A 57,671-nucleotide genomic window follows, 5' to 3' on the forward strand; every position below is an offset into this window, starting at 1 on the left:
CGACGGACACCCTTGCCCTTGGCTAACAGTTCCTACTGCCAAGCCTGTAGCGGACTTTCACCGCCAAGTTATCGCCCGTGCCGGGCGCACTATTAGAAATAAGCAGCCGATCGGTCAGTTCGGCTGCTTATTTGTTTTTCATCTCGATAGACCTCTGAATTAGCTTAAATTACGAGGTTTCCTTTTTCTCTCATCTTATATACGTCCAATTGCTACGAATAAAGCTAATGCCAATAAGATGACATTCATCCCGATTGCTTGATATTCCTTCCTTTTGACATGAAGCCCGCTAGCCAATATCATGACTATCCCAAGTCCAATAGCAGCAATTGGTGTCAGCACAGGAGCCATTCCTGTCGCATTTGGCAACACCAAGCCTAATCCTCCTAATATTTCAGCTACGCCAATAAATGTAACTAATCCTTTTGAAGAATCTTTTACCCATGGTAAACTTGCTTTAGCTTTTTCATATTGAAATGCTTTCATTGAGCCAAACACTAAGAATGCTAAACCCAACAAAATTTGAATAATCCATAGCGCTATATTCATATATTTATACCTCATTCCTTACGAATTGCTTTTTCATCCTTCTCTCGCCAACCAATACTACCGCTGCTAATAGAAGAAGCACTAACGGTGCCACAGCAACATCAAACCCTTGCCCACTTTTGAAGTGAGTGAACACCGCTCCAGCCATGACGATCACTAATAAACCGCTGAAAACGGGAACCAGGCGACTCTTCCAGTACCCAATGAGCAAGCCAATTGCAGATAGGATCTCGATAGCTCCTACAACATACATGAAGCTGGTACCATACCTATACACATTGGTAAAAGCCTCTACCTGCATGGGGTTAGCACTCACTTTCATAAATCCAAATAATAAAAACCCCACTGCCAATACACCTTGTAAAATTCGAACTGTCCACTTCACAACTCATTCTCCCCCTTGTATCATTTCGGCTCCTAGGCATATAATAATACCAATGTTTATTTTCAGGAAGTAGGCACTATAATGTGTCGCAGTATACAAAAAGATACCTTAAAAGGGGCAGCACAAATGACCAATGAATGTAAAGGAGATCAAACTGGAACGGTAGAAACTTCCCTTGATCTTCTTGTTGGAAAATGGAAACCCGTTATTCTTTTTCACCTTATTGACAATGGAACACTGCGGTTCAGTGAACTACAGCGTTTGATTCCAAATGTAACGAAAAAAATGCTCACTACTCAGCTAAGAGAATTGGAGTATCATGATGTAGTAAAACGTAAGATTTATGCACAAATTCCACCTAAAGTTGAATACTCCATAACCAAATATGGACAAGGATTAATGCCGTTATTGTTGTCCATGCATGAATGGGGGAAGGGGCATTTAAAACATTTAGAAGAACTTTACGGGGATAAATATATGGAACAGAAGTAGAAAAAGAAGCGTGGCTTCCGACTCTTCCCGATCTGAATGACATGACACGACCAGACTTTTACTGGGATCAAATGTATGGTTACGGCTAAGGTCTCGGTGTTCGTACCCATATTTCGAAAGCAGCAAGTGGCTTGTTAAGTCAGTTGGGGAGTATGAATGGGCTGGAACGGCAGGCTGCATGGCCATCATAACCCGGATTCCGGGCTGACGGTGATGTATGCGCAGCATCTGTTAAATAGTCAAGAGCATTATGTGCATCGCCGTTTGCGGAATGCCGTGTATTCATGTCTGTAAGTAAGCCCAAAGAACCTTTTAGATTACGTAAAAGGTTCTTTGCTTTTTGTTCACTATATTTTTAAGTGGTTTATCCAAGCTTACTAAGCACATTACTCAGATTGTCGAAATGAAGCTCACATATCTGTGCAATCATTTCCTCTATAATATGGTCTTCGGAATGCAAGATCCAAAAGCAAATAACTCCAGCAAGGCCTGAGATAATATACTCCATTTCAATTTGAAGATGAAATTTATTTTCAAGATCCATGATGTCTGAGAAAATGAATTTTTTCAAAGCCATTTTCAAATGAAATGAGAAGTCAGGCAAACCCTTCTGAACCAGTACGGGTTTAAAGAACATGAGGTGGGTGTCAATCACGTTAAAGAGGTCAAGCAGAACTTCTGAAAGGATCTCTTTAGTTATTTCTTGATATTTGTCTGTCTTTCGGTCAGCACACACATTTAGCTTGTTTGTGTAGTCTGAATACAGCTTGTCAAGCAAGTCAGGTTTATCCAAATAGTGAAGATAAAAGGTATTTCGGTTAATCATTGCTCTATCAGCGATGTCTTGTACAGTAATACGATCATACTCCTTGATTTGGAGCAGTTCCAGGAAAGACTCTGTGATGGCTTTCCGTGTTTTTACAATACGTAAATCAAGCTTTTCTTTACTCAATCAAAGCCCTCCATATTCATATCGTTTTTTAGAATAAACGACAAATAATTATCACTTGATGTTTAAATATCATTTTAATGTATATCAACCATTGAGTGATATAAATCTACATTCTATACTATGAGTTGTCAAGGATAGTACACAAAAACTAAGGAGTATGGAATGATGAAAACAATCATGATTATTGGAGCTGGTAAGGGGCTTGGCTTAGCTCTAGCGAAAAGATTTGGAAAAGAACATTTTCAGGTGGCCTTGGTTGCCCGCAATGAGAAAAAACTTGAAGAGATGGTTCAAGAGCTTGAAGCACAGGGAATACAAGCTTCGTATTATGTCGCTGATATCTATAAAAAAACAGAGATTGCAGCAGCAACAAACAAGATACAAGAAACCTATGGAAAAATTGATGTACTGGAATTTAGCCCTACCCCAGGACATTTTCCACCGACCCCTGTCTCAGACCTGACGGAGGATAATTTAAGAGATACCTTTGAAGCTTATGTGATCAGTGCTTTGAATGTAGTTCAATCCGTTTTGCCAGATATGCTTCGTAGAAAAGAGGGGGCTATGTTATTTACAACGGGTTTATCAGCCATGCACTCCATTTCTGTGTTGGGGAATATAGGAATTGCAATGTCGGGTTTACGCAATTATTTGGGCAATTTGCACAATCAATTGGCTCCAGAAGGAATCTTTGTTGCTCATCGCTCACTCGGCGTATTTATTAAAGAAGCAGGAGAGGGAACAGTCAGTGATCCAGATGTCATCGCTGATATGTGGTTCAAAGCTTATAGTAATCGCGATACATGGGAAGAAGAATATCCTAAAGGAGTTCGGCCAGAGCATCTGTTTTTTGATACTGCAGAGCAAAAATGAACCTATCTTAACCTTAAAGACCCTGCTGTTAAATAACAGCAGGGTCCTTTATTAGAGCTATATCCCTCTATTGTATATCAGATCCAGATGATCTTTCCGATTACGATAAAAGATTTCTACATAGATGAATTAAATTTCGATGGATGCCCACTTGGATTCTTCATAATAAATAGAACTGCTGATCCCGCAATCCAAATGCTGAATAACATAAACATATTCGAAAATACAGTATGGTTCGTACCCAACACATCCAACAGCTTTCCAAGCACCGACGTACCGATCGCACCTGCAATGAAACTGCAATCCGCCTCCAAGCGAGAACAGATAGTGTGATCCTTTGCGATCCTCCCACCAATCCGAATACAGCCGCAATCAATGCACCAGGGGACATGATGAGCCCAATCTGTAGTGCAGATATGTGATGAAGGCTGGACAACATTTGTGGAATGAGGTACGGAATGAATTCCCTTTTTATCAAATACTTTGTGTATTCATCCATTGGCCATTTGAGACATTATCATACATTATAAATTTTCTCTTTGAACGCCGGTGAGAATATTCACTCAAAGTATTTAAGCAGCTTATTGGTTTAGTCCGATATTTCGCTTTTTTATTACCTAGCCGCCGGTTTTTAACCAATCATCGTCTGCTTCTTACAAGCAATTGAGTTATTTTATCCAAGTGCCCCTGCTCTTTAATGGAACCTCCACAATAACCAGAGCGGCCTTATGGCATTTCAAAGTTATCAATATGTCTAAAGCATTTCGACTGGCCAATCTCCTGATTTCCGTACATCATCATACACGCCCACGATAAATTGGTATTCCTCTTCTTGAGGTATTCCTTCTATAGAGTCATCAATATGATTATAGATTGCAATGTTAGCATCTTTAAACCTTCTCCCAAAGGCAAACTTACCATTAAGCAAAGGGATAGCGTATATATCGCCAAAAGTTTACGTCTTGTCATTTTCACGGTTTTCCGAACCGCTTCCTGAATATCTCCGTGTGTGGATCAACACTTTTTACAGTCACTAGGTTTCCTCCGACTACTTTTACTGAGTTTCGCACATGGATAAAATTATTGGATTAAGTAAACATTAACTCCATAAAAAAACGGAGGTATTACGATGTATTTCATTTGCATTGCACTTATGTTCATTGGTCTCACCTGCATCAACATTATTTTTTCTTATCAGAGCAAACACATTAATCCGCATCTCTGGCCTACGCTCAAGTTTCAGCTCATGATGCTTCCGATCTTTCTCGCTGCAAATTTAAGCGTAGGATACGGCATCAAGTTTGGTATGAAGGCTGTGAGTCAATTAGGCTATGTACTCATCACCGCAAAATGTATCGAAGTACTCATCTCAATTTGGATGGGTTATTGGTTTATGAAAGAGATTCCTTCCTGGAAAACATGGATAGGTCTTGTTGTTATCATAATTGGCGTCGTATTGGTTAAGCAGAAGTAAAGCAATCATAGGCTGGTATTATCGCCTTATGGCGGGCACTTCCTTATGGAATTTTACATTTCTTCTTAAATGGAAAGTATGTGATTTGACTCAAGTTGGAGCTTTATCATACGATCTGATCAGATTCTCCAACTTCTTTTTGCCATTTTGGCAAACTCCTCCATGATAACAAAGGATACTGTCAAAATTATAACCCAGTAATCTTTTTAAGGATTCCATTGCTTCTGGCAGGTTCACTGTTAAATGTACTGGTGGCAACTGCAGCATCTCATCTATAATGTTCTTATAGTCGTTGCTATTTCTCATAAACAATGCGAGCGATCGCATCATGTTGATGGATAGACTCTTCATTTTTACAGAATACACTGAAACTTCTAACCCAATGTTTCTCATATAGATCAGCTGCGACCAACCTTACCATATCCTCTACAAATCTTGGATTTTCATAAGCTCGCTCAGTAACCCATTTTTCGTCAGGCCTTTTTAATAACGGATGTAAGCTGCTACTTGCGTTTGATTCAGCTATATTAAGTAATTCTTCCTTCCAATATCCAGGCAACATTTCTCCTGTTATTCCTTCTATTTCTATGTTTAAAGATCCGCGCTGGTTATGTGCGCTGTATTCGCTAATTTCCTTTGAGCAGGGGCACAAGGTCGTGATTTGCACTTGTAAACCTACTTTAATAACAGGTGGTGAGTCTGACTTCCACCCTATAGTGATCGAAGCAAGAGAGTGGTTAAGTCCAGCTAAGCCCGTTATTGGGGCTTTCCGTTCATAGAACCAAGGATAAGTCACTGTGAGATCCGCACTTGGTTGTTGCATATGTTCTGCAATTTGCTGCGTCAACATGGTAAGATCAGAGATCCGATCACTTAATCCAATCTTACGGCTTTGTTCAAGTTGCTCAGTGAGCCGACTCATATTTATGCCTTTAGAATCACGATTCAATGAGGTCGTTAAACTAAAAGTTCCTACACTGGATAGCTTCTCAGGGTCTTTAGCTGAGATCACAATAATTGGATATCTCATATTCTCGACCCCCACTTGTTGCAATTCGAATAAAAAATCATTTTTGCTATTTTGTAGATCATGCATTTCCTCTTTTAGAACAGGCTTGTCTCCCTGTATAGGATCAACCGAACCAAATAGGCGAAGTCGTGTATTTTTATCCGGCAAATTTTCGATCTTATTGGTGTTTTTATTCATTAGTGTACTCCTTGCTTGCTATGAGTTAGCTTCTTTGATAGCACATTCACTAAAACGACTTCTGAACCATTCTTCATCGAAGTTTCTACCAATCAGTACGATACGACTTGTTCGATCCTCTCCCTCGTTCCACTCTCTATCAGCATCTATTCCGGATATCATGTGAACTCCCTGAAATACCACTCTGTTTTTTATAGCTTTCACATTGAGAATTCCTTTGTACCGATACAAGTCATATGAGTGTTCAACTAACCATTCATTAATTATTCTATTTACTTTTTCAAGGTCTAGAGGTCTTGTTTCTTGTAAGACTATGGAACGCACATCATCTTCATGATGGTGATGATGACCTTCCAAAAAATGTGGGTCAACCTCAAGTTTATGGTTTAAGTCAAACGCGTGGATTCCCATAATCTCATTTAAATCGAGATTCTAGACGTTGTAAATCCTCATCCTTAACGAGATCCGTCTCTTGCCTTCAAATCCTGGATCCACCCAACCTGCATTTTGAATAAACAGTCCCATACGCCCCACGGAACTCCTACCTTCCACAAAGGCGGTGATATAGCCCGGCAGTTTGATCGTTTCAAGTGTCGTAGCGAGCATAAAGGACAAAGGAGGAATTATCATATCCTCACTCTCAGTGGATTCATAAGTTGTAGGAGTATCCATAGTAATGACATCGTTCTCTTGACTCTGCTTCAAAGTCAGAAAGTGCGTACCGAGGCGCAGATCAATAGAAGCGGATTGGATCTGTTCATCCATTAATGGAGAAATAGTTATCCGCTTTTGTTTCATCCAAAGTCGAAGTGTTCTGTCAGATAAAATCAACTAAATAGCTCCTTTCAAGCACTTCAATCAATTAAGGCATTCAATATGTGGGTCTTACTTTAACTGAGGTACTGTATCGAAATATCGATTTCATTTATTATTAATAGTAATAATTACGATTAATAGAACTATAAACTTGTTTTGTGAGTATGTCAACATAACAAAAAGAGCACCAAGAAAAATTATAATCATTTAAAGGTTCTCTTTTTCAAATGTAATCAAATTAGTTAGTCTCCACATGAGTCGCATATCCGGCTGGTTAGATCTTCCTTTTAGTGCTAATATACTCGATTTGTGTTGCGGAATGGGTCACCACTCATTTGCACGTAAAGAAGTTGGTTTTACAACCAAAACCGATTTCAGAAAAAATAAACGACCGTTCTCCGGTAGAATACCGGAAAACAGTCGCAGCTTAAATTTGTCTATCTTGTACTGTCTGCTTGACAGGGTTATGACCATTACGGCGTCTTTTATATTATTCTAATAAAAACAAGATAGTAGTAAAGCACTGGCGATTGAAGTACATAGCTGCCTAGATGCCATCTTGAAGGCAAAGAGAACTCCTAATTCCTTACGCACTGTCCAGAGGGTAACCAAACAAGCCGTTAACGTAGATGCCAAATATACTAGTATGAATAGTTGGTATCCGCTCAGTCCTGTAATAAAAGAACCATGATCCTGATTCAACACCAGCAGTCCGTCTTTTCGTATAATGGAGAATAAAACACCTCCGGCTGCCTCAGCTGGTAGATGAAAAAACGTGAGTGCTGGTGCCACGGCACGAGTCATTAAAGATAGGATCCCCGTTTGTTCCAGAAGTGTTGCCATTAAGCATAACCCGATAAAGATAGGCATGGCTTGAGTAAGAAATTGCATCACTACCGACTTCACACGCCAATTGATAGCACGCCATGAAGGATTTTGTAGAAACGTACGGTTTGTATGCGTAGCTAATGATGATTCCGATAAACCTCGATTCCATAACCTGGTGTGAATAGCCCCTACAACTACAAGTACAATTATATAAGGGAAAAACAGCCATGGTTTCCCGCCGGAGCTAAATATTGATAGAGACGCGCCTATCTGATAGCTGCATGCCGAACCAAATGCAATCATAGAAACACAGGTTTTCCGTGTACATGAACTGCAAGTGCGGCTCTGGAATACCGCGACAACGTTACAACCAAAACCACTAAGAACCGGAATTAGGTCTTTTCCATTAAGTCCTATCCTACGCATCCATCCGTCTAACGCATCAGTTATTCGGTCTTTGAGTCCGCTCTCCTCCGTAACCGCCACGCTAATCCCAATCAAAAGCACCACTGGAAAAGCCCAAACAAAAGAATATAATCCCAAACTTAATATGCCGTAATCTCCTAATAGTATTGCTTGAAACGGACCCCACAAACCAGAAATTACTCGGTTTAACGGTTCAATAATCCATGCTTCTGCAAGCGGCTGTATCAAATCAGAAAACAAGTAAGCTAGATAAACGGGCACAGCAAACAATATAATAAGTGCTGCCAGTGCATAGAATCTCCCCACAATTGAGTGTTCAAACACAGTCAATGACGGTTCAATGACATTAGAAGTCGGTGGAAACTGTATCTCAGGATGTTTTTTCATTGGTCTAGCCACAGAAATCGATTTGAATATTATGTCTCGTGTGTCTTCTTTCATAATTCTTGCGTTTACTGGAATTACAGAAACGCCAAGACCTTTGCGATAATAGCTGATTTGCTCTTCTAATCCGAATCCACACTTATCTACAAAAGTGAGCACCAAGACAAGATTTCTACCTGTTAGATCCAACATATCCAATAAAAACGGTAAATCCTTCTTTACAGAGGTTGCTCGTATAACGAGCACAACTGTATCTGCTTCTGCCAGCTGATGCAACGCAAGCATTGTGGTGATACTGTCATCTTTTAGTCGAATCCCCGGTGTATCTATCAATTCGTAGCCATGTTCAGGTAATACCGTTTTCCGAACCGTAACAGTCGATCCCCGAACGTTCGACTCCTCTCCTATATCTTTGCTTGTAAATGAGCGAAAAAGTGCTGATTTACCAGCCGATTCCAGCCCCACAAGCACTACTTTACGATGTTCTCCAGAATGTTGTAAGACGGAATTCAGCATGTGCAATCTTCACCACAACAAGACAAATCGTCGAGGAACATCCCCTCCTGGCGATATACTTCCAGTGGTGTCAGATCTAGTCCAAGCCGTTCACCAATTGCCTTAGCCACAACAGCAAAACGCTGTCTAAATTTATATATAAAACAAAATTGAAGATGTTCATGCACGACTTGTGGCCCTGTGACAAACAACCCTTCAGTAATTGTCGACTCATCTGCTGCCCCTAAATGGAGATGACCATCTTTGTTACGCTCAATTAAATGTTCAATTTGGCGCAAACTGCTGTGAAATCCTGTCGCTAGAATAGGAGCCTGACTTGTCTTAAGCAGATGTGAATCTCCAGATTCATTTTCACAGTATATAATGAAGCCCTCTGCTTCGTCTGGTTCCATCCATTTAACCTCGAACCCTTGTTTTAAATGTATACGTTTATGCACCATTTCTGCACGAAGTCGGTCTTTGGTATAAGGGCTGAGTTCCACACTTGGATCACTGCTTCCTTTGGATAACCCCCGGTTATTGCGGTCAATCACCGTTACTTTTTTTCCTAATTTGCTCAGGTTAATGGCTGCATCCGTCCCGCTCTCATATCCACCTATGATGACACATTCATCTCCCTGAACTGCAGTCCAGCTTGAGAATAAGCTACTATGTACACCATATTCCGCACCTAAAAAGGAATCCAGCTTGGGATATTGGAATTCACCCGCAGCCCAGATTACATATCGGGAACGTAATTCTCCATCCGAATGAATCAGACGAAAACCATCGTTTTCCGGAATGATCTCTAGAACGTCCACACCCGTTTGCACAGGCAATTTAAGATACTGACTTACCACTTGAAGATACTCTGCATATTCTGATCCTGTGGGATGCTCCGTGCCCAGCGTATACGCGGGTGATGTTTTCAAAGCTACAGCATTCAGATCCATCATGCCATAGGCATTACTGGTGAATGAAGGCGTAATAAGGCGCATTTCTTCCGGCCATGCCATGAAAGAAGCTCCAACCTCGCCGCGTTCCAAAACAGCGAATCGAGTCATTCCCATCTCTTGCAAAACAGAGGCCATCCCGATACCGGCTGCCCCCCCTCCGACGATGACACAATCAAAATCAAATAAATTGCTCATCTTTCTTACCAACTTGACTTGGTCACACCAGGAATCTGACCCTTATGAGCCAACTCGCGGAAGACAATCCGTGAAACTTTATATTTACGCAAATATCCTCTTGGACGCCCTGTTAATTCACAGCGACTTTTCAATCTTGTTGGAGAGGCGTTACGCGGTAATTTCTGTAACCCTTCGTAGTCCGCTTTATCCTTTAGCTGCTTTCGCAACTCTGCATACTTAGCTACCATCACCTGACGTTGTTTTTCACGTACTACTTTTGATTTTTTAGCCATGATCCCTAGCTCCTTTTTCAAAAATAAATTCATTGATATTTTTATCCGGCTCTATTGGCAAAACCATCTACATCCCGGACAGTTTCCATCAATCAGCAGGAAGCTTTAGAACCGCTATGGAATGAACTGATCAGTTCCTTGGTAGTTCCAACTCTCTAAACAATGCAAGTCAAACTAACGTTGATTATTAGTAATTATTACGATTAACAATGTTAAGACTATAATCCTGTAGGCTGCATTTGTCAAATCATTAATGATAAAGGATGAACCAAGCAGCCATTTGGATACATCCTCAAGAAAACAGTTCTACACGTTAATCGGGGAGTACAGACAACGAGCACCTCGACTACTGACACTTATGATCACGCATCAGTTGGAAGAAACGGAATATTTGCATGACCGAATTTGTCTGAGGCGAGACGGAAAACTCACTGATGTTGCCGGTACGCTATGACACTACTTGATTACATACATATTCCCTTATTCCAAAGGGCATTCTTCGCCTGTGTGATTGGCGGCGCCTGTTTGTCCCTTGTAGGTATTGTCGTTATCCAGTTTCAACTTACTGTTGTCCGATTTGCATTAATGCATCTTGCCCTTCTGGGAGGAGCTTTGGGTTTATTCATCGTTTCCATTTTCCACAAGGCGTTGAGATTTCGAGTATAGCGAATGTTCCAGTTGTTGAGCTTCGCAATTATCCGGAGACTTCAGAACAAACCATCGTTCAACTGATTCAAGATAATGCTAGAAAGCTTGGCTTAACAAGTTCAAATTAAAGAAACGGAAGAAGCCGTTCGTATACAAGGAACGGATTCTTTGGGTCATGTAAACCGTAGTTTAGCAATGATCGGTAAGTGTAGAATTTAATTGATATGGTTATAAATAAAATCCGGCTTTTGATGGCCGGATTTTATTATTTAATCTCTTCATTTGGCGTATTTATGGACAAATTGCTGCGTATATGCATGCCTCTCTGATGAAAATAAATCTTCTTTGGCAAAGTGATCTCTAATTTTCCCCTGTTGCAAGACTATAATCTGATCGGATATTCGCTGAATGATCGCGAGATCATGTGAAATAAACAAACAGGCAAAACGAATATCCTTTTGCAGTTTGATAAGCATCTCCATGATCAGGGCCTGTGTAATCATATCCAGACTGGATGTAGGTTCGTCCATAACAATTAAGGAGGGCTCACTGCTTATTGCTCTTGCAATAGCAACGCGCTGCTTTTGTCCCCCACTAAGCTCGTGGGGATACTTATGCAAGAGATGCGTAGGTAGCTCCACCAAATCCAGCAGTCGCTTGGCACATTTAAGCCTGCTTTGCCAACAATCCTGTACAATTAATGGTATTCGATGTTTTAGGGTATCTAGTGGCTCCATTAAAGAATCGATGATTTGGAGTCTGGGATTCAGACTTGATGCAGGGTTCTGAAATACAGCCTGCACTTGCCCCCCAAGGGCACGGTAGGCTGAAGCAGTCCGCGGTTGTAACATCTTTCTTCCCTGAAACCACATCTGCCCGGAATCAATCTTCTCCATCATTAAAATACAGCGTGCCAATGTACTCTTGCCGCTCCCACTTTCTCCGATCAAGCCTACACACTCTCCTGGATGAAGGTTAAATGAAATTCCGTCGATCGCCCTTGTATGTCCTGGATAAGTCTTGACCAAGTTTTGAATGGAAAGCACAGTCTCTTTGCTGATGATCATTCACCTCGCTTCGTGCGTATGACAGGGTCCGTATAAGTAAGCATGGATTCGGCTGCCAGAAGTTTTTGAGTGTATGGATGTTTGGCTTGTGTCAATACATCCTCCGCTTTGCCTGATTCCAGGATGTTCCCTTCCCGCATAATAGCAATCTGATCCGCATAGCGTCTAGCGAGCTTCAGGTCATGCGTGATGAATAGAATGGAACAATTCGTCTTCTCTCTAAGCCGAATGAGCAGATCCAGAATTTCTGATCCGGTAATCCAGTCCAGTGCTGACGTAGGTTCGTCGGCAATTAGTAATTTCGGTTCAAGCAGCATAGCCATTGCAATAGATACTCGCTGCAATTGTCCGCCACTTAACTGAAAAGGATAGCTGGCGACAACCCGTTCCGCAGGCAACGAAACGTCATTTAGCGCTTGTATAATCCGTTCTCTTCGTTCCTGCCGCCCCCATGTATAGTGAACCTGAAGTGTCTCGTTCAGTTGTTTGCCTATAGAAAGAAATGGGCTAAATACGCCTGAGTAGTCCTGAAATACATATCCAATCTCTTTGCCGCGCAGCTGATTCATCTGTTTCTCGGACAATGCTGACAAAGACTGGCCTTTAAAGGTGATTTGCCCTGCTACGTGGCTTACCCCGCTTGGCAGAAGGCGACCGATGGAAGAGCCTGTAAGCGTTTTTCCACTCCCACTTTCCCCAATGACAGTCAACCATTCACCAGCGTTAATGGAAAGGTCAATATCGTGAACAAGGATCTGCTCCCCAGCCACAAGCCTGAGTCCTTTTAATTCTAGTAAACTCATCATTCTTCACTCCCTGCTCCGTTTGATATCCAGCCCATCGCGGATACGATCCCCAAGCATGTTGGACCAGAGAACTACAAGCATGATCGCAAGTCCAGGGGCAATCATAAGGTAAGGTGAGCTATGAAAGTATGCCTTTCCTTCGTTCAGCATGGCTCCCCATTCAGGTGTAGGTGGTTGGGCGCCAAGCCCGATATAAGAGAGCGAGGCGATCATGAGAATGATTTTACCGATATCCAGTGAAGCGATCACAATGACATGTGACAATGCATGCGGCAACAGATGCTTCCCCAAAATCTGATGAGAGCGTAATCCGCTCAGACGAGCAATCGTAATATATTCCTGATGTTTTTCTGAGACAACGCTATTGCGTACAATGCGAGAATACGTAATCCATTTGACAGAGATGATAGCGATCATTAAATTAAAGACACCTGGCCCCATTAGTCCGCTAAGCACAATGGCAATAATGAAGTCGGGAAACGCAAGAAATGCATCTGATATTCGTTTGTAGACTCGATCAATCCATCCGCCTGCATATCCCGCCAATAGTCCGGCAGGAATGCCGATGACGAGCGAACCCAGTAATACGATTAAACTGGTGCCTACCGTATTTCTTCCTCCGAGCAATAGACGAGAAAACACATCTCGACCGAGTTCATCGGTTCCAAGCCAATAATTCATACCCGGGGGCAGTAGCCGTAAGGCCAGATTTACCGCATAGGGGTCATGTGGAACGATATAAGACGTGCATATTAAAACGCCAATGACGATGGCTAAAATGAGGATGTGTGCTCTTGTTTGTATTTTTTTTAGAGGATAGGCCCTGTGTGGTTTAGATTTAAACATTCATCATCGTTCCCCCTTCAGTCGGCTCTCGGGGTTTAGAACGTCATTGAGCAGATCAACCAACATGTGAACGACCGTAACGATTAGGCCCATCAAGACCATATAACCCTGGATAACGGGATAATCCCGACTCTGGATCGCGTCCACAATGAATTTGCCCATACCCGGATAGGCAAACAATACTTCAATTACAACCGTACCACCAAGCAAGCTTCCAATGCTTACACCGAACATGGTGACAACGGGGGGGAGTGCATGACGCAAGGCATGACGAATAAGTACTTTTGCTCCGCCTAACCCTCTGGAACGTGCCCCTCTAACAAAATCTTGTTTTAAACTATCCAGCAAACTGGAACGAATGAGACGCACATATATGGCTGCCATCGTTAATCCCAGTGTTAGAGAAGGAAGCACCAAATGTGCAATGCTTCCTGTCCCCATCGAAGGGAATAAACGTGCCCTCACAGAGAACCCTTCTATTAAAAGAAGCCCCAGCCAGAAGCTAGGGACTGAGGTGCCCAAAACGGCCAGAAGACGGCTAATCCGGTCAACAACTCGATTGGGATATAATGTAGATAGCGTGCCAAGCGGAATCGCGATGACGATTAGCACCAATAGTGAGGAGCATGTCAGTAGTAACGTTGCTGGTAACTTGTCCAGCAATTCCTCCATTACGGGTCGATTCGTCATATACGAAGTGCCCAGGTCGAATTGAACAAGACGCCCGAGCCACTGTCCGTACTGCACGAGTACAGGGTCATTTAACCCTAACGCTTCTCGCTGCTCTTCGATCTGGGAAGAGGTTACAGCTACGTCATCCGCACGAAGCATTTCCCTGACTGCATCACCAGGAGCTAATTTCATAAATACAAAGCTGATCAAAGATAAGAGCAAAATAAAGATAAAGAATTCTGTACTTCGTTTTAAAAGCATCCTCATCGTTACTCTACATCCAATTGATTGGTCAGCATGTAGTATTCACTCTTACTGGTCACCCAATTTTTCACCCGATCTTTGTATACAACAAGTGTATTGGGGTGAACAAGGTATGAATAATAAGTCTCTTCATCAATATGCGTCAGAATTTTTTTGATTAATTCATTTCGTTGATCCATGTCTACCATCTGATCTAGCTCATCAATCCAACGATTCAGTTCCTCATCATTGATTTTGCCAAAATTCAGTGTGCCGTCCGGTTTAAAGGAAACATTAAGGAAATAACTCGCATCCCCTCGCGGTGCGATGATTGGACTGTATGTGCCCAGATCCCAGTCATCTTTGGTGAGCAAATAGTCTTCGTATTTATCTACAAACTCAATCGAGATTTGAATACCGATGTCTTTCGCTTGTGCTTGTAACACCTGAGCAAACAGTGGGAATTCTGCTCGGGACGTATACGTGACCAGTTTTAAGTTCAGCGGCTTACCATCCTTGCTTACCTTCCCTTGATCGACCTGATAGCCTGCTTTTTCAAACCATTTTAATGCAGCATCAGCACCCGTCGTTCTAGCTTCATAAGAAGGAATAAAGGAGAAATTCGGCATAAATGGCCCTGATGCAATCGTAGCCTGTCCGCCCATAAGGACATCCTTTAATTCTTCACGGTTCACGAGGGCATCAAAGGCTTTTCTAACATACTTGTTTTGAAATTCGGATTGATGTGTATTAAAAATAAGTTCGTGTGTCTTCAAACTCATCACCGATTCGAGATGAAGGCTTGGGTCACTTTTCATGGTCTCCAGACTTTCAACCGGCGGGCGATACACAATGTCGGCATCTCCTGACATTAATGCGGAGAGGCGGGCACTTGCATCTTCGTTAAAATTAAACGAGGCACGGCTCAGCTTGGCAGCTCCGCCCCAATATTCATTGAAGCGCTCGACCTTGAGCGAACTTCCGGCGGTGAAGGACGACACCTTGAAAGGCCCCGTCCCAACCGGTTTTTTGTCCGGATCCGGTGCGTTAACATCCAGAATGGACGTATTCGGGTGAACGAGCTCAGATGGAAATTGCGGGAAAGGTTGCTCTGTCGTAATACTTAGCGTCTGACCCGATGCATTCATTTCCTTAATCTTCAAAACCTGCTCTACACCAGGGTTCACCTTGATTGCCCGTTCCAGAGATTGTTTCACAGCTTCTGCATCCAGAACTCGTCCATCTTGAAAGGTGACATTCTTTTTGATCTCAAACGTCCAGTGCTGACCATCCTTCGTTTCCCATTTCTCAGCCAACCATGGTTCGATTTTCAGATCTTCTCCCAGCTTCACTAAGGTTTCGGTAATGCCTGCTCTTAGTGGGGTATAATCTTGATGGGGGTCTATGGTCTGGCTTGCAAAGTTGAACAAAAATGTGACTTCCTTTTCTTTCGTCGCTGCAGGCTGCGTTGCTGCATCCTTGGTTGTGCTGGAACATGCAGAAATGACAAGCACTGCGCATAAAACGAATAGCATTGTTATTTTTCTCTTTGTCTGCAACGTTGTTTGACCTCCATTAATAAGGCTTTGGAATGAGTAAAAACAGTACGTGTTCTATCGTACTTTATGGTATGAATATTCGTAATAGCCCCTAAGAGCTATAACAGCTAAAATTTGTGACAAAATTTGATGTATTCGCTCATATTCAAGCGATTCCTACGACTGGGAATAGGCACTTCATAGCTTGATTTTGTATTCTAATGATCGTAAGGAAAGCAAGAAGATAACAGACGATCTTCTGTTCTTTCCGCTAAATCCATTAAATGAGTAAGTGAGATGGCTTGATCAACAATTGCACGGTCTTCTTGATTTAACCGTTACCTCAGGATTACTCTCATGAACTTGCATTAAAAAGGCTAACTCTCTTGCAAAAGGTTTTCTGCTCCATGTATTGATGTTCCTATTCTTAAATAGAATTTCTCCGGTCAAGGTTTAGTACTGAAATGACTTCATTTTCATGATATCCAATATGAGTATTCTTCGTCTCCAGAGTCATAATGTTCTCTTCTTTCGTAACAAATACAAGAAAAATGGAGCACTTATCACACCCATAATAATGCCCACTGGCAGCTCAATTGGTGCGAAGGCAACACGCCATACGCTCATTCGTTGAGCACTTAATAGTGCCAAAAGTAATCCAATTATGCAATTTGGGATGATTGTCTCAACATGTCCCCAGCTTTTAGCAGACAGACTTCCTACCATAAAGGAAACCGCACCTTGTATACGATCTTAGTCTATGGTAAAAGATGTGAATAAATATATGCCTCAACTGAGCTATTTTTTAGCTGAGTGGAAAGAAAAAGTAACAATTAATGAAATAACAGATGAAGCTCAAGCCTAAAGTTTGTTTGCATTCCAAACAAGTCCTTGCTCAAGAGCGTAACGTGTTAACTGCACCCGATTTTGTAACTGTAGCTTCTGCAAAATATTTTTTAAGTGGTTCTTCACGGTGTATTCGGATATGTCATATTTCCCTGCAATTTCTTTGTTCGTCCATCCTTCAGCTATCCCATATAAAATATCCAATTCTCGGGTCGTCAGCTTAACTTCGGTTTTCTTCTTTTCTGTTACATTGACTTCCTTCAGAATCTGATAGGCAACATCTCTGGACATGGGGGCTTCCTCATTAATGATGGAATGCAGATATTCAAGCCATGTCGTTGGTTCCAGATTTTTGAGCAGATATCCTTGTGCTCCTCTTTTGAGCGCTTCAAGTAGATGAATCATATCGTCCGAAACCGTAATCATGACTATTTTCACATAGGGAAAACCGAGTTTTATTCTCCTCGTTGCTTCGAGTCCGTCCATAATGGGCATTTGAATATCCATTAAAATGAGATCGGGAAGCCACTTTTCCATGAAGTCAATCGCTGCTTGTCCGTTGTTCACCTCACCAATAATTTCAAAATGATTGTCCAGGCTCAAAATTTCTCGAATGGCTTCCCTGGCGTGGGAATGATCATCCACTACCAGTACTCTTGTTGGAGTCATTGTCATATCAATCCCCCTTTTTGAATCTCGACGATGGTTCTTCCATCCTTACGATACATGTTCATGATCCAACCCATCTCGTGACAACGCTCCTTCATAATTCGTAAACCAAATTTGTTTTTCTTCACAAACGGATCGCCCTCAAACCCTTTACCATTGTCCGATATAGTGATTTTCCAGCTATGACTCATGCCGATGGCCGTTATGGAGCCCTCGGTTGCTAACGCGTATTTATCCATATTAATGAGTGCCTCACGTATGCAAGCTAATAATTCTATTTTTTCTTTATCCGTCTGACGATGATCCTCCAGTTCCCAGCCAATCTGGATGGGAGTACGGATATCTTTGGAAATTGCATGTACTTGCTTCACCAGTGATGGTGAATTTTGATTTCCATCTGCCGTCACGTCACGATCGAGTCGAAGATTTGTAATGGCTTGTCTGACATAGCGATTCACCTCATGAATCGTTTTACGAATAGACAAAACGTGTTGTTCTTGCTGCTTCATATCGTTACCGGATTCCAGCTTTTCGGCTTTAACGGATAACAAAAATAGAGATTGTGCAATCCCATCATGGAGCTCTCTCGCTAACTCTTCTCGTGCTTCAAGCGCGGCTTTGGCAGAACGTGCGTTTTCCAGTTCCTTTTGGATTCTTTCAAGCATTTGAAAGAGCCTGGTCAACAGCGTGATACTAACGATATAGACTAAAACAGGTGTTAACCAGTTGCCTAAATCCATGGAGATATAGGGAAGCAAAAATTGATGTCTAACATACTCCCATATCGCCACTGTGATCGTTGGAATAAAGAGAATCATCCATTTAATCTGTTTATATGACATAAGTAATTCCTCACAATCTTGTGTACATGTTAAGAGAAAAGTCGTTCGTGGCTGCAAAACCGGTAACCATACCCCCACAAGGTTTGAATAAATTTATTTCCGTCAGCATGATTCGAAAACAATTTCTCACGTAATCGTTTGATGTGTGTATCAACCGTCCGTTGATCATAAATTTGTTGGCGGGATGATTTCCATACTTCTCTGAGCAACTCTTCTCTAGAAAACGCCTCCTCCTGGTTGGTGACCAAAAAATAAAGCAAATCATATTCTTTAGGGGTGAGATGAACTTCGTTACTTTGAACCATCACTCGCCTACTTGTGGGTTGGATCAGAATTTCAGAGATCAGAATTTCATTGCCTGATGAGGCTATGAGTTCGTTCAAGCGTATGCCTTGGACTCGACCTATAATGGCTTGGATACGAAGTAAAACCTCCCTTGGGCTAAAAGGTTTTGAAATATAGTCATCGGCACCAGCCTTAAAGCCTTCAATACGGTCTTTTTCTTCCGTACGACCAGACAACATAACAATGGGGATGGAGTCATTGTTAAATCTCATATATCTACATATCTCTAGACCGCTTATATCAGGTAGCGACCAATCCAATATGACCAAATCATAATGTCCATGGTTCATGTTGTAACAATGGATGGCTTGTCCGCCACTTGCTGCTTCATCAACAATGAAGCCTTCCTTCTCGAAGTATTTCTTGAGTAATATTCGTATCCTAGCTTCATCATCTACTAATAGAATTTTTTTACGGACATGATTCAATCGTCACCCCTCCATCTCCACAGAGCTGTAAAGCAGATTCTTACATTGGATTAAGCATAACCTCATATGTATTTGAGTTGAATGGCTCTGCTGGGCTATTCAATTAAATGAAATCACTAAAATGTAGACAAATCATGAATCTGTTCACTTATATTTCTAAAAAGTTATGGGATGGAAAAAAAAGTACTCCCCATGATCAATGAGATCATGAGGAGCATTTTTATAAAATCAGTTAATTTAGATCAATTCCCCATGTTTTTTCCGAGCTAGTTTAGCTGCATCTACGATATGTACATCAGTGCTGTCTAACTAGGCGAGTCTCGCTGACTTTGGAATCTTAACATGGTAGCCACCTCCGCTATCAATTTCAAACAGTAGCTAAGTAGCTATAATCGGGAATAGTACCAAGTTCTTATACACAGCTTAAGACAAGTTGGATTCTTAAAACGAAAAAGCCGCTACATTAGCGGCTTTTAATGGACAATTGTTCCTTATGAGATTTTTTAAAATCAATAAAATATGCCCAATCGATGTTCATACATACTTCTAATTGTTGATCTGACTATATTCTTGTCAATTACGTCAACGGGTACATTTGCTTGTCTTTAGAGAAGAACATTTTGTTTCAATTGAATGAGAGCGCACAATCATAATCTCATTGCATAGTCCTTTAATTTTATATAGGACATTGCATGCGACATCTATTACTATAGCAATAAAGTTCATTTTTTTACAAAGTTTCAAGAGTAGTTTGTACCTGCTCCGTTAATGGAGAATAAATATTCACCTTAAATTTATTTAGCAAATGTAATGTTGGTTCACTAACAGGTGTAAGACATGCAATACAGAGAAACTCTTTTGGCCTGCTAAATGCGACATACCCTAATCTACATTTATCCTGTGGATCATTTAATCTTTTCTCTTTATCATCCTCTAGCCACATTAAAAGTTCCTTTTCGTTTTTAGCGATAACTAATGCAGCGTCTGCCTGTAAACCTTTTGATTTATGGATTGTTAAAAAAGAATCCCTGTACTCACTTAACTCTATTGATAAATACTCCTTATCAGGAGTTATTCTGTTTGAGAGATCGTCTGCTAATCTCTTTGTTCTTTCTCTAATGTTATAGCTAACGTTCTCGCCTGTTTCTACTTTTTTACGACTAAATGTATTTTCTATAAAGTTAGGAAATTCATCTAAATTAATGTTTAAATTGTAGTTAATCTCGTAGAATACTGATAGGCATTTTTTCCTCAGTTCAATTTCGTCCAATCCTAGAGTCTGATGTAATAAATCATTTTTAGTATTATAAAATGCTGATAAATAATCATAAATACATGTAAAAAGTGGCAATTTTTCTGTAGATTTATTGTCAAAATTGCTATATCTATAATTTTTATAAACTTTATTCTCATGTGCTAAAAAAAATCTCGTTTTAGGAATAGATTCACAATATGCTTTGTTAATACACAAATTATTAAAATCAAAAATAATCGACTTTAACTTTGTTGATTCGATAAACATCACGGGATTTTTTGAACTAATCTCCTTGTTCGCCCATTCTTGTTCAATACTAGAGTGAAACTGATTAATGAATTTTACTATCGTTTCACTAGATCTATAATTGTTCATCAGTTTACTAATGGTGTAAATTTTTTTGTTCTGTAATGATTCAATGGGGTGCAAAGGAATACTTCGTTCACCAGATGAACCTTTTCCTTTTCTTGGTTTATTTCTAAAGTTCATAATACGCTGTTCGGGGTCTCCAACTAAAATAAGTTCAGAGCTTTTTCCTTTTCTAAGGATATCGAAAATTTCAAACTGCGTATTTGTAGAGTCCTGAAATTCATCTACTAATAGATATCTAATTCGGTTGCAAAAACGGTTTTTCACATTTTCGTCAAGTAAAATTTTCTTGGAAAGAGTAATAATATAATCATATGTCATAACACCTTTTTTCGAAAGTTGATTAACTATGATATTCTTTTCCATAAACTGATTAGAAGACTTAGCGATTTTAATTTCATAATCCGTAATAATTAGTTCGTTTGGCACCAAACCCAATATTTTTCCATAAGGTTTTATTAGGAATTTAATGAGAAAACTATGTATTGTTCCAACAAAGATATTATGTTGGACGGAGATATATTTTTGCACCCTTTCCAGAATTTCATTAGTCGCAGAATTAGTATATGTTATCACTGCCAAACATTTCTCTGGCGGTAATTCTCTTGACATCTTTATTATTTCCTTTGTTAACTCGGAGGTCTTCCCTGAACCAGCTGCAGCAATTATCAATCTATTATTTAGTTTTCTCTTCATTTTCTTCCCCCATAACAAACTTAAAGATAGCAACTATATAATCAGGAATAGTGAAGTCTTCATTATCTTTTAATAGTTCTTCATGTAAAGCGAAGGCAAAATCCGATTTATCATTTTCTATATTTTCAAAATAACTATCTGTGTCTATTTGGTCTTTCCATTTTTCCGCAACTTCTTTATACTTTATGGGATGAAGTTGCTTAAAAACTCTTAACAACAAATCTTTACTCTTGCCCTTTTTGTTAAATTTAATTATCTCTTTCTCGAATGTATCTTCGTTAATTTCAACAGCAATTACATTTTTGTTATCTTTATAATCCTCTTTTAAATTTTCTGCTCTTTTTTCCGTTTTCTTACCTTCATCCTTATCTGTTATAACACCACATTTAATGAAGTAACCATTTTTTATTATTTCTAAGAAATGCTTAAAAGCAACTCCATTAACGTTTATAATGTTAGCTCCAATGCTTTCCAATGTTATCTTGTATTGTAATTCAAAAAATAATGGAACTAATATTTGTTCAGAGATTCCTTCAACAAGTAAAAGCCTCCTTGCATAAAACATAGATGAATTTGTTGCATCGAGATATTTTTTTAAATATTTTATATGATCTTTCCCTTTCTTTTTATCGGAAAAACCATCTAGAATATAGTGATAGTTTATTTTCCCGTTATTCTTGTAAAGGATGACAAGATTATTTAAGTCAATTGAGGTTGTAATATTTGTTGAATGAGAAGTAATGATGATTTGTGTATCCTTCTTATCAACTTCCCCATCGCTTTCATTTTCCGAAATATTAAGCTCGCTTAAGTTCTTTGCCAGATGAGTTTGCAAGTGTGGATGCAAATGTGCCTCAGGCTCCTCTATCCCTATTACTCTGAAGGCTAATTTAATTTTATCATCAGTCTGTGAGGCTAAGTGTGAGAGTACAAGTGAGATAAACAATAAATTATTTTTACCTAACCCATTTCTTTCAATCGAAACAGGATTTTCTCCATAAACAATACTTAATTTCTTTAATATTTCATTAACCTCTGGGGAAGAAAAATTGAAGTCAATGCTATTTAATTCTAACGGGTTAGATAGAGAAATTTTATCTAAATATGTAGTAAGTTCTTTTTTTATTGACTCTAACTTTTTGTTTTCACTTAATTTTTGGTTTAGTTCAACAAGTGTCGTTTGAATTTCAATAAAGTCATTTTCATAATTCTTATTTAGAATTCGATATAACAATTTATATTCTCCGTTTGCAACCAATTCCTTTTTTGCATCGCGAAGAGCATCTAGAACCTCTAGTTTTAACATTTTTAGAAAGTATGGATCACATTTGTTTGTAGGATTATCCCCCCCATATATTACATACTCATACTGATCAATTGGAAACTCTACATGCTTATGTAATTCTGCTCTTTTCACATTGCCGGCGCTTAAGAGTCCCTTTAAATTGGAAATCTGCCTTTCAATCCATTCTTGCCGTTTAAATCCCCCCCTTGGCTTGGACCAATAAGTTAACTTCGCCTTAGTGAGCGTCGGTTCAAAAAACCAATCTCCTACAACAGCAAGTTGATATTCGTCTAAATCTTCTAAAATCAACTCAACTCTTACGTCAGGAAAGGCTATATTTGATTCCTCAATAACTTCTTTATCTATAAGCTCCACAATAGACTTTTTAAACTTTTCCTTCGTATTTGAATTTATATCATCAATATCTAAAAATCTTTTCTTAAACATAGTAATATCTTGACTTAAGACTAAGCCGATACAATCTATCAGATTCGACTTTCCGATATTATTCTCTCCAATAATAGCAGTAAAGGGTTTCAAAGGAATTGAAAATTTAGTCTCACCAAAATTTCTATAGTTCTTAACACTTAATTTTGAAATATGCATGACAAAACTCCTTAGCAATCATTTTGTATATATGATTATTCTACAGTAACTTACAGAAACCCTCCATTCCTTATGCCAAGTCCATTTACTTTCAAAAGGCTGTATGCTATTTCAGATCAGAAAAAAATTCAAGAGATAGTCCAGAGGAGTATAATTGGTCATACTTGGGCTTTGTATTCTATAAGATCAGAAATTATTGTAAAGAAGTATTGATAAAATGGTCGTCTATTGAACAGATTTTTATTACAGTTTGTATTCCGAAGGTTTTTCTGTGCATTTAACTGGATCTCCTTTAAAACTTCATGTTGCCCACACTGTTTTCTCTTTGTCCCCAGTAAATATAAAGATTAGTTTAATGAAACTGATCAAATATCTATACTTGGCAGTGAAACCTTTCTTCCATTTTCTTTATAATGGAACAGATTTTTTCTCTGCAGAGAATGATTCGATCCTTGTCCCACCGTACTATTTCTGTCATGATAAGATTTAGATAACAATCTAATCCGCAATGACACAATGTTCTTGACCCGCGACAATTCTATACTAGCGAGCTTTCATGTTAAACCACCTGCCCGTTATTTTAATGAATTAACAGGCAAATTAACAATTAGATATTAACCTAATCGGCAATCGGTACAAGTTCTTGTCCTTGGCTCGGGACAAGAACTTGTACCGATAAAATAAAAAAGCCGCTAAATTAGCAACTTCAATGGGAATATGTTCTTGTCCTCCGACACCCCTCGACATGGAACTTCTCTTCTTCCATCCATAACTCGCCTCACACTTTTGTTTGTTCCCCTAGATATTTCAAAGCGTTAGTCAAAACTGTTGTTCCGTCGCCGCCTAACCGAGCCATAACTGATACACTTACAACATTTCGAACATCAACATCATTACTTAAAGCCATTTGTTCGATAACCCCCAAAATTATCACAAGTTTTTTTCGCTCACTTTTGGTTAATTTAAGTAGGTTGATTAAATACGGATTCAGTATATTGCCAAAGGCAACGTGTGGCGGAACCTCGCTCTCTTCTTTCCATAGTTCATTTAGCACTTTTATGTAGCAAGGTTAGTCCCACTCAACTCTTCGACTTATTTGTTAAACTACCCTGTGCCCTTATGATACGGTTCAGCGTATTATCTATCTGTAAAGCGAAATCGAAGGCACCCAGTAGCGTGCCTTCGATGTTCTTACTGTCTCTCTTTGGTAAGTTGGATAAACGAACTAAGAATCCATCAACCAACCTTGTTGGGACACTCGTTCAATGTAAAGAACGTGCAAATGCTTCAACAGAGCTGCGGAAATCGGGTCTGCCGTCAGCCTTGCGTGAAACACAAATACGTAATAACGGCTGCCATTATGCTCAAAGGTCGTGGCATCGAGGGCGAAGCTTTCCCATTCGGTACGGACCACTACAGGAGTTGAAGTAACAAGCTCCTCAAGGTTGTGGGCTATACAGATTTCAATCCGATATCACCTGTTTCATCATAATATATATTACCCTTTAACAGCGCCTGCAGTCATACCGTCTATGAAATATTTCTGAAAAGCAATGAATAGTATGAAAATTGGAACGATGGAGAAGAAGGAGCCCACGATCAATAGGTCATAGTTATTGCCATAAGGAGTTAACAACGTTTTCAAACCGATTGGAAGTGTATATTTACTCTGATCTCCGAGCACCATGAATGGCCACAACAGATTATTCCAGCTATTCATCCCATTCAAAATAGCCATTGCCGCAAAGGATGGCTTCATAATCGGCATAATTAGTCTGAAATAAATCGCATATTCATTTGCGCCATCAACCCGCCCAGATTGAATAATCTCTTTGGGTATGCTTCTTAGATATTGCCTGAAGAAAAATATTGTCGCGGCATTAGCTATACCCGGCAGAATGATTGCCGAATAGCTATTCACCATTCCCAAATCATTAATTAGGCTGTATAAAGGAACCAGCAGTATTTCGAAAGGCACCATCATAATGAGCAAAACACATATAAAGAGGAAGTTCTTACCTTTAAAATGATATGCTGCAAAACCATATGCAACAAATGCGCTTACAAAAAGTGTTAAAACCACTTGAACGATTGTTAAAATCATACTATTCCAAAACCACACAAAATAATCATGTTCTCCAGTAAACAGAAAGATGAAATTATCAAAACTCATGATTTCAAAATCCAAACTTAGGTTAAGACCATATCTAACTAATGATTCACCTGGTTTAAAGGAAGACAGGGCCACTGCATAGAATGGAATCATAATTATAACGAATAGTATAATGAATAAACAAATAATTACTATTCTAGAGATGAAATCACTCCTCGTCTGACTTCTGCCCACTTTAATCCTCCTCCTTTTTGAACATTCCACTAAATTTCAACTGTGTTAAATTGATAACCATAGCAATGACTAACAGAATGATACCAACTGCAGCTGCGTAACCCAGCTTATTCTGCTCAATCCCTTGTCTATATAGGTATCCAACAATGGTTAAACCAATATTTTGGGGTGATTTGTTACCGTTGAACATCATCAGACTCTCGGTAAACATGGCTAAACCTGCATAAACACTAATTGTGGTAACATATACCGTGGTCGGCTTCAATAATGGCATTGTGATCATTCTAAACTTCTGCCAAGCAGATGCCCCGTCAATTGAAGCAGCCTCATAATATTCATTGTCAATGCTTTTCAAACCGGATAGATAGTAAAGTATATTAACGCCCGTCCATCTCCAACATGCGAGGATTAACAGTGCCGCCATACTCCATGCTTCGTCTTTCAAAAATTTAATAGGCTCTACGCCAAATAGACCCAGGAAACTGTTCATTAATGAACCTTCCATTTCACCGAATGTAAGACGGAAAATGGTCCCCGCAACTGCGACAGATGTCAAGGCAGGGAGAAAGAACGAAGATTTAAAAAACTCTCTTCCCACCATTAACTTACTGTTGATCATAACGGCAAATAACATGGGAAAGGGAATCAACAGCACTAAAGTTCCTAACATGTACACAACGCTATTTCTAATAGATGTCAAAAACACTTTATCAGTAAGTAATTTCGAATAATTCGCTTCACCAATCCATTTAGGATCCTGTCCCAGCATCCGATCTTGAAAACTCATTACGAATGAATTTACAAGCGGATACAACCAGAAGATCAAAAATATGAGTATAAATGGCAATACAAAAACATAAGGCGCAACTTTTTGAGAGTATACAAATTTCTTTATCATATTCTCAATCTCCCTTGACTATGGTTAAACCTGCCGACCACTATACCTGCCAACAGGTTTAATTGAATCATTTACTAGTTATATTTATTTCAATTCTTGTTCAATTGCTGCTTGTGCTTCATCCAATGCTTCCTTCACGTCTTGGCCATCTTCAAAGATCGCATTCAAAGTAACCGTATTGAATATATTGCCGATGGTTGGTGAAGCTTTAACGGACTTTATCACTCTAATTTCGTCCTTGATTTTATTCAAAGTATCAAATGCATTTGTTTTAAAGTATTGGACGTATTCATTTTCAGGGTTTTTCGTAACTGCATCATCTTTCCATACTTCCATGTTGATTGGGTCAAATCCAAGTGTATTCCAGATTTCAGTAGTAGCTTCTTTCGAAAGCTTAGCAAAGGCTACAAATTCTTTTGCCAACTGAACGTCTTTACCATTTTTAGTAACCACTGTGCCAGTACCGCCTAAGCCAACGGAACGAGGGTTACCTTCTTCGAATACAGGCAATGGAGCTATTGCATACTTCCCTTTAAGGTCTTTCATTTCGTTTACAAAGCGGGACATGTACCACTCAGGCATTAATGCACTTGCGTAGTTGCCTTTGTTATATTCGCCTTTTGCTTCTTCTGTGTCGGGTTGTCCGCCAGGGATCGTATGAATAACATTGTTCTTCTGCAGATCGACTAACATTTCAAGCGCTTTAATCATTTCAGGCGAATTCACTTTTGGATTACCATTTTCATCTGTAAAATCAGCATTTTGCTGAGCTAGTAGCAGCGATGCTTGGAACGAAGCTGACGTATCAGCAGTACCTAAGTACTTGCCAGTCTTTTCGTAAACCTGGATACCTGCTTGTTTGTAATCTTCCCACGTTTTGATGGTCTTGTAGTCAACACCTGCTTGTTCGAGAATTTCAGTGTTGTAAAAAGCAAGCGTAGCACCTACGTGATAATCAAAGCCATAAACCTGATCGGCTTTGGAGTAAATCTCGACACGTGAAGGAACAACAGCGTCTTTGTATGGCGCATATACATCATTCAAAGATTCCAGGGGAACGTTGTCACCTTCCAAGAATTTAGGGAATTTACCAAGCTCGATATCCGCGATATCAGGAGCACCTTTTCCGCTTGTAACTGCCAATAAGAGCTTGTTGTGCATATCATCGTAAGGCATAACCGTTACATTCAACTTAATCTGTTTGTCTGGGTTCTGTTGATTCCATAGCCCCAGCATTTTATCCAAATGCTTGCCGTGCAAATCTACGAATGTCCAAAATGATAATTCTGTTGCATTCTCACCGGCATTAGCTCCTAATTGCTGTGTTTCCGTTTTTGAACCAGAAGGATTACCACATGCAGTAAAAACAAGTGACATAATAAGGAGTGTAACGATGGAGATTAAAGCACTGCGTTTTTTCATTTGTTCGTCATCCTCTCTTTTTTGTTATGCATTTGAAAAGTCGGCTGACTAGTTAGTTCTGTTAATTTAAGCGGTTATAATCCATCTTGGCACCACCATCCTTAACATAATTCTAACCTTTCAAAGAAAAGACCCCTTCGCAACAATTTCTTAGAGCCCGCGCTGTAAGCGCTTAACGTGCCGTATTATAATATATATGAACTAGGCTTTATATAACCAATTGATTATAAAATCATAAAGTTTATGGGGAGATGCAACCTTTTGAAAAAGCAGGCGCTAAAGCATTCTTTATCAGATGTCCAACTGTTTAAACCTTTAGATGGAGAAGTCCATACAGCGGCTAACTTATACTCTAATCAGGAACTCTAGCCAACCAAAAAAATTCTGGCTGACCTAATATTAAAATGTTGAACTCGACCAGATCGGTGCTACCAGACTATAACCGACACAATGGCCAAGCCTCCAACAGTGGACCCTATCACTACACCAAAGACTACACCAAAGGTGACGATTACAGTGTAAACGCTGTTAACCATTTTATATCTGAACTAATTGTTATATTTCAAAATCATGATTTAGTAGCTGAACATTATCATAAACAAAACAAGGCACCTCTGTGGAGAGGTACCTAGCTATATTATCCGCAAGACATGTTTCTGGCTGAGCAACGGATAAACATTGAGTAATGCTGCAGATTTCAAACACCATAAATAAATTTAGTTGTCATTGTTATACAGCCTCTCTTTTCCGGAGTACCACTACGATATCTGTCTGAGGCACAAATAAATTGTAATTCGTTACATGCACTTGTCTCGTTTCGGTTACGGATTCAATCTTTAATTCAGGAGGAAGACAGCGCTCGATGTGAGTAATTAATGTTTCTTTGGTAAATCTCCAAATTACACCATCAATCGAAGAGTTCGCCATATAACCACCGTCCGTTGCAGAACCTGAAAGAGACTTGAGAATAACCGGGTCCGCAATAATGATAGATCCACCGTCACGTAACACTCTGGAGCTCTCAATGAAGGCTTTTTTGTGATGACGAATGTGATGAAAGCTTCGTGCAAACAAAATCATATCGCAGCTATGATCAGGTAAAGAAGTCGGCTTATCAATGAAGGCATGGATATAGGAATTAAACCTTCCCCACTTCTTTCCAAGTTTCAGCGCATTTAAATTCGGATCCATATTGAGAAAACGAATATCCTTCTGCTTGCGAAGATACTTGTTCAATAAACCTGTACCACAGCCCACCTGAAGAACATCGCCCCTTAAAGGGGGTAAAACTTTGTAGACATTATGAGGAATAGGGAAGTTTTGAACGTACATGGCTAATTCGTAGAAAATCGGATAACGCTCTTGCAATCGAACTAATTTACTGGTGTAGAAAGGCTTCCGCTTTTTGTGACGTTTAAAGTCCCATTTGTTCAAATAGTAGACAGGGCTTAACAGTAGGAACAGAATAATAAAGACTCCTTGGACGCCATAAATTCCAAGTTTGCTAAAGCGATCATTGAATTTATGAGGCATCGTTTGTTTAGAAGTATTGAAAATGATCACTCCTCTCTCACATCGAAAAAGCCGCCCACAGGCGACCTTTTGAGCAAGAATACGATTTTCAATTTGAAGTATGGTTATCAGGATGTTGGATCATATAGGTCTGCATCATGTTCTTCGAGCCAATCAATTTGCCTGAATCCATAGCCAGCCATCGTTTGCTGCACATCCAGCACCTCTAATTCCGGTGCCTGCCAAGGCGTTTTTTTCGTTTCCATCGGTTGTCCTCTCCTTTCTACAAAAACTGAATCAAGATGCGCGCAGCCTTACATTACTTGTGCGATTTTATAAGATACTATATGTATCTTTAAGAGGATTATAAGATACAATTCGTATCTTAGTAAACAAATATTTCATCCCTTTCCCTAGATTAAGTATTTCCCTTTAGCGTTATTGACCCAAGTTAAAGCCCACTCGCCTCTATATAGTGTTTTATTTTGACACATATCTGATTGGTAATCGGACTATGTTCTTATCCCTCGGCATATCTCCACGGAGTAGAATTTGTCAATGAATATTGTAACAGAGTCTGAAAGAATAAAATGATACATTGAATATGTAAAAATTAGTTTTATTTACAAAAAAAAACTAAGTATATGGTTACATGTTAAGAAAATTTCTCGTCATTTCTCTAATTACCACTACGTTACTCCCTGTTTCAGGAGCCTTTGCGGCTGAAGATGTAAACACAGCATTTTTACCATTAAATACCCCAGTAATTGCTAATGAAAAACTCCTTCACCAACAGGAGTAAATGTTGGCTCTCATGTATACGGTGATATTGTATATGGTGGCACAGAAAGTTTAAATGTTGAAGGCATGAATTATTTATATGTATATAGTTATAAATATGAGGGATGGGAATGGGTACAGAACTATTTTTTAGATAGAATTGTACAACCTTAAAAAGTTAAAGCAGAAACGGTATTAAGATAACCTGCTCTGATCTAACCTACATTCATAAAAAAATGAGCAGTTTGTAACTACGTCGGCTGCTCATTTTTTAACATCCCCGCTTTTTTATTGTCGAGATATCATTGAATTACTTTTATATATCTTCCACACAACCCAAACGCACGAGCTCTTATTAAAAACATGCTATCCCGTTGCATTTTCTTATTTAAACTTTCTCTACTTAGGATTGCCTCTTTGCTCGAATTTTCCATAGGAAAATAAGTGAACGCCTTGGCTTAAGCTCACTCAAACGATCCATTAGGAAGTAATAGTCATTAACTTGTCTAAAACCTTTCACTTTCTTTAATTTTTTACTGAGCTTTGGTATTTTGATTGCTATCTTGTTCCTAGACAATCCGACAGGCAGAAAATCTTGGTTAACCTCTCTGATCTCTATAAGTACTCCTATCTTTAGTGCAGATTAATGAATCTTGTTCTTTTTGTTAAACGTCTGGATCCGGACATGTTGATGATGTTTTTCCTGTTTAAAGAACATCATACCTTTAAAATAAAGGTGAACAGTTCTTCCAACTCTTCATCGATTTCATAAAATAAATTCATTAATTCATCAGCATAATTGCCAAGAGCTCTTCACGCTTCACCGCTTCCGAGTAGTAATCCAGATTCTCTCCAACCATAAAAAAAGTAGCTTTAGCATCATACTGGTTCATAATGTCCAACAACTGCCCCGTGTATTTGCTAGGTCCATCATCAAAGGTAATATACGCCACTTTACTGATTTGGCCCAAAAATCTAGTTGGCTGCTCTTTTGAGTCTGGCGAACCCTGAATTAGCCCTAATTGAACAGGCTTTTTAATAACAGAAATGGGCGGAGGTGCAGCCATCGTCTTTATCCAATGTGCCATACCGCTGAATGCATACGTAATCCCCATGACAAGGAGAATCAAACCCATAAGCACCAAACTTAACTTCCCATAACGTATTTTTCTTCTTCGTTTGCGACTTCCACCGCGAATTGCACTTCCGTACACTTTTGTTGATTCATGATGTGATTTCAAAGCCTTTCCACTTCCTATCATCTCTTTTATTGTGCTAGCTATTAATCTTTGAACTTGTTTTTACATAAAATTAATAGAAAAGTTCGCCGTGAGGCGATCGTTCTGTCCACCATCTAATTTAATTAGAAAATCCTTTGAGTCCGTGCGGGTAACCTTCAATTGCACTTGCCTTACGGAAGCAAGACGGGCGAGTTGTTCGAAAAGTTTGATTTGCAATAAGAAATTGCAGCCATTGTGATTTGGTGGGTTAATTAAGCCGAGAAAAAAGAATAAAGGCCGCGGGCGCAAATGATTGCGGGCGGCCTTTTGCTATAATCGAATATGAGGGCGTGCAGCAAAGGAGAACAGCGCGTTTTTAATTTCCTGCGTGGGAGATCGTGATCTGACCTTGCTTGTCTTGGATGGCCTTCAAATTCAGCTGGCGCAGTACGCTGGCTAAAGGCACCATTGGCTTGCCGTTTTTGCCGATGTAATGCTGGCTGGAAGGAATGATCGATTGTACTGCTCCGTGTACTTCTTTCTGGTCCGGGAGCTTCACGGCAAATTCCGGCGTGCCGGTTGATCCCGGAGCGATGCTGCTTCAGCGGCCTCCTTTCCCCATCTTGCAAGATCCTTGGAGGCATGGGATTCAATGATATCGTTCAGCTGATCCTGATATTTAGTGTCTGCAAGTCCTTGGAATACGGGAATGGTGATATCTGCCTTTAGCCATTTCTCAGATGAATTAAGCTTCTTGCTTATAACCATCTTCGCGCCAAGAGCGGGAGCCATAATCTGTCCGTTGTCGGAAGCGGCCAGGACCTGTGCGTGGACATGTACAGAAGAAAACCCGGAAGCGGACACCATCAGAATGCTTGCCATGCCGGCGACAGCCAAGGTTTTGGTCCATTTTGTTGTATATTGCATCGTTTTCATTGTAATTTCCTCCTAATGATTAATAAATATTTAGTCGTACAGTGGTTGTTAGATTCGAATTATTACCGAGCTGGGCTCGCCCAAGGTGATTTTCTGCTCTCTTACGTGGGGCTCATATGGTTGATCTACCAAGTGCGCCCACGCATAGTGCACCAAAGAGCGATTGTACGGAGCTAAACGGCTCTTATTGGATATACTCGTTGCTGACGAGCAAGTCCTGGATCGCCTCCGTCGGAATCGTAAACTGGGCAACGCCCATGTAGCCAGGTGCTACGTCATATTCAATGAAGCTGATGACCAGCTTGCCGTCCTGATTAATGTAGAAATTCTGGTTCTTCGCGATGCTGCGGAACAGGTCCTCCTTCGGTATATCCGGCTTGATCCCCGGCTGCTGAACCCAGTAAACCTTGCTCGGGTCGTCCTTCATCTGCTGACGCATTTGCTCTTTAATATTGTCGCTGATCCCTTGAATATAGCGATCATCGCTGAAGAGGCTCGACAGCGTGATGACGATCTGGTTGACTTTATCGATCGTATCGTATTTGCGGGATTCTGCGGAGGACCCGGCTGATTCGACGACATAACGAGAAATGGTCAGCAGCCGATCCGTATCGGTGACGACTTCATAGCCGCTTTCCAGTCCGAGGTGCCATTTCCCACCTTTTTCCATATGGGCTACTTCATCCTTGAAGCCCTCATACAGCTTCTTGTTTTCCTCTAAATATTTGGTATTTAGGGACTGCTCCAGTTCAGGATCACCGTTGCCGGCAATGCCGGGCGTTTTAAGATTTACATCAGTGTTTTCGTTCTGTTCGGTATATTCCCGGATGGTGATCACCTTCACAATCTGCCCGAGCACCGGCACTTCAGACAGCGCCTTGGCGAAGGCAGGGCTGGTATTTACGCCGACAGACAGTAGGATACAAGCAGCCGCAACGCTTACGAGCCAGGGCATGGCCTTTATTTTTGTTCGCCGGGAGGCGATCGTTCTGTTTACCATCTCATTTAATTCATCGGGAATAGGAATGGACTCATACTCCCGCCTCATCCTATTCAGCTTGTCATTCATTATCGTTTCTCCTCCTCTTGATCTTCCTCGCTCATGTACACCCGAAGCTTCTGCAGTCCTTGATATAGCCTTGTTTTCACGGTATTCAGATTCTCGTTAAGCACCTCTGCAATTTCTTCAAACTTCATATCTTCAAAAAAGCGGAGGATTATCAAGATTCGGTATTTGTCCGGCAGCTCCTTCAGTGATCTTGCCAGATCCAGATCAGTATAATGGTCTTGGCTGTTTGGAAGCACAACCTCCAGTTTTTCTTCGTCCATGAGCTGGACTTTTTTCTGTTTTCGTATGAAATCCAGTGACGTTGTCACGATGATGCGAAAAAACCAGCTTTTTAATGAACCCGTATTCTTCAGGTTTTCGATGGACATGAACGCTTTGTGGATGGCATCCTGTACGATGTCGAGAGCATCCTCTTTGTTGCGGACATAGCTGTAAGCTAGTCGATACGCCCTTTCCTGGTTTTCGGTGATGCATTGGATGAGAAGCTTTTCCAGCTTCCGGCCGACTTTCATTTAATGAGACACTCCTTTGGGCCCGCGCGGGTAACCATCAATTGCAATTGCCTTACGGAAGCAAGACGGGCGAGTTGCTCAAAAAGTTTGATTTGAAATTAAAAAATTCAGCCGTTGTGATCTAGCTGCGATTTGGCGGGTCAATCAAGCCGTGCAGGAAATAAAAGGCCCCAGCTTCACCGGGGTCCTAAGCGGATCTTTCTATTCACTGTCATATTTTCGGATATGTAAAGCGGAATTATGCCCGCCAAAGTCAAACTTCCTAACCTAGATCACTTTGGTCTTGTCTGTCTCGTTAATACCATATATTTGGAAATTACATGCCCGTTAGTAAAATGAGAAAGCTGTAAAACCTGATAAGGCGTCCATCTAATCAGTAATGGGGACATGTTCTGGTCCTTAGCTCGGGACAAGAACTTTACTGAAAAATAATAAAAAGCAGCTGATCATATTAATCAGCTGCCTTTGTGTATCATTGCGCTATCGTTAGTTAAGTTAGTAATGTCAGTCTACTACCCCATTCACCGACTGGTTCAAGCCAGCTTACGATTCGATCATCAATAAGTTTGGTAAGTGAATCTTCATACTCAGCACGATAAGGTTTATTTAGTTCGTGTTGAATCCAGCTTTCTTTTGTACCCCGCCAGATCTCATAGATGACAAGATCATCCGGATGATCAAGATCATCGGAGACAATAGCACTGACAAAGGAAGGTTCACTTTTGAAGTTGCTAATCATTGAAAATAGGCTTTCACGGAATGATTCTTTCTTACCAGGCTTTATTTTAAAACGAATATTAAGAATTATTTGATTGTTGTTTGTTGACATCACTAACACTCCTTTTATTAATTTTCTTCCTGGTCACAAGTTTATTATGTACTATGTATTAATATTGAACTAGTACGTACTTTTAGGTTATATAGTAACTTAAAAGTAATAATTGTGATTAAATATAGAATAAAATAAAATTATTTTATTCTATATTTAATCTCCGATATTTATCCTTGTTCAATGTCTTCTCTGCATAATTCTGACCCCAATCGCAAAGAGCTCGCAAAGTGGGTTCAAGTGACATACCTATTTCTGTTATTGCATATTCCACTTTTGGTGGTACCTGATTATACATTTTTCTTTTAATCAAATTATTACTCTCCAACTCCCTCAACGACTGTACTAACATTTTCTGTGAAATTGATGGTATGAGTCTTTTCAATTCACCCGTCCGTTTAGGTCCTTTTATTAAGTAATACAGAATAAGAGGTCTCCACTTTCCGCCAATGACATCTAACGTAATTTCCAGATCACAGTAAACCGTTTTCAATTGAGAAACACCATCTCTCATTTAATTTCCATTATTATAGTACACTTCTGGTAGCGCAAGCATGGTTATTCTCGATTTACAAGAGATTCCTTATAAATGCTGCTGAGTAATCAAGTTTTAACTACATATATTGAATTTATTGATAATAAAATATACCCTCAAATAACATCGAATGAATTCGATTCCTTAATTCTTACCACAGTTATTCGTTATGTTGACCTAATTTACGTTTGAGTGACACATCTGATCCTCCTATCAAAAAAGCAGCCCCGTCAGGAGCTGCCTCATGTTATGCGTTATCTTGTAATCTTATCTGTTTCCGCTAACCCGTCAGCCTACTCGGCATCCGGATAAGGATTGATCTTCTGGATTGTTCCGTCTTCGTTGTATTTCAGCTCGGAATATTTAACGCAGCGCTTGTGGTTGACGCCTTCAGACAGGGAGCTGTCGTGATAGAACAGATACCATTTGTCTTCAACTTGCACAATGGAGTGGTGGGTTGTCCAGCCGATAACTGGAGAGAGAATCTCTCCCTTGAATGTGAATGGTCCCATCGGGCTCTTGCCGATCGCATATACGAGCTTATGCGTGGTTCCTGTAGAGTAGGACAGGTAGTAATAGCCGTTATATTTATGCACCCAAGGCCCTTCAAAATATCTCCGGTCTTCATCGCCGGCCAGAATCGGATTCCCGTCTTCATCGACAATCGATATCTCGACAGGCTTGCCCTGGAAGGACAGCATGTCGTCGCTAAGCAGCGCAACTTGCGGTCCAAGCGCCGGCTGGTCAGGAGCCGGGCCTTCTGCATCTGGCACGAAGCTGCCGGTCTGCCATTTCTCCAGCTGGCCGCCCCAGAGTCCGCCGAAATAGATGTATGACTGATTGTCGTCATCCACCAGTACGGCCGGATCGATGCTGAAGCTGCCTTCCATATAATTCGGCTGCGGCATGAACGGGCCTGCCGGAGACTCTGATGTTGCCACACCCAGACGGAAGATGCCGTCATGGTCCCGTGCCGGGAAGAACAGGTAATAGGTATTGTTCTTATAGGCTGCATCCGGTGCCCAGAGCTGCTTGGAGGCCCATGGAATATCTCTCAGATGCAACGCTTCACCGTGATCGACCACCGGGGAATCGAAGTTGTCCATCGAGAGGACATGATAGTCTTCCATTTTATACTGGTCGCCGTTATCGTTGCTCGGCTCGTCATGATCGAGGTCATGGGAAGGATAAATGTAGATTTTGCCCTCGTAGACATGGGCTGACGGGTCAGCAGTGAAGATGTGGGTTACGAGCGGCTGGTGGGGCTTAGGTATTTGTTGTTGTTGTTGATTCATAAGGCATCTCCTTTGTATTGGAATAATAGAATCCTTCATGCATAGCGCTCAATTATCCGGCGATTACGGTAATTCATTGAATGCATCTCTTCCTGCAATCAAAGCAAACGCTTACAATATCTGTTGTAATTCTACACTCCCCGCTAGTTTATTCCAATACACATACTAAAGGTCTTCCCCGAAAAAATGTACAATTTCCACCGGCGCTTGCTGCTCGAATTGATAAATGTATCTTTGTAGACTTTCCGTTTAAGGTGATTCGGTAAATGTTCTTGGTATAAGTTATCCCCCCATCTCGGAAGTGAGTAATAAATTCTATGCGGGATGTTCCAAACACAACAGGAATCATGTAATTTCCTTCAGTAGCCTGTTATTTTTTAGAAAACCACATTTGTGATAGAACGTCTTCAGTTCCTCATGTGTAATCCCCCCACCCTCTCGCATAGTTCCGCTGATCTTGGTAATATGTTTAAAATGGTTGCAACTTGCGTTCTTATTGTATTCATCCACCTTTATGTTATAGATTTTAACGAGATCAAGTAGAGTTTCAAGGAGGATACGACCGTGCCCAATTCTCTTACGAAACGATTGAATTTCTTCAATGACGAGTTCATCCTGCAAATAAGTAAAAAACAAATATGAAGGATTCTCTATCTCACTAAACTTCAATTGAATTTCGCCAGAGCTCATAACGAACTTGAGACGAGCTAGATCAAATGTCACCTCTACTTCTTTGGGAATGTATGCATTATCCCGTTTTTTTACACAGTATATTGGTTTTTCGTTCACCTCTAGATGTTCTTCCATCAAACTGCATCCTCCAATCATTCATTTCACGATTTATATATATCTAATCGTCGGTGTTCATAGAGTTCATTCCCCAAAAAAATTGATTAAAGTAATAGAAAACCTCATTTAGTGACTAAAATGCATCATTAGTTATTAGATCCGTGTTCATTCTTTGGCTAGCTACGCATCTAGAGCAAAAGTGCAATTCTACTTCTACTTAGGGATTAAGAAGCAGTTTTAATGAGTGGGGCACGGCTAGCTCGTGAAAACTCGTCACGATTGTAAAAGTGTTTTCAGTAAACTCGTTAAACCTATCCTTAGTCAAAGCGTCTTTTAAAACAAAAAGCCCCCAATTTAGAGAGATGGAATTATCTATATAACCAATAAGCGCATTCTACCATCAAAAATATCCCACCACACAAATATTTATTTATTACAACCGACCAATTGAAGCGATCTTCACCTCTTGCTCCTTCACCAAATCCTAATGCAATAAAAACAATTCCTAGTATCATGCCGATCCAAGCGACAGAAGCAATCAGCCCTCCCATCATCCGGACAACCTCCTCTAAACTCAATTGGGAATTAACCAAATACTTTAGAATTTAGGATGTGTCTTGAAACCTGCTGAAGTGCTTCTTTTACCGCCTTTTCGCCCCCTGCTGCGTCACTTTCCCTTGACGTGCCCCGGCACGCCTGCGGTAAACTTCCTGGCTTGGAACGAAAATTCAGCAAAATTGACTTCCTTCAGAGCGCCCTAAAAACTTGTACAACTTCATGAATCTAACCAGCTGTATCCTGATAAATACGCTTAATAAGGATCAACCCATCATTAATATAACGATCCCAAAATTTAAAATATCGTTCATGTTTTAGTCCTCTCCACCCTAGAGAAGTTCAAAATGAAGCTCAGTCTCTGATAACGTGGTATTCCCTTTCGACGGAATTGAACCGTATCCCAATTCTAGAACCGCAGCAATGCGCTCGTTACTCAGTACACCAAACATTTCAGTACGGCTCGGGTCGTACATCCAGTCATGCAAGGTACAGCGTACACCTAGACTCTGCTCGTGAGCGAGCAATCGGAAATTTTGGATTAGACAGCAGACAGCTGCAAAGTCCTCTTCCCGCTTATGTTGATCCGCCTCTTCCTTCACCAAGACCAGAAGATACGCGGGAGCCTTCTCCTGCAATTCCTGCATGATGTCCCCATACCGGTTATCAGCAAATATAAATCGCCACGGCTCTCGTAGTTCATCATTTGGCGCCCATACGGCATGATTGAGCAATTCAAGGATTAGCTCCTGCGATACCGGTCGATCCAAAAACTCACTTGGAGTCTGAATGTCTCCTTCTAGATCTGACAATTTCATTTTTACATCCTCCTCTCCTATATAGACTGCCCTCGTAAGACAGTCCATTTCTGCTCGGCTGGCGTTCTTTTCCGACTTCTTGGCGCTTTCTCGTAATATCCTATATGAAGAATGCCAACAAATCTTTCATCCTCACGCAAGCCAATTCCTTTAAAAAAACCTTCATGTAGAATCATGGACTCTGTATCCCATAGCATTCCTAACCCATGTTCCCAACCTATCAGTTGGAAGCTCTGCATCATCCCGCAGGCAGCCGCATAGTTGCGGTCATTGGTCAGACGATCCGGTCCTACAGTCGACATAACAATGAGATGCACAGGAATATCCGTAAATCTCTTTTTGAAAATATCCAGAAGTTTCCCAGGAATCAGTTTGCCGAGCCTGCTTTGTGACATCTGCTCCAGCATGCAGTCCACCAACCGTTCGCGTGCTTCTGGAGTTCCGGCATATACTACACGCCACGAGCCAGCCTCAGCAAATGGTTGAAGCCGATTAGCCTTGCGAAGTAATTCAACAACTAACTCCTGGTCCACCGGCGTAGAGCTATATTTACGAATGCTCCTGCGCGCCCTGATCAATTCCGCCAGACTCAAATGCTTCACTCTCCTTCGTTCGATCTGGATTCAATATTTATACTGCTGTCCTGAAGAAATTGATGGATTACTTTTAGCTCTGTCTCTGAATATTTGTCGAGAGTACGATAGAAGCGTTCAGTCTCTTGTGCATGCAGACGTTCATGCAGTTCAAAGATTTTTTTGCCTTGCGGTGACAGCCGGAAGTAACTCTCCTTCTTGTTGTCATTCATTTTTGTGCGTTTGACGAATCCTTCCTCCAGCAGTTTGTTGCCTATTTTGGTGATACTTGCTTTGGACAAATTCATCGCCTCGGCAATACCGGTGTTATTGATAGGCTCATGTTTGCCAATGCAATCTATCATATGAACCGCGGTCAAATGCTGAGGAATTTTCTCGATGCTTTCTCGCTGGGCGACACTTAGGAAATGCTCGATTTCTGTATCCTTGTGATTCTCATATACATGTAAGAAACGGATAAATTGGTCATAAAGCAACTGTTTTGTTTGATCTTTTGAAGTCATCCTTTGATCACTCCTTATTTACTTGTAAACAAAAATATTGTTTTAATAATGTAGTGTTTTTAAACAATTTTTAATATATTGTTCACTGGTGAACAATATAACATGAATGATAATGATCATCAACTTAATTCTCTGACATTGCAACATCACGCTACAGTCCCGGACAGAGACCTGCCTTAAAAGGAATATCTTATCTTTTTAACCTGCCTATTCCGACCCTGGATTTCCACCCTGGTCAACAAAAACCCGCTAATCTTTTCTGATTAACGGGTTTTAAAAATTCAATCTTTTTACATACTTTATTTGTTTATTCCATCCAATCTGTTACTGCACCTCTTGAAGCAGAGGAAACTAATTTGGCATATTTGCCGAGTACACCGGATTTTACTTTCAGTGGAGGTTGTACCCATGCTTGCGCTCGAGCGGTTAACTCTTCTTCTGACACCTCAACCTTAATTTCCTGGATGTCACTGTTAATGGTAATAATATCTCCATTTTGGAGCAAAGAGATCGGACCGCCTACTTGTGCTTCAGGTGATACATGGCCGACTACAAATCCATGCGAACCGCCAGAGAATCTACCATCTGTTATGAGAGCAACTTTCCCGCCGAGACCCTTTCCTACAATGAGTGCTGTAACGGAAAGCATCTCAGGCATACCTGGTCCACCCTTCGGACCACAATAGCGTATGACCAATACGTCCCCTTCCTGAATTTCATCGTTCATGATCGCTTCTGTCGCTTCATCTTCGCTATCATACACCTTTGTCGGTCCGGAAAACTGTTGTATCTTCATGCCTGACATTTTGGCAACAGCGCCTTCAGGAGCGAGATTTCCTCGAAGCACAACCAGTGGTCCATCTGGCTTCAGCGGATTATCGAGTGGTCGTATAATCTCTTGATCATTCTGAAGTGGAGCAGCTTCTGCTAAATTTTCCGCCAATGTTTTACCAGTTACCGTGAGGCAATCCCCATGAAGTAATCCTTCAGCGAGCAATAGCTTCATTACCCCTGAAACACCGCCAATATCATTCAAATCCTGCATCACATATTGGCCACTTGGCTTCAGATCTGCCAGATGCGGAACACGCAAGCGAATGCGCTCAAAATCATCCAAGGTTAAATCGACTTCTACGGAGTGCGCAATAGCTAGCAGATGGAGAAATGCGTTGGTTGATCCCCCTAGAGCCATAACAACGGTGATCGCATTCTCAAATGCTTTCTTCGTCATAATGTCTCTTGGGTAGATTTCCTGTTCAAGCAGTGAGATGACCTGCTTACCGGCTGCTTCGCATTCCAATGCTTTATCCGCTGAGATCGCTGATGTCGAAGAAGAACCAGGCAAACACATCCCCATGGCCTCTGCAGCTGCGGCCATCGTATTAGCGGTATACATGCCCCCGCAAGCCCCTGGACCCGGGCAAACACTACATTCGACCTTATGCAGCTGTTCATCTGTTATTTTTCCATCTTGATATTGACCAACGGCTTCAAAAGCGGAAACGATATCCACTTTTTTACCATCAAGATTACCAGGTTGAATGGTTCCTCCATAGACATAAACGGAGGGAATGTTCATGCGTCCAATGGCCATCAGACATGCAGGCGTATTCTTGTCACAACCACCGATTGCAACAACGCCGTCAAAACGCTCGGCTCCGGTCACAATTTCAATCGAATCAGCGATAGCTTCCCGACTTGGCAGTGAGAACAACATCCCTCCGTGCCCCATCGAGATTCCATCCGATACGGTAATCGTATTAAAAATCAGTGGAGCACCCCCGTTATCGCGTGCGCCTTGCTTAGCTTGTACCGCTAAATCATTGATGTGCATATTACACGGTGTTACTTCACTCCACGTACTCGCTATTCCGATCATTGGCTTTTTAAAATCCTCATCCTGAAAACCAACTGCACGCAGCATCGCTCTGTTCGGTACCCGGTTAGCACCTTCACTGATTACCTTGCTTCGAATACGAAGATCTTTTTTATTTTCCATGTTTCTTCCCTCATTTCAAAGTATTTCGTTCAGTTCCTGCATCGGCCTGATAAAATTTTGTTTCATTAGCACGTGAGCATCCTCACTATTTTTGCCTTCAAAAGCTTTAATAATCAAATCATGCTCTTCGACTGAAGCTAGCGTAGCCGTAATAGGTTGTTTTAAAAACACATATTTAAATCGCCTAATGTGAATCTGGAGAGAGGCATTAAATGTGGCCACATAAGGATTATCTGAGAGCTCCACAATATAATTATGAAATAGCTCATCCACCTCCATGGCCTGATACACTTGCCCATTCTTAATGGAAGTTGCAAATTCCAAATTAATAGATCTTAGTTTCTCGATCTGTTCTGGAACAATCATTTTAGCGGTAATTTCAGCAGCCAAGGCCTGAAGAGCAGCCATGGTTGAATACATCTTAAAAATATCGTTTTTCTCAATATTCGTTACTTTTGTTTCTTTTCCTGGATGCATAGAAACGAGACCTTGAACTTCGAGTAACTGAAGTGCCTCCCGTATTGGTGTCCGGCTGACTCCAAGCGATTCAGCCATTTCCGCATCAATAAGCTTTTCACCTGGTTGCAGTGTTCCATCAATAATCCATCGCTGAATCTGAGAAAACGCTCTTTCTTTTGCGGACATACGAACGGGTAAGGAAAAATCTTTAGGAATTGGCATGGTTTTCCATCCTCATTACAATTATTGTTATATGCAATATATCGCATACACGATCGAGATGCAATTATTATTTCATTTTTTACTCTCCCTAGTTCCAATAAAATAAAAAGCCGCTAAAATAGCGACTTCAATGAGACCACGTTCTTGTCTTTCGACAAATAAGTGTATTTCATCAAAACAAAACTCCCATAAGCGATCATAGGGGTCTTTTGCTGTATGGTTCTGTCAGCTCTAATATTTTCTAAATTGATTCGGCGACATTCCAGTTCGTGGTTTTAAAAAATTGGGGGAAATTGGCCGGTTATTCGAAACCAAGCTTATAAGCAATACTGGAGATCGGTTCTGAAGTACCGGACAGCAAGTTTTTGGCGTGATGGATGATCTGAAAATGAATGTGTTCTTGTGTATATTTTCCTGTTTCTTTCTTTAAGAGATCACTTAAATAATTGGTGGAGTACCCCATTTCTTTTGCAAGCTCTTTCACACTGGGTATACCGTCTTGTCCCAGTTGGTGCAAGGTAAAGCTTTCTTTTAATATCTACATGTTGAACAAATGCCTATCTAATCCAGTCTCTCACTCCATTAGCAAATGGTAATTATTCCTAACACAATGACAGCTGTAATCCCTTTTCCATTTAGATAATCTTACCAATCGGTACAAGGGTTGGTGCCAGAATGAGCCTGATCCTATATCCATCATTTCTGGTAACAGGTATTCATCTGACGCCGCTTGCATTTCAGGTAACAGCATGGGCTCTGCCTATGAATTGGCTCAATCGTATGATTCGTGGAATGCCCAATTATGAATTATAGCGAAAGAAGACACTAAATATGTAATGAGCATTTCCCTTTTTTTGAAAATAGTGATGTGTATACCGAAAAAATCGCTAATTTAGCGACTTTTTTCGGATTATGTTTTTTCCTTAAGCAATTTTTTATGATAATTCTCAGTCTAGCTCCATATCACGGTATATGAAACTAATTACCACGTCAAACGAGGATTATAGCTCTAAGGGGTCAGGTGATCAGGGAGTGTATTCGATCCTCAGCTCATGATTGAAACAAGATCCCTTTTACAAACAATGAGACACTGTGTTTATAGAACTCTTCCTCGGTCACGAGTTCGGACTGATATTGCCGGTGAATCAGCTCGCTCATCTGAAATCCGTAGCACATTGAGAGAAAAGACATGGCGGTAAGACGTTCATCCTGTCTAGCTATAATTTTTTTCTTCTGCAAGCGTTCAAAATATTCAGCGAGCAAGGAATGCAGTTTTACCGGAGGATCGGCTAACACCCTATCCAATTCAGGAAGCAATCCTGTGTCGCGGATACCAATCAAAATAATGTCCGCATGTTTATGGAAAAACAAGCGATACTGCTGGCTTACATTCAGCAGATCGATTTCCGGATTATCGGTTGCGTCCTCTTTTAACAGCTTCTCAAATTGTGGGATATCCGAGTGTCTCTCAATGATGGCTTCCAATATGCCTTGTTTGCTTCCAAATTGCCGGAAAATCGTAGATTCATTGACTTTAGCTTCCGTTGCAATAGCTTTGGTGCTTACTCCCCGATAGCCCTGCTTTTTGATGAGCCGTGTTGCGGCTTCAATGATTCTGTCTGAAGTCTGCATTGTATTTCTCCTTTTGAATATGTTAAACCTATTCTACTACAAGTATTGCATGTGAAGCAGGGTCGGGGTTCATTTTCATAAACATTTATTTAAGGCAAATCGCTTCTTTTTTCCCAGCGGCTTGGTTCTGTAATCTTGACATGATCAGGCACCAATTGCGTGAGCGTGCCTAATTTATCGAATGTAATCTGGATTCGGTCAGAGGGCAACAGCCATTGTTCGGTCTCGATTGCGCAGCAATCCGGTATCGTCCCCATTCCTATAATTGTGCCTGGGAGCGGTGTGAAAACTTTGAGAACCTCCTCCATCACTTCTGCAGAGTGTGCAGAATACTCGGACGTGCTTCCCTTCCAATGCAGTCTTTCCCCGATGCGTACATCCACATTGAGTGCCAGCGGGTTCTCGATTTCATCCGGTGTAACGAGAAATGGTCCTATTCCTTTGCTGTGATCAAAATCTTTGCAGCGCGTCGGCCCTGTCAGGGCCTGGAAATCCGGCCACTGCACGTCGCGGACCGTACTGTCGTTAAAAATAACATAACCCGCAATGCAGTTCCCCTTTCCTGTAACAAAGGCCAGCTCCGGCTCGATATCCAGGTATGAAGAGTATGATGGCCAATGAATCGTATCCCCATCGCCAATTACAGCATTATGGTTACACTTGTAATAACTGAAATTCACTTTATTCGGATCTTGCTGGAATTTTTCGGCGATTTTTTGTTTGAGCTCTTCTCTTTCCGGCCCTGTATATTCTCTTTGCAGCAGATTTACACCAGCATTTCTCAGATGTCTTGGCGTCAGTCCAAAATCAATAAGTGCAGCCGGATTCGGAACTGGCGGCAGCAGTTTTACCGCTGCAATCGGGCAGATTTCATGTTCATTGAATTGATGGGACTGTCCGATAACATATTGCAATAATTCCTTAGCGGCATCATAGCTAGCCGGCAAATGATGAAGATAGTCGTTCATACTTTCAAGATTGTCAAAGAACGTTCCATGTTTTTTCATAATTGCCGCAAAAGACATGACAAATTTCTCATTAATTACAAGTCCAAACAAAGGTTCCTGGGATGTATTGGTTTGAAAGGTTACTAGTTTCATGTTGCAGCGCCTCCATCCATGTAGTGTGATGTTGTTCTGTTAGTAGCATACAGTATGGAATCAATGCATGCAAGTACATGCTTGCATTCTTGTTTTCCATTTTCTATAATGAGGACATAGTCAGTATGACTTACCAAAAAAACATATACACGAAGGAGAATTTTTATGAAGTATGGACGTATTATTCAAAAACCTCGCGTTAAATTTTTTGAAGTTGCAGATGGCGTCTTTGCCGGTATTTCGCCGTATCGCGGCATCAGTTGGGCCAATGCGGGGTTCATCAACAAGGGTGAAGGGCTAGTGTATGACACGTTCTTCGATTTGTTCCATGCGCGGGAAATGCGGGAGACTTTTAAGGAAGTAAGCAACGGCGGCTCTCCCGCATATGTGGTGAACTCGCACTATAATAGCGACCATGCCTGGGGAAACAAAGTGTTTGAAGATGCTTGCATTATTATGCACAAGGAAGCGTCCAGAGAGCGTCTTACCGAAAATATCGCATGGATGGACAGCGTCATCAGAAGAGGAAAGGATTCTCCCGAATCGACTTCGGGCGAGCGGTTTTTTGCAGCGGAATTTGAAGGTTTCGACCTGGCAGGCGTAGAATGGGTGCTCCCGAATATTGAGATAAAGGACGATATTAATATCCGTCTTGGCGATACGGAAGTCATGATTTACAACGTTGCTCCGGCCCACTCCGACAGTGACTTGCTGCTGTGGATGCCAAAAGAAAAAGTGCTGTTCGCCGGCGATGTTGTGTTTAACGGTTGTACGGCATACAGCGAAGAGGGAACCCTCAATTGGGTTAAAGTGCTTGACCGCATTATTGATGCAATCAAACCCGAAATCGTTGTTCCAGGACATGGCGCCATCTGCGGTCTGGACTTCGTGAAGGAGCAGAGAGACTACCTTCTGAACCTGATCAGCGAGTTCAACAAGCATTACAATGACGAAATTGATGCCTTGTCCCTGACCAAGCAAATTGATATTTCCCGCTTCCTTCATTGGATTCAGCCAGAACGCTTGTATGTTACAGTGGACATCCTATTGAAAAGCAAACGAGGGTTACCACCCCTTCCAATTTGGAACGAGGTGCCTGCTAAGCTGGAAGATATGAAAGCTTTTCTGGCCGGAAAATATGGTAATCAAAACAAGCCATGGGACCCTATGAGTGTTTGGCAAGAATGAATAGCAATTTGAAGCTAGCCTACGAAAAACAAAATACGGCCCTGTCGCAACCGATGCGAACTGTGGCCGTTTTTTTGAATTGTTCCACGGAATTAAAATGGAGTTGGACTTATGACTTATTTTTCCGATGAATCAAAATGGAATTCATTCTAAAACAGCCCATCATCAGGCAGATTCCAATTGTCAGTCTTTTACTCCATGACCGTTTCATCGCCTCACGTCGCCCCATTTAATTCGTATCATTGAAAAGCAACTTTGTCATCGCTCCTCATAAAGTTACCGTTTGCTCGCTGTAATGGATATCCTTCATTATTGCCCTATATATCCAAAATTTGATATTTCCTTGCGCAGCACAGGATTTGCACATCCATGCAAGAGATCAGGATCACCTTTCCAGATTGAACGGTGAGCAAAAGAAGGAGATCGGTCGAGCCCGTTTCCGAAATCATAGGGTGTTTGACCAGTCGCTGCTACATATATGGAATAAACTAATATCACTTCTTACTTGAACGTGTTCGATCTATTTCATAAGGAGCGTCCAACAACGTGAAGGAGGAAACAGGAATGGCAATTCGCTACAGCGTCATTATTCCAACCTATAATCGGGCCCATCAGTTATCGCTTACACTGGCAGCCCTTGAGACACAAACCTATCCGAAGCACCTTTTCGAAGTCATCGTAGCTGATGACGGTTCCACTGATGGAACGAAAGAACAGATCCAGGCATTCCAGTCTTCATATTCTTTGACCTACGTATCGCAGACGGAGCAACGTGGCAGATCAGCAATCCGGAATTTGGGACTTCAGCATGCCAAAGGGCTATATGTTATCTTCTGTGATGCTGACTTTCTAGCATTACCCGAATTTATCCGAACCGTGCGTCAATATCATCGTAAAAATCCCAGAGCCGTCGTTTCGGGTTTTCCACATTCTTTTGCGGATGCTTATACCCACTACTATCCAGATTTCTCGCCATCGGAAAAAGATCATTGCCGTTCAATCCTCACCCCTTCAAACTTATGGCGTTCCGAATTTGATGCAGCGAATGAAATCGTCCCACTGGTCACACCGGAGGATATCATTCATCAGACAGATACATTGTCCAAAGTGATTTTCCCAACCAAAATACCGCCTGGTGTTATCAAACAATTTGCCAGCACCGATGTGGCTTCATGGATGCTGCTCGTCACGCGGTGTGTTTCCATTCGCCGAAGCCTTCTGAATCGAGTTGGAGGTTTCAATGAACGGTTTGTACTCTATGGGCTTGAAGACTGGGATCTGGGCTACAGGCTGCATCGTTTGAAAGTGCCCTTCTACTGTATGAAAGAGGTCGTAGGTTATCATCAGGAACATCCCACTCATTTCCGAGGGGAAGTGCTCAATACAGAGAATCTGAAAATCATGCTTGAAACCTATGGATTCAATGATTCCGCACTCAATTTATTCTGCGTTGTACCACCATCAGCTGACCTCGAAACCTACAAAAAAACGCTGCGAATCTTGCGCAGAGGCTTGCGGTCCAGAAAAACACGTTCTTCCGCACGATTGTTAAAAAAAACATTACGGATTGCCGCCAAACACTTCGTGCTTCCAACAGATGTGGAAGCGTATAAAAAGTCACTCGCAAGAATACAGAGAAAAGCAAAAGGCAGAAAAAGTCGGGTGGCCCGCGTTTTACAGGATATGTCGCAGAGGTCTGAAAAACTGGTGGAGTAGTTAGCTGTATCAATAACTTCGCCCATACTTACTCCTGCCCCAATTGCATTCACTTTTTTTCATACAACAAAAAGCTCCTACTACATCTTTGTGGTATTATCCCCTTTAAGTAGACACTTAAAAAAATATGATGTTATCATGGGGGTTCAAGTGACACTTCGAGGGGATATTTTTATGGCGAAAAAAGAGCAATCATTTCAGACGTATACCAAAGAATTCAAATTAAATGCAGTTAAATCATATGTCGAAGGTTCTTCAAGTCAAAAGGTGGTTGCTGAGCGCAAGGGGATTCGAAACTGTTCACAACTGAAGGTGGGGGTCAAAAAGTAGAAAAACGAGGAAGCTTGGGTGACAAAGTGTCATCTACTACCCTCTTCACAATCCCATCCGCCTCGAGTTCCCTGAGTTGTAAAGTCAACATCCGTTGTGTAATCCCTGGTATTAATCGTTTAAGTTCATTAAATCTGACCGATTTTTCGGATAAAATGTCGATAATGATTCCCTTCCATTTTCCTCCTATCATATGTAAAACCATTTCAACAGGACAGGCCTTTATAACCTCTTCACTGCAATCGCCATAATTTTTTAATCCATATCCCATATTGCCACTCCATTCATTAAGTTACAAAAATGTGCGTACTTATAAGTATCAATCATTTCCACTATATTAACTATATCAGAAATGAAAGGAGATATATCACGGTTACAATGAGAGAATCTGAATGGCAGTCACAACTATAAGAATTAAATACATTTTCGTAGGTACAGGTTTTAGAAAACAGATTAGCGAGGCAATTTTATGAATAAATCCAAGATCGTATTAATTACAGGTGGCAATAAGGGTATTGGTTTTGAGACAGCAAGACAATTGGGAAACATGGGGTATGAGATTTTAATAGGAGCAAGAAGCGAAGAAAAAGGTCATGAGGCCGTAACACACTTGGAACCGGAGAACATTAACGCTAAAACGGTGGTTCTTGATGTCACAAAACCCAGCTCCGTTCTCAAGAATACTTATGAGACAAACGTTTTCGGCGTATTTTCTGTCACTAAAGCATTACTTCCATTGCTCCAAAAATCTTCTGCCGGAAGAATCGTAAATCTTTCCAGCGCATTAGGTTCCTTGACTTTGAATTCAGACCCAACGTCGGAATTTTATAATGTGAATTCGCTCGCCTACAATAGTTCCAAAACGGCTGTAATGCTTTAACTGTTTTCTTTGCTAAAGAATTAAGAGATACTCCTATTAAAATCAACTCGGTTTGTCCTGGATTTACAGCTACCGATTTAAATGGTAATAGTGGCTATCGTACAGTCGAACAAGCAGCTTCCAGTGTAGTTAAGCTCGCCACAATCAATAATGATGGTCCAACCGGTAGCTTTTTTGATGAAAATGGAATTGTGCCTTGGTAACACACAGGCAATAAGGTAGCTTTAATATCCAAAAATTCCGATATTTCTAATACATCATCTTATCCGTTCCATTTTACCCGGACAATTTCTGAGTATTCCGTAAATCTATTGGAGAAAGGTATGGATTATACCGGAGACTACTTCGGGAATCGGATTATGTTCTTGTCCATTCCGGTAATCGGTACAGGTTCTTGTCCCTCGACAACGCCTATTCCATCTCGGATAATTTATCCCTATCGACTTTAATCATAGAGCAATTTCAAGATTCAATACAAAATAAAGCTAAGGATCGCCAGGGTATAGATTAAATCAGTGTCTGGGCTGGAGGATGAAAATAGAAGCTGCAACAAAAGGTCCGGATAAGGCTAAACCTCTTGATGCACCTTCTTTTGTATATCTACTCGCTTAGCACACCGAATCCAACATAACTTTAAGCCTTGCGAAGCATTTGTCTCTCGCTTAGCTGTGAAAGCATATCCTTCGTCATGGCCTTCAAGTCGTAGCGGGCATGAAATCCCCATTCTGTTTTTGCTGCCGTCGCATCAATGGAATGCGGCCAGCTATCGGCAATTGCCTGTCTCTTCGGATCAACATCATAATCGAGGATAAAACCGGGAATCTCTTCCCGAATCGCTGCAGCGATCGCCTCTGGATCCACACTCATTGCGGTGACATTAAATGAGTTTCGGTGTATCAATCGAGATGAATCCGCTTCCATTAAATCGATGATAGCATTCAGGGCATCCGGCATATACATCATGTCCATGTTCGAGTCTTTGGCGATATAAGATGTATATCGGCCAGTCGTCACGGCTGCGTAGTAAATTTCCACCGCGTAATCCGTCGTTCCTCCGCCGGGAGGCGTCATATAAGATATCAAACCCGGGAATCGCAGCCCTCTTGTATCCACGCCGTATTTGTGAAAATAATAGTCACAAAGCAGTTCGCCGGACACTTTATTCACGCCGTACATCGTATTGGGCCTCTGGATCGTATCCTGCGGGGTATTGTCTTTCGGAGTCGAAGGGCCAAAAGCTCCAATGGAGCTTGGAGTGAAAAATTGGCAGCCGAGCTCCCTGGATATTTCAAGTGCATTCATCAATCCGCCCATATTCAAGTTCCAGGCAAGCAGCGGTTTCTCCTCTGCGGTAGCCGACAGCAGCGCAGCCAAATGAATGACGGTATCCACTTCGTATCGCTTGGCGATTTCGAACATCGCTTTAGCATTCGTCACGTCCAGCAGCTCGAATGGCCCCGATCGGGTAATTTCGTGAGACGATGACCTGAGATCCGTAGCAACGACGTGATCCGCACCATAAATTTCACGTAATTTAACAACTAACTCAGAACCGATTTGGCCCAGTGCTCCGGTCACCAAAATCTTGTTCATAAGACATTCCTCCCGAAATAGACTCCCGCGAATGCAGCTAAATCAGCTTCATTTCCTTGCCAACTTTCTCATAAACGGAGATCACCTGACCCAGCATCTCCTTGGTATGGGCAGCTGTCGGCATGTTGCGTATTCTTCCGGTTCCTTTCGGGACCGTCGGAAACAGGATTGCCTTGGCGTAAACGCCTTCTTCATAGAGCCTTTTGCTGAACTGTTGGGTGGTTACTTCATCGCCAATAATACAAGGGGTGATCGGCGTTTCGCTTTGGCCTACATCGTATCCAAGCCGGCTCAAGCCATTTTTCAAATGATTGCCGTTCTCCCACAGCTTCTCAATCAGCTCTTTGTCATTCATCAAAATGTCGACAGAAGCGCTACAAGAAGCAATTGCAGCCGGAGGTAGCGACGTCGAGAACAGAAATGGACGGCTTCTTAGCTTCAACCATTCAATTAGTTGTTTTTTACCCGCGACATAACCGCCGACAACACCGATCGCCTTGGAAAGAGTACCGATTTGAAAGTCAATGCGGTCGGACAATCCAAAATGCTTCACGGTTCCCGCACCTGCTCCGAGAACGCCCGAACCGTGGGCATCATCCACATAAGTAATCAGATCGAATTCTTCAGCTATTTTCACGATTTCGGGCAGCTTTGCTATATCACCGTCCATGGAGAAAACCCCGTCGGTGATGACCATAATTTTATGGTACTGACCGGATTCCTTGGCCTCTTTCGCCTGCTGTCTTAAATCATTCATATCCGAATGCTTAAAGCGGATCACCTTGGCTCTCGACAGGCGGCAGCCATCAATAATTGAAGCGTGGTTCAGCTCATCTGATAAAATCGCATCATGCTGGTCCATTACCGCGGATATAGCAGCCATATTGCAGTTAAATCCCGATTGATACACGATAACGGCTTCCGTTTTTTTGAAACGGGCAAGTTTTTCTTCAAGCTCAACATGAAGATCCATCGTACCATTAATTGTTCTCACAGCTCCTGCGCCTGCCCCGTATGTCTGCGCCGCCTTAACTGAAGCATCAATCAGGCGGTAATCTGTTGCCAGGCCCAAATAGTTATTAGAAGATAAATTGATCAGGGACCGTCCGTCAATACGAATAACAGGACCATTTGCACCCTGCAGCGTGTCGATGACGTTATATAGACCTTTGGTCTTTAGATCTTCAATGTTTGAATTTAAAAATTGGTCCAATGCTTGACTTGACATTTTATTCCCTCCTCGATATACGTTTGTCCTCGTACAGGAGACGTGTTGTTATCCCGGGAAAACCTTGTTATAGAAGGAGTTATACTGATTTCAATGTAGCATCTTTTTTATTTTTTGTACACATGTGGCGGACAACAAACAAAAATATCCGCTAATATACATAGCGATTGCTTCCCCCATTCCCGGGAGCAATTGCTGAATATATAGTTCAACTGAATAGTCAGCCACTAGAACTTCACGTTTATCAGCTAAAGCTATCTGATATGTTGAGAGATTAGCTGAGAACCTAGACTAATATATGAACTTGCATTTATAAACCGATCGGTTTATACTAATACAAACGGTATAGAAAGTGAGGCGATTCATGAACAAGCCCCCATTCATGTTTCTGAGCCAAATAGCTTCTGTATAAACAAAAATATAACAACTGATGGAGGTATTTTCCATGGCTAAAGTAAACGTAGGCACTGAGAATGACCAACCAATTGAACTGTATTATGAAGATCATGGTGCGGGAAAACCAATTATTTTGATTCATGGCTGGCCTTTGAGTGGACGATCCTGGGAAAAGCAAGTTCCTGCCCTAATTGAAGCGGGCTACCGTGTTATCACATATGACCGTCGTGGATTCGGTCAGTCTTCTCAACCTTGGGATGGTTATGACTATGATTCCTTTGCTTCGGATTTGCATAAATTGATTTTGCACCTTGATCTGCATGATGCCACATTAGTCGGATTCTCCATGGGTGGCGGCGAAGTTGCACGTTATGTCGGAACCTACGGAACAGAACGCATTTCTAGAGCCGTATTTGCGGGAGCGGTTCCTCCCTATCTCTATATAACCGAAGACAATCCTCAAGGAGGATTGGATGATGCAACGATTGCAGAATTTCAAAACGGGGTAAAAGCGGATCGGCTAGCATTCCTGGATGGTTTTACAAGCAACTTTTTCGCTGCTGGAGACCGTACAGACCTTGTGAGCGAACCATTCCGTATTTATAACCGTGATATTGCAGCTCTGGCATCACCTAAAGGCACATTGGATTGTATTGCTGCCTTTGCTCTTACGGATTTCCGTCAGGATTTGGAGAAATTCAACATTCCGACACTGGTTATCCATGGCGATTCAGATGCCATCGTGCCTTTGGAGGTGAGTGGACAACGTACTCATGAATCCATCCCTGGCAGCCGTCTGGTCGTTGTCGAAGGTGGACCACACGGATTTAATGCAACCCATTCTGATCAATTTAATACAGCATTGATCGAATTTTTGCAGGGTTAAATTTAATTCCACTGATGATTTTAGCAAAAAAACAAAATGAGAGAAAAAGCAGTACGCCTCCTTTAGAGGAGGACGTCCTGCTTTCTCATTATTTCTTAAGATATGCGTATGAAGAATGAACACCCTCTTGATCATTGGTAATACACAAAAAGTGCCACTATGCCTAGGATTCATAAGATTGATGGCTGCTTGGTACGTTATGAATCTGAACCGATTCGAAATTGGTATTGAATTTGGGATGTAAACTTGCATTTATAAACCGATCGGTTTACAATAATACAAACAGTTTAGAAAGTGAGGAAAATTTAATGAATAATTTAACTCCCCCATTCACTCGAGAGACAGCAATCCAAAAAACTCGTCTGGCAGAAGACAGCTGGAATAGCCGAGACCCTCAGCGCGTCTCACTTGTATATACTGAGGATTGCTATTGGAGAAATCGGAGCGAATTTATAACAGGCCGCCAAGAAATTGTCTCTTTACTAACTAGAAAATGGGCCAAAGAACTGGACTACCGCCTGATCAAGGAACTTTGGTCATTTACGGATAACCGTATTGCAGTCAGATTCGCATATGAATGGCATGATGATAGTGGCAATTGGTTCAGATCATATGGAAACGAGAATTGGGAATTCGCTGACGATGGCTTGATGCAGCGTAGATTTGCTTCGATTAATGATATGCCAATTAAGGAAGAGGAACGAAAATTTCATTGGCCTCTCGGCACGCGCCCCGCTGAACACCCAAGCCTAAGTGAGTTAAACCTATGACTCGCACTGTTTTTGAAAAGTCTGATGTCATCCCTCTCGTTGCTGAGGTATTTCGTGAATTAGGTTATGAGGGCGCTTCTTTAAGTAAAATTACAGCCCGTACGCGTCTATCTAAAGGAAGCTTGTATTACTTCTTTCCGGGTGGAAAAGATGAGATGGCTGCTGAAATTCTTGCACATATTGATCAATGGTTTATCAAAAACATTTTTGAACCGCTTGAAAAGAATGAACCCCGGGCAGCCATTGATCATATGTGGCAAGAGGTCGATACTTATTTTCAATCTGGCCGGCGTATATGCCTTATTGGTGCATTCTCTTTGGACGAAACAAGAGATCGGTTCGCTGCTGTAATTCGGCAATATTTTATAAGATGGATTGAAGCCTTAAGCGCGGCACTAGTTCAAACAGGTATCTCTAAAGAGACTGCTGACCAAATCTCAGAGGAAACAATTTCCAGTATTCAAGGGGGATTAATTCTGAGTAGAGCACTTAATGATGAATCCTTTTTTGAACGTACGTTGACAAATCTGTCACAACGAGTCTCCACTTATATTTCTCAAAGCAACTCTGGTCACTGACACAAAAGTGTTTTTTAGTACAGCTGGCGGAATTTCTTTACCCAAAGAACAAGTGATTTTTCTTGACGATTTCATTAGCGGCTTTATGGGAGGTCAATATCATGAGCAATTTTGTGGCAGATCAATTGGGATTTGTTCGCCGTCAGGCAGTTGATTATGTGAGGAATATAAATGACTCTGCCTCGGAAATCATTCCAACAGGTTTGAAAAACAATATAAAATGGAATCTAGGCCATATGTATGTTATACATGAAAAGTTCGCTTTCCAGCTTACTGGGGAAGAAACCAAATATCCTGCTAATTTTAATAAGCTGTTTGATCCAGGAACTAAACCGTCTGACTGGAATATAGAGTCTCCAGCGTTGTCTCAAATCATCGACTTGTTAAATGAACAAATTGAAAGGGTCGAATCGGTACTTTCAAGCAAATTGAAAGAAGAAATCAATCCTCATTACAAGTCTTCTAAAGGACTTATCTTTACAAATGTAGAACAATTACTGGGTTTTCTGATTTACCATGAAGCAATGCACTTTGCAACAATTAAAAATATTAAGACCATTATTGACAGTTAGGATTAGTAAATTTGTTAAAACCAATGTTTCGCTATGAAACATTGAGTTATCTTATTACATTATTAGTAATGTCTCTTCACTAAAACGAACAAACCGACCTTAAATCCTACTAACATTGGAATAAAGTCGGTTTGTTTTTATATAACTTCATAAAAATCTTATACAGGATTTACGGGTTTGCTTATAGCCACCATTAAATAGTAAGACAATTTTGTTAGTTAGATTAAGCCAAAATGTTCTGTCAAAATCTTCACTACAACTTGCTTGAAAACGTTTAAATCATACGCAGAAAACTGCTTCCATCTTTCTGTAATTAGTTCCTTACAGGATGATCCAAGTTCCCTTCCAAATAAAGCTGAGTTTTAATGTTCATATCCGTTAGAATTTCATGGGCCAATTGAGCGGTTGTTGTTTTCCCGAAGCCTGGTATAGTTGATCAGCTGCTTTCTTCGTTTTATTGAGCTAACTGTGATATCACTTGCCATGTTCACACCTTCTGGCTACTTACCTGTTTAATGTGGATGACAAGATATGATAAAAACGTTCCTTATCTACTTCTCGAGAAATTTCCACGTTTCCATCCCGAGCTGCTCTAAAAGAAGTACCTCCCATAAACATTTCCTCATCGGTTTCAACGCGGACAAAGCCTTTTTCAAATTGACAAACATCAGGATAAAATATACAAACAGCTGCCAATGGGTCATGTAATGTCAACTTATTCGAACTTTCAAGCCAAGAATCACCAAAATCAAGTACCGATTTCATTAAATCGGATTTCGCAGGAAAAAGTTCTCCCGCCTTGGCTGCATCTAAGGTCAGTCTCTCTGTAATTTCAAGCGTAATGGCCCGGTTGATCGCCACATGGGAAGCAAAAACAATTTTGGATGCTAGCGGATCAGCCCATGAGTTCCAATTGTAACAGGCTTCCGGCAATTCCTCTTGACCAAAATATCCATTCATTATATAAAGTCCTTTTAACAGGGACGGAGCGTCGGAATAGGTGTTAAACAGCGTTGCAATATTGGTCATGTTTCCAATGCCAAGTAACACAATCTCATGGGGATTAGTCCGGATCATCTCATACATAAATGCGGGCGCATCCGATTTCTCATATTTCTCATATTTCTCATGTTCCCAGTTTGACAATGCTCTTGCCCCGTCCGGAGTTGGATATACAGGGACAGGCTGCAGTGTTGTATCCAACCCCGCAATAATTGGAATATTCCTCTTAACCGTTTTACATATTGCACTGGCAACGGCCGCCCGCTTCTCCGGTTCTCCACACACCGTTGTAATGCCAACTAAGTTACACTCTGGCTCTTTTAATAAATATGCTAGACAAATTGCATCATCAATATCTCCGCCAATATCCGTATCAAGCAGTACTTTTTCCATGTATTGAACCTCCCGTACTAAAAATTAAGTATTCTCCTTAGCGGAATAGACGGTTTAGAGATGGTATTCCTTGTCGAATAATTAAAGTGTCTGTTTGGATAGCGCCTCGAAATATTTTACAACGACCTCACGGAATTCGAGAGCAGCCCGCGAAATGTAGCGACTCCTGTGCCATAACAATGCTATCTCCCGTACCAATTCATGATTCTCTACTTTGAGATATTTGATATGTTCCCAAGAATGCCTTGCAGTACTTGGTATAAAGGCTATGCCGATTCCTGCCTCCACTAGAGAACTTAGCCTTGCAGGTTCATCGCCTTCATACACATATGTAGGTATAAATCCAGCCGATTTGCATATTGAATCCACCAGATCGCGAGTACCGTAGCCTCTTTTCACACCAACAAAACATTCATCCCTTAGCTCAGTCAAAGATATGCTGTTTCGGTCAGCAAGCCGATGCTCTTTTGGAACAGCTACAAGAATCGGGTCGATGAACATGATTTGAGTTTCAATGTCTTCCCCTCGTATAGCAGGTGAGGACAAGCAAAAATCAACCTCTCCTCTATGAAGAAGCGTAACCATTTCCTGCGTGGTGAGCATTTGCACATGAAATAAGATATCGGGTCGCTTGTTCCGAAACTCT

Annotated in this window: 60 protein-coding genes and 1 pseudogene (1 of these 61 running past the window's edge); 12 read left to right on the forward strand and 49 right to left on the reverse strand. The window is 41.1% G+C overall.

Annotation, left to right across the window (positions count from 1 at the left end; translation table 11 throughout):
- Window positions 1–195: 195 nt before the first annotated feature.
- Window positions 196–549: a DoxX family protein gene (locus tag HNR77_RS23850; protein ID WP_184189880.1), complete on the reverse strand. Its 354-nt coding sequence runs from the start codon at window positions 547–549 to the stop codon at window positions 196–198.
- 4 nt (window positions 550–553) lie between these two features.
- Window positions 554–934: a DoxX family protein gene (locus tag HNR77_RS23855; protein ID WP_184189882.1), complete on the reverse strand. Its 381-nt coding sequence runs from the start codon at window positions 932–934 to the stop codon at window positions 554–556.
- 126 nt (window positions 935–1,060) lie between these two features.
- Between HNR77_RS23855 and HNR77_RS23860 the strand changes: the two genes are divergently transcribed.
- Both HNR77_RS23860 and HNR77_RS30440 read left to right on the forward strand, forming a co-directional pair.
- A complete protein-coding gene (locus tag HNR77_RS23860; protein WP_184189884.1) occupies window positions 1,061–1,426 on the forward strand; it encodes a winged helix-turn-helix transcriptional regulator in 366 nt (121 codons plus the stop codon).
- Window positions 1,427–1,582: 156 nt separating this feature from the next.
- On the forward strand, window positions 1,583–1,720 hold the full coding sequence (locus HNR77_RS30440; protein ID WP_260410836.1) for a hypothetical protein: 138 nt from the start codon (window positions 1,583–1,585) through the stop codon (window positions 1,718–1,720).
- A gap of 70 nt (window positions 1,721–1,790) precedes the next feature.
- On the opposite strand, the gene HNR77_RS23870 is transcribed toward HNR77_RS30440, so the two are convergent.
- Window positions 1,791–2,378, reverse strand: coding sequence for a TetR/AcrR family transcriptional regulator (locus HNR77_RS23870; RefSeq protein ID WP_184189886.1), 588 nt, complete (start codon window positions 2,376–2,378; stop codon window positions 1,791–1,793).
- Window positions 2,379–2,543: 165 nt separating this feature from the next.
- Between HNR77_RS23870 and HNR77_RS23875 the strand changes: the two genes are divergently transcribed.
- Window positions 2,544–3,251: an SDR family NAD(P)-dependent oxidoreductase gene (locus HNR77_RS23875; protein WP_184189888.1), complete on the forward strand. Its 708-nt coding sequence runs from the start codon at window positions 2,544–2,546 to the stop codon at window positions 3,249–3,251.
- Between the two features lie 754 nt (window positions 3,252–4,005).
- Here HNR77_RS23875 and HNR77_RS30855 read toward each other — a convergent pair.
- Window positions 4,006–4,194, reverse strand: coding sequence for a hypothetical protein (locus HNR77_RS30855; RefSeq protein ID WP_483874555.1), 189 nt, complete (start codon window positions 4,192–4,194; stop codon window positions 4,006–4,008).
- Window positions 4,195–4,380: 186 nt separating this feature from the next.
- Between HNR77_RS30855 and HNR77_RS23880 the strand changes: the two genes are divergently transcribed.
- Window positions 4,381–4,725: a hypothetical protein gene (locus tag HNR77_RS23880; protein ID WP_184189890.1), complete on the forward strand. Its 345-nt coding sequence runs from the start codon at window positions 4,381–4,383 to the stop codon at window positions 4,723–4,725.
- Between the two features lie 295 nt (window positions 4,726–5,020).
- Here HNR77_RS23880 and folE2 read toward each other — a convergent pair whose 3' ends face one another.
- From folE2 to HNR77_RS24075, 40 genes are all read right to left on the reverse strand, one after another.
- The gene (gene folE2, locus HNR77_RS23885; RefSeq protein WP_184189892.1) at window positions 5,021–5,932 is read right to left on the reverse strand and encodes a GTP cyclohydrolase FolE2; all 912 of its coding nucleotides are present in this window, start codon (window positions 5,930–5,932) and stop codon (window positions 5,021–5,023) included.
- Between the two features lie 18 nt (window positions 5,933–5,950).
- Entirely contained in the window at window positions 5,951–6,343 is a 393-nt protein-coding gene (locus HNR77_RS23890) for a GTP-binding protein (protein ID WP_184189894.1), read from the reverse strand.
- 21 nt (window positions 6,344–6,364) lie between these two features.
- On the reverse strand, window positions 6,365–6,763 hold the full coding sequence (gene dcd / locus HNR77_RS23895) for a dCTP deaminase (RefSeq protein WP_184189896.1): 399 nt from the start codon (window positions 6,761–6,763) through the stop codon (window positions 6,365–6,367).
- A 480-nt stretch (window positions 6,764–7,243) separates the two neighbouring features.
- Window positions 7,244–8,902 carry a nucleoside recognition domain-containing protein gene (locus HNR77_RS23900; protein ID WP_184189898.1) on the reverse strand — a complete coding sequence of 553 codons (1,659 nt, stop codon included), beginning with the start codon at window positions 8,900–8,902 and terminating at the stop codon, window positions 7,244–7,246.
- Window positions 8,896–10,032 carry an NAD(P)/FAD-dependent oxidoreductase gene (locus tag HNR77_RS23905; protein ID WP_184189900.1) on the reverse strand — a complete coding sequence of 379 codons (1,137 nt, stop codon included), beginning with the start codon at window positions 10,030–10,032 and terminating at the stop codon, window positions 8,896–8,898. Before HNR77_RS23905 ends, HNR77_RS23900 begins: the two co-directional genes overlap by 7 nt.
- 5 nt (window positions 10,033–10,037) lie before the next feature.
- A complete protein-coding gene (rpsN, locus tag HNR77_RS23910; RefSeq protein WP_184189902.1) occupies window positions 10,038–10,307 on the reverse strand; it encodes a 30S ribosomal protein S14 in 270 nt (89 codons plus the stop codon).
- A gap of 926 nt (window positions 10,308–11,233) precedes the next feature.
- Window positions 11,234–12,022 (reverse strand): ABC transporter ATP-binding protein, encoded by a 789-nt coding sequence (locus HNR77_RS23915; RefSeq protein WP_184189904.1) that lies wholly within the window; start codon window positions 12,020–12,022, stop codon window positions 11,234–11,236.
- Window positions 12,019–12,825 carry an ABC transporter ATP-binding protein gene (locus tag HNR77_RS23920; RefSeq protein ID WP_184189905.1) on the reverse strand — a complete coding sequence of 269 codons (807 nt, stop codon included), beginning with the start codon at window positions 12,823–12,825 and terminating at the stop codon, window positions 12,019–12,021. Before HNR77_RS23920 ends, HNR77_RS23915 begins: the two co-directional genes overlap by 4 nt.
- A 6-nt stretch (window positions 12,826–12,831) precedes the next feature.
- The gene (nikC, locus tag HNR77_RS23925) at window positions 12,832–13,674 is read right to left on the reverse strand and encodes a nickel transporter permease (protein ID WP_184189907.1); all 843 of its coding nucleotides are present in this window, start codon (window positions 13,672–13,674) and stop codon (window positions 12,832–12,834) included.
- A 3-nt stretch (window positions 13,675–13,677) separates the two neighbouring features.
- Window positions 13,678–14,613, reverse strand: a complete 936-nt coding sequence (gene nikB / locus HNR77_RS23930) for a nickel ABC transporter permease (RefSeq protein WP_184189909.1) — start codon at window positions 14,611–14,613, stop codon at window positions 13,678–13,680.
- 2 nt (window positions 14,614–14,615) lie between these two features.
- The gene (gene nikA / locus HNR77_RS23935) at window positions 14,616–16,124 is read right to left on the reverse strand and encodes a nickel ABC transporter substrate-binding protein (protein WP_184189911.1); all 1,509 of its coding nucleotides are present in this window, start codon (window positions 16,122–16,124) and stop codon (window positions 14,616–14,618) included.
- A gap of 864 nt (window positions 16,125–16,988) precedes the next feature.
- Window positions 16,989–17,642, reverse strand: coding sequence for a response regulator (locus HNR77_RS23940; RefSeq protein ID WP_184189913.1), 654 nt, complete (start codon window positions 17,640–17,642; stop codon window positions 16,989–16,991).
- Window positions 17,643–17,644: 2 nt separating this feature from the next.
- On the reverse strand, window positions 17,645–18,484 hold the full coding sequence (locus tag HNR77_RS23945; RefSeq protein WP_184189915.1) for a sensor histidine kinase: 840 nt from the start codon (window positions 18,482–18,484) through the stop codon (window positions 17,645–17,647).
- A gap of 29 nt (window positions 18,485–18,513) precedes the next feature.
- Complete coding sequence (locus HNR77_RS23950; protein WP_184189917.1) at window positions 18,514–19,257, reverse strand: response regulator transcription factor; 744 nt, start codon at window positions 19,255–19,257, stop codon at window positions 18,514–18,516.
- Window positions 19,258–19,987: 730 nt separating this feature from the next.
- Complete coding sequence (locus tag HNR77_RS23955; protein WP_184189919.1) at window positions 19,988–21,577, reverse strand: UvrD-helicase domain-containing protein; 1,590 nt, start codon at window positions 21,575–21,577, stop codon at window positions 19,988–19,990.
- Window positions 21,558–23,468: an ATP-dependent nuclease gene (locus tag HNR77_RS23960; RefSeq protein ID WP_184189921.1), complete on the reverse strand. Its 1,911-nt coding sequence runs from the start codon at window positions 23,466–23,468 to the stop codon at window positions 21,558–21,560. Before HNR77_RS23960 ends, HNR77_RS23955 begins: the two co-directional genes overlap by 20 nt.
- Window positions 23,469–24,246: 778 nt before the next feature.
- Window positions 24,247–24,522, reverse strand: coding sequence for a DUF7674 family protein (locus tag HNR77_RS29995; protein WP_221443983.1), 276 nt, complete (start codon window positions 24,520–24,522; stop codon window positions 24,247–24,249).
- A 444-nt stretch (window positions 24,523–24,966) separates the two neighbouring features.
- Entirely contained in the window at window positions 24,967–25,785 is an 819-nt protein-coding gene (locus tag HNR77_RS23965; RefSeq protein ID WP_397367483.1) for a carbohydrate ABC transporter permease, read from the reverse strand.
- Between the two features lie 31 nt (window positions 25,786–25,816).
- Window positions 25,817–26,713 (reverse strand): carbohydrate ABC transporter permease, encoded by an 897-nt coding sequence (locus tag HNR77_RS23970; protein ID WP_184189924.1) that lies wholly within the window; start codon window positions 26,711–26,713, stop codon window positions 25,817–25,819.
- Between the two features lie 84 nt (window positions 26,714–26,797).
- Window positions 26,798–28,135, reverse strand: a complete 1,338-nt coding sequence (locus HNR77_RS23975; protein ID WP_184189926.1) for an ABC transporter substrate-binding protein — start codon at window positions 28,133–28,135, stop codon at window positions 26,798–26,800.
- Between the two features lie 729 nt (window positions 28,136–28,864).
- Complete coding sequence (locus tag HNR77_RS23980) at window positions 28,865–29,503, reverse strand: class I SAM-dependent methyltransferase (protein ID WP_221443984.1); 639 nt, start codon at window positions 29,501–29,503, stop codon at window positions 28,865–28,867.
- A 272-nt stretch (window positions 29,504–29,775) separates the two neighbouring features.
- Window positions 29,776–29,913, reverse strand: a complete 138-nt coding sequence (locus tag HNR77_RS23985) for a paeninodin family lasso peptide (RefSeq protein WP_184189929.1) — start codon at window positions 29,911–29,913, stop codon at window positions 29,776–29,778.
- 1,296 nt (window positions 29,914–31,209) lie between these two features.
- Entirely contained in the window at window positions 31,210–31,668 is a 459-nt protein-coding gene (locus HNR77_RS23990; RefSeq protein ID WP_397367470.1) for a polysaccharide deacetylase family protein, read from the reverse strand.
- A 355-nt stretch (window positions 31,669–32,023) separates the two neighbouring features.
- Window positions 32,024–32,206, reverse strand: a complete 183-nt coding sequence (locus tag HNR77_RS23995; RefSeq protein WP_184189931.1) for a hypothetical protein — start codon at window positions 32,204–32,206, stop codon at window positions 32,024–32,026.
- Window positions 32,203–32,583, reverse strand: coding sequence for a polysaccharide deacetylase family protein (locus HNR77_RS24000; RefSeq protein ID WP_184189933.1), 381 nt, complete (start codon window positions 32,581–32,583; stop codon window positions 32,203–32,205). Before HNR77_RS24000 ends, HNR77_RS23995 begins: the two co-directional genes overlap by 4 nt.
- Window positions 32,584–32,767: 184 nt before the next feature.
- On the reverse strand, window positions 32,768–33,652 hold the full coding sequence (gene rsiV / locus HNR77_RS24005) for an anti-sigma-V factor RsiV (RefSeq protein WP_184189935.1): 885 nt from the start codon (window positions 33,650–33,652) through the stop codon (window positions 32,768–32,770).
- On the reverse strand, window positions 33,652–34,164 hold the full coding sequence (locus HNR77_RS24010; protein ID WP_184189937.1) for an RNA polymerase sigma factor SigV: 513 nt from the start codon (window positions 34,162–34,164) through the stop codon (window positions 33,652–33,654). Before HNR77_RS24010 ends, rsiV begins: the two co-directional genes overlap by 1 nt.
- Window positions 34,165–34,654: 490 nt before the next feature.
- The gene (locus HNR77_RS24015; protein WP_111270875.1) at window positions 34,655–34,993 is read right to left on the reverse strand and encodes a putative quinol monooxygenase; all 339 of its coding nucleotides are present in this window, start codon (window positions 34,991–34,993) and stop codon (window positions 34,655–34,657) included.
- A 145-nt stretch (window positions 34,994–35,138) separates the two neighbouring features.
- On the reverse strand, window positions 35,139–35,486 hold the full coding sequence (locus HNR77_RS24020; RefSeq protein ID WP_397367473.1) for a winged helix-turn-helix transcriptional regulator: 348 nt from the start codon (window positions 35,484–35,486) through the stop codon (window positions 35,139–35,141).
- A gap of 335 nt (window positions 35,487–35,821) precedes the next feature.
- Window positions 35,822–36,823, reverse strand: a complete 1,002-nt coding sequence (locus tag HNR77_RS24025; RefSeq protein WP_184189941.1) for a glycoside hydrolase family 43 protein — start codon at window positions 36,821–36,823, stop codon at window positions 35,822–35,824.
- A 345-nt stretch (window positions 36,824–37,168) separates the two neighbouring features.
- A complete protein-coding gene (locus HNR77_RS24030; protein WP_184189942.1) occupies window positions 37,169–37,630 on the reverse strand; it encodes a hypothetical protein in 462 nt (153 codons plus the stop codon).
- A gap of 350 nt (window positions 37,631–37,980) precedes the next feature.
- Window positions 37,981–38,166 (reverse strand): hypothetical protein, encoded by a 186-nt coding sequence (locus HNR77_RS24035; protein WP_184189944.1) that lies wholly within the window; start codon window positions 38,164–38,166, stop codon window positions 37,981–37,983.
- 333 nt (window positions 38,167–38,499) lie between these two features.
- A complete protein-coding gene (locus HNR77_RS30445; RefSeq protein WP_184189946.1) occupies window positions 38,500–38,985 on the reverse strand; it encodes a nitroreductase family protein in 486 nt (161 codons plus the stop codon).
- Between the two features lie 17 nt (window positions 38,986–39,002).
- Entirely contained in the window at window positions 39,003–39,578 is a 576-nt protein-coding gene (locus tag HNR77_RS30450; RefSeq protein ID WP_184189947.1) for a nitroreductase family protein, read from the reverse strand.
- Window positions 39,579–39,583: 5 nt separating this feature from the next.
- Window positions 39,584–40,081, reverse strand: a complete 498-nt coding sequence (locus HNR77_RS24050) for a MarR family transcriptional regulator (protein WP_184189949.1) — start codon at window positions 40,079–40,081, stop codon at window positions 39,584–39,586.
- Between the two features lie 307 nt (window positions 40,082–40,388).
- Complete coding sequence (ilvD, locus tag HNR77_RS24055; protein ID WP_184189951.1) at window positions 40,389–42,080, reverse strand: dihydroxy-acid dehydratase; 1,692 nt, start codon at window positions 42,078–42,080, stop codon at window positions 40,389–40,391.
- A gap of 15 nt (window positions 42,081–42,095) precedes the next feature.
- The gene (locus HNR77_RS24060; protein ID WP_184189953.1) at window positions 42,096–42,761 is read right to left on the reverse strand and encodes a GntR family transcriptional regulator; all 666 of its coding nucleotides are present in this window, start codon (window positions 42,759–42,761) and stop codon (window positions 42,096–42,098) included.
- A gap of 301 nt (window positions 42,762–43,062) precedes the next feature.
- Window positions 43,063–43,278, reverse strand: coding sequence for a helix-turn-helix domain-containing protein (locus HNR77_RS24065; protein ID WP_184189955.1), 216 nt, complete (start codon window positions 43,276–43,278; stop codon window positions 43,063–43,065).
- A gap of 533 nt (window positions 43,279–43,811) precedes the next feature.
- Window positions 43,812–44,393 carry a TetR/AcrR family transcriptional regulator gene (locus HNR77_RS24070; protein ID WP_184189957.1) on the reverse strand — a complete coding sequence of 194 codons (582 nt, stop codon included), beginning with the start codon at window positions 44,391–44,393 and terminating at the stop codon, window positions 43,812–43,814.
- Between the two features lie 89 nt (window positions 44,394–44,482).
- Entirely contained in the window at window positions 44,483–45,493 is a 1,011-nt protein-coding gene (locus HNR77_RS24075) for a fumarylacetoacetate hydrolase family protein (RefSeq protein ID WP_184189959.1), read from the reverse strand.
- Window positions 45,494–45,658: 165 nt separating this feature from the next.
- Between HNR77_RS24075 and HNR77_RS24080 the strand changes: the two genes are divergently transcribed.
- From HNR77_RS24080 to HNR77_RS24090, 3 genes are all read left to right on the forward strand, one after another.
- Complete coding sequence (locus HNR77_RS24080) at window positions 45,659–46,681, forward strand: MBL fold metallo-hydrolase (protein ID WP_184189960.1); 1,023 nt, start codon at window positions 45,659–45,661, stop codon at window positions 46,679–46,681.
- Window positions 46,682–47,245: 564 nt separating this feature from the next.
- Window positions 47,246–48,397, forward strand: a complete 1,152-nt coding sequence (locus tag HNR77_RS24085; protein WP_184189962.1) for a glycosyltransferase family 2 protein — start codon at window positions 47,246–47,248, stop codon at window positions 48,395–48,397.
- Between the two features lie 174 nt (window positions 48,398–48,571).
- On the forward strand, window positions 48,572–48,727 hold the full coding sequence (locus HNR77_RS24090) for a transposase (RefSeq protein ID WP_184189964.1): 156 nt from the start codon (window positions 48,572–48,574) through the stop codon (window positions 48,725–48,727).
- Here the strand turns inward: HNR77_RS24090 and HNR77_RS24095 are convergent.
- Entirely contained in the window at window positions 48,717–48,998 is a 282-nt protein-coding gene (locus tag HNR77_RS24095) for a winged helix-turn-helix transcriptional regulator (RefSeq protein WP_184189966.1), read from the reverse strand. The genes HNR77_RS24090 and HNR77_RS24095 overlap by 11 nt on opposite strands.
- A gap of 198 nt (window positions 48,999–49,196) precedes the next feature.
- On the opposite strand from HNR77_RS24095, the pseudogene HNR77_RS24100 reads away from it, so the two are divergent.
- Window positions 49,197–49,810: pseudogene (locus HNR77_RS24100) on the forward strand (SDR family NAD(P)-dependent oxidoreductase).
- Window positions 49,811–50,240: 430 nt separating this feature from the next.
- On the opposite strand, the gene HNR77_RS24105 reads toward HNR77_RS24100, so the two are convergent.
- Window positions 50,241–51,200, reverse strand: a complete 960-nt coding sequence (locus tag HNR77_RS24105; protein WP_184189968.1) for an L-threonine 3-dehydrogenase — start codon at window positions 51,198–51,200, stop codon at window positions 50,241–50,243.
- A 37-nt stretch (window positions 51,201–51,237) separates the two neighbouring features.
- Window positions 51,238–52,428 carry a glycine C-acetyltransferase gene (locus HNR77_RS24110; protein ID WP_184189970.1) on the reverse strand — a complete coding sequence of 397 codons (1,191 nt, stop codon included), beginning with the start codon at window positions 52,426–52,428 and terminating at the stop codon, window positions 51,238–51,240.
- A gap of 445 nt (window positions 52,429–52,873) precedes the next feature.
- On the opposite strand from HNR77_RS24110, the gene HNR77_RS24115 reads away from it, so the two are divergent.
- From HNR77_RS24115 to HNR77_RS24130, 4 genes are all read left to right on the forward strand, one after another.
- Complete coding sequence (locus HNR77_RS24115) at window positions 52,874–53,710, forward strand: alpha/beta fold hydrolase (RefSeq protein ID WP_184189972.1); 837 nt, start codon at window positions 52,874–52,876, stop codon at window positions 53,708–53,710.
- Window positions 53,711–54,018: 308 nt separating this feature from the next.
- Window positions 54,019–54,480, forward strand: a complete 462-nt coding sequence (locus tag HNR77_RS24120; protein WP_184189974.1) for a nuclear transport factor 2 family protein — start codon at window positions 54,019–54,021, stop codon at window positions 54,478–54,480.
- Window positions 54,477–55,058, forward strand: a complete 582-nt coding sequence (locus HNR77_RS24125; RefSeq protein WP_184189976.1) for a TetR/AcrR family transcriptional regulator — start codon at window positions 54,477–54,479, stop codon at window positions 55,056–55,058. Before HNR77_RS24120 ends, HNR77_RS24125 begins: the two co-directional genes overlap by 4 nt.
- Window positions 55,059–55,159: 101 nt before the next feature.
- Window positions 55,160–55,630 (forward strand): DinB family protein, encoded by a 471-nt coding sequence (locus HNR77_RS24130; protein WP_184189978.1) that lies wholly within the window; start codon window positions 55,160–55,162, stop codon window positions 55,628–55,630.
- A 504-nt stretch (window positions 55,631–56,134) separates the two neighbouring features.
- Here HNR77_RS24130 and HNR77_RS24135 read toward each other — a convergent pair.
- Together HNR77_RS24135 and HNR77_RS24140 are read right to left on the reverse strand one after the other, a co-directional pair.
- Complete coding sequence (locus HNR77_RS24135) at window positions 56,135–57,025, reverse strand: nucleoside hydrolase (RefSeq protein WP_184189980.1); 891 nt, start codon at window positions 57,023–57,025, stop codon at window positions 56,135–56,137.
- 81 nt (window positions 57,026–57,106) lie between these two features.
- Window positions 57,107–57,671, reverse strand: the 3' portion of a protein-coding gene (locus HNR77_RS24140) for a LysR family transcriptional regulator (protein WP_184189981.1). The gene runs 323 nt beyond the window's last position; the window shows 565 of its 888 coding nt (coding positions 324–888); its start codon lies off the right edge, out of view — the gene reads right to left on this strand; its stop codon occupies window positions 57,107–57,109.

Source organism: Paenibacillus sp. JGP012 (assembly GCF_014203995.1).
Classification (GTDB): Bacteria; Bacillota; Bacilli; order Paenibacillales; family Paenibacillaceae; genus Paenibacillus; species Paenibacillus silvae.

What these genes read in the sequence shown, in the direction of transcription:
- HNR77_RS24070 (WP_184189957.1), bottom strand. Translation starts at nt 44,393, where the DNA reads ATGCAGACTTCAGACAGAATCATTGAAGCCGCAACACGGCTCATCAAA.
- HNR77_RS24000 (WP_184189933.1), bottom strand. Translation starts at nt 32,583, where the DNA reads ATGAAAACGATGCAATATACAACAAAATGGACCAAAACCTTGGCTGTC.
- HNR77_RS23940 (WP_184189913.1), bottom strand. Translation starts at nt 17,642, where the DNA reads ATGACTCCAACAAGAGTACTGGTAGTGGATGATCATTCCCACGCCAGG.
- HNR77_RS24110 (WP_184189970.1), bottom strand. Translation starts at nt 52,428, where the DNA reads ATGTCAAGTCAAGCATTGGACCAATTTTTAAATTCAAACATTGAAGAT.
- HNR77_RS23970 (WP_184189924.1), bottom strand. Translation starts at nt 26,713, where the DNA reads ATGATAAAGAAATTTGTATACTCTCAAAAAGTTGCGCCTTATGTTTTT.
- HNR77_RS24115 (WP_184189972.1), top strand. Translation starts at nt 52,874, where the DNA reads ATGGCTAAAGTAAACGTAGGCACTGAGAATGACCAACCAATTGAACTG.
- ilvD (WP_184189951.1), bottom strand. Translation starts at nt 42,080, where the DNA reads ATGGAAAATAAAAAAGATCTTCGTATTCGAAGCAAGGTAATCAGTGAA.
- HNR77_RS23900 (WP_184189898.1), bottom strand. Translation starts at nt 8,902, where the DNA reads ATGCTGAATTCCGTCTTACAACATTCTGGAGAACATCGTAAAGTAGTG.
- rsiV (WP_184189935.1), bottom strand. Translation starts at nt 33,652, where the DNA reads ATGAATGACAAGCTGAATAGGATGAGGCGGGAGTATGAGTCCATTCCT.
- HNR77_RS24015 (WP_111270875.1), bottom strand. Translation starts at nt 34,993, where the DNA reads ATGTCAACAAACAACAATCAAATAATTCTTAATATTCGTTTTAAAATA.
- HNR77_RS23875 (WP_184189888.1), top strand. Translation starts at nt 2,544, where the DNA reads ATGAAAACAATCATGATTATTGGAGCTGGTAAGGGGCTTGGCTTAGCT.
- HNR77_RS24060 (WP_184189953.1), bottom strand. Translation starts at nt 42,761, where the DNA reads ATGCCAATTCCTAAAGATTTTTCCTTACCCGTTCGTATGTCCGCAAAA.
- nikC (WP_184189907.1), bottom strand. Translation starts at nt 13,674, where the DNA reads ATGTTTAAATCTAAACCACACAGGGCCTATCCTCTAAAAAAAATACAA.
- HNR77_RS23985 (WP_184189929.1), bottom strand. Translation starts at nt 29,913, where the DNA reads ATGGAAACGAAAAAAACGCCTTGGCAGGCACCGGAATTAGAGGTGCTG.
- HNR77_RS23945 (WP_184189915.1), bottom strand. Translation starts at nt 18,484, where the DNA reads ATGTCATATAAACAGATTAAATGGATGATTCTCTTTATTCCAACGATC.
- HNR77_RS23960 (WP_184189921.1), bottom strand. Translation starts at nt 23,468, where the DNA reads ATGCATATTTCAAAATTAAGTGTTAAGAACTATAGAAATTTTGGTGAG.
- HNR77_RS24075 (WP_184189959.1), bottom strand. Translation starts at nt 45,493, where the DNA reads ATGAAACTAGTAACCTTTCAAACCAATACATCCCAGGAACCTTTGTTT.
- HNR77_RS23850 (WP_184189880.1), bottom strand. Translation starts at nt 549, where the DNA reads ATGAATATAGCGCTATGGATTATTCAAATTTTGTTGGGTTTAGCATTC.
- HNR77_RS24080 (WP_184189960.1), top strand. Translation starts at nt 45,659, where the DNA reads ATGAAGTATGGACGTATTATTCAAAAACCTCGCGTTAAATTTTTTGAA.
- HNR77_RS23880 (WP_184189890.1), top strand. Translation starts at nt 4,381, where the DNA reads ATGTATTTCATTTGCATTGCACTTATGTTCATTGGTCTCACCTGCATC.
- HNR77_RS24025 (WP_184189941.1), bottom strand. Translation starts at nt 36,823, where the DNA reads ATGAATCAACAACAACAACAAATACCTAAGCCCCACCAGCCGCTCGTA.
- HNR77_RS23905 (WP_184189900.1), bottom strand. Translation starts at nt 10,032, where the DNA reads ATGAGCAATTTATTTGATTTTGATTGTGTCATCGTCGGAGGGGGGGCA.
- HNR77_RS23860 (WP_184189884.1), top strand. Translation starts at nt 1,061, where the DNA reads ATGACCAATGAATGTAAAGGAGATCAAACTGGAACGGTAGAAACTTCC.
- HNR77_RS23920 (WP_184189905.1), bottom strand. Translation starts at nt 12,825, where the DNA reads ATGAGTTTACTAGAATTAAAAGGACTCAGGCTTGTGGCTGGGGAGCAG.
- HNR77_RS24010 (WP_184189937.1), bottom strand. Translation starts at nt 34,164, where the DNA reads ATGAAAGTCGGCCGGAAGCTGGAAAAGCTTCTCATCCAATGCATCACC.
- HNR77_RS23915 (WP_184189904.1), bottom strand. Translation starts at nt 12,022, where the DNA reads ATGATCATCAGCAAAGAGACTGTGCTTTCCATTCAAAACTTGGTCAAG.
- HNR77_RS24130 (WP_184189978.1), top strand. Translation starts at nt 55,160, where the DNA reads ATGAGCAATTTTGTGGCAGATCAATTGGGATTTGTTCGCCGTCAGGCA.
- HNR77_RS30445 (WP_184189946.1), bottom strand. Translation starts at nt 38,985, where the DNA reads ATGAAATTGTCAGATCTAGAAGGAGACATTCAGACTCCAAGTGAGTTT.
- folE2 (WP_184189892.1), bottom strand. Translation starts at nt 5,932, where the DNA reads ATGAATAAAAACACCAATAAGATCGAAAATTTGCCGGATAAAAATACA.
- nikB (WP_184189909.1), bottom strand. Translation starts at nt 14,613, where the DNA reads ATGAGGATGCTTTTAAAACGAAGTACAGAATTCTTTATCTTTATTTTG.
- HNR77_RS23955 (WP_184189919.1), bottom strand. Translation starts at nt 21,577, where the DNA reads ATGAAGAGAAAACTAAATAATAGATTGATAATTGCTGCAGCTGGTTCA.
- HNR77_RS24030 (WP_184189942.1), bottom strand. Translation starts at nt 37,630, where the DNA reads ATGGAAGAACATCTAGAGGTGAACGAAAAACCAATATACTGTGTAAAA.
- HNR77_RS24105 (WP_184189968.1), bottom strand. Translation starts at nt 51,200, where the DNA reads ATGAACAAGATTTTGGTGACCGGAGCACTGGGCCAAATCGGTTCTGAG.
- HNR77_RS23890 (WP_184189894.1), bottom strand. Translation starts at nt 6,343, where the DNA reads ATGGGAATCCACGCGTTTGACTTAAACCATAAACTTGAGGTTGACCCA.
- HNR77_RS24085 (WP_184189962.1), top strand. Translation starts at nt 47,246, where the DNA reads ATGGCAATTCGCTACAGCGTCATTATTCCAACCTATAATCGGGCCCAT.
- rpsN (WP_184189902.1), bottom strand. Translation starts at nt 10,307, where the DNA reads ATGGCTAAAAAATCAAAAGTAGTACGTGAAAAACAACGTCAGGTGATG.
- HNR77_RS24095 (WP_184189966.1), bottom strand. Translation starts at nt 48,998, where the DNA reads ATGGGATATGGATTAAAAAATTATGGCGATTGCAGTGAAGAGGTTATA.
- HNR77_RS24135 (WP_184189980.1), bottom strand. Translation starts at nt 57,025, where the DNA reads ATGGAAAAAGTACTGCTTGATACGGATATTGGCGGAGATATTGATGAT.
- HNR77_RS24125 (WP_184189976.1), top strand. Translation starts at nt 54,477, where the DNA reads ATGACTCGCACTGTTTTTGAAAAGTCTGATGTCATCCCTCTCGTTGCT.
- HNR77_RS24050 (WP_184189949.1), bottom strand. Translation starts at nt 40,081, where the DNA reads ATGACTTCAAAAGATCAAACAAAACAGTTGCTTTATGACCAATTTATC.
- HNR77_RS24120 (WP_184189974.1), top strand. Translation starts at nt 54,019, where the DNA reads ATGAATAATTTAACTCCCCCATTCACTCGAGAGACAGCAATCCAAAAA.
- HNR77_RS24090 (WP_184189964.1), top strand. Translation starts at nt 48,572, where the DNA reads ATGGCGAAAAAAGAGCAATCATTTCAGACGTATACCAAAGAATTCAAA.
- HNR77_RS24035 (WP_184189944.1), bottom strand. Translation starts at nt 38,166, where the DNA reads ATGATGGGAGGGCTGATTGCTTCTGTCGCTTGGATCGGCATGATACTA.
- nikA (WP_184189911.1), bottom strand. Translation starts at nt 16,124, where the DNA reads ATGCTATTCGTTTTATGCGCAGTGCTTGTCATTTCTGCATGTTCCAGC.
- HNR77_RS30440 (WP_260410836.1), top strand. Translation starts at nt 1,583, where the DNA reads ATGGGCTGGAACGGCAGGCTGCATGGCCATCATAACCCGGATTCCGGG.
- HNR77_RS23975 (WP_184189926.1), bottom strand. Translation starts at nt 28,135, where the DNA reads ATGAAAAAACGCAGTGCTTTAATCTCCATCGTTACACTCCTTATTATG.